Source organism: Centipeda periodontii DSM 2778 (assembly GCF_000213975.1).
In the GTDB taxonomy this organism is placed as follows: Bacteria; Bacillota; Negativicutes; order Selenomonadales; family Selenomonadaceae; genus Centipeda; species Centipeda periodontii.
The window spans coordinates 2,610,571-2,658,509 of the sequence record NZ_GL892076.1 but is presented as its reverse complement, the minus strand read 5'-3'; the positions used below and the strand labels follow the sequence as shown (position 1 = coordinate 2,658,509).

Here is a 47,939-nt window from a genome sequence, read left to right as displayed (position 1 = left end):
GTGGCGAGCGCAGCGAGCCGATAGGGGCGCTCGTGCAACAGCCCCTTTTTGCATCTCAGTCCCTCAGAAGCATAAGCTCCTCAATGGGGAATTTGAAATGCAATGTGTCGTTGATGGAGGCTCTGTGCGCCTCCCAGATTGCCTTGGAGATTTCCCAGCGGATGGGTGTTGCTCCGTCTGCAAAGCGCAGCATGACGATGTAGGTAAAGGTGCTCTCGATGACCTCCGCGATGTGTGCAGGCAGCGCATCCGCTTCCCTCTTTGACGCAAGCACAAGGTAGTGCGCGCGGATGGCGATGTGCCGCACATCCGCCGCACTGTCGGCAACGCGGAGCGTCACGCCCCAGTCAGTCGCCTCCACGTAATGCTCGTCCACGCGGCGGGCGGCAGAGATGTTCTTGCAGCCTGTGAGCGTGGTCGCGGCGCATGTGCCCGGATTGCGGAACAGCTCGTGCTTGTCCATCGGCGGGGTCATCCGCCCGTGATCGACGGTCGCAATTTCCTGCGCGATGCGGAATGCCTCGTCGCGGTCGTGCGTGACAAGGATCGCCGAGATGTTCTGCGCCGCAAGGATCTCACGCAAGGCAAGCTCGATCTGCCACTTCAGATGTGTGTCGAGCGCGGAGAACGGTTCGTCGAGGAGCAGCACATCTGCACCGCGTGCGAGGATGCGCGCAAAGGCGACGCGTTGCTGCTGTCCGCCCGAGAGATTTGCGGGATAGGCATTTTCGAGCCCTTCCAGAGAGAAACGTGCGACGTTCTCTTTGAAGATACGCTCCTTTTCCTCACGCGTACCGTCCAGCGCAAAGATGATGTTCTCGCGCACGGTCATGTTTGGAAAGAGGGCGTAGTTCTGAAAGAGGTAGCCGACGTTCCGCGCCTGCGGCGGGAGGTCGATGCGCTTCGTGCTGTCGTAGAGTGTGCGCCCGTTCAGTATGATCTGGCCGCGATCGGGATGTTCCAGCCCCGCAATGCACTTGAGCGTCATGCTCTTGCCGCTGCCCGATGCGCCGAGGAGCGCAAGCGTTGTGTCGGTGAGCGTAAAGTTTGCCGCAAGCGTGAAATCCCGCAGACGCTTTTCGATATTGACGATGAGTTCCATCAGCGCACCTCCCGTTTGAGGTACAGATTCATCGCTCCGATAAAGACGAGCGAGAAGAGGGAGATGATGATGGCCCAACGAAAGGCGAGATCGTAGTCGTTCGCCTGCACCGCCGCATAGATGGCGGTGGACATGGTCTGTGTGTGCCCAGGGATGTTGCCCGCGAACATGATGGTCGCACCGAACTCGCCGAGCGCACGGGCAAACGAGAGGACAAGCCCCGCGAGGATGCCGTGGCGCGCGTTCGGCAGGATAATGCGCCAGAAGATGCGCCAGTTGCCGACGCTGAGCGTCTGTGCCGCGTGGATCATGCTCTGGTCAATCGCCTCGAATGCGCCGCGTGCCGTGCGGTACATGAGCGGGAGGCTCACGATGACCGCCGCGATGACCGCCGCGCGCCATGTAAAGACGAGCGGCAGGTCGATCGAGAGGAGGAAACTCCCGATGGCACTGCGCTTTCCGAGAAAGAGCAGCAGGAAGAATCCGACGACGGTCGGCGGCAGGACGAGCGGCAGGGTAATCACCGCGTCGGCGATCGTGCCCGCGAGGCGGCTGCGAATCTGCAGCACACCGTACGCGAGTGCGATGCCGACAAAGAATGTGATCACCGTAGCGAGTCCCGCGACCTCAAGTGAGATGATGAGCGGGGAGAGAGTTTCGTCCGTCATTACTTCACAGTAAAGCCGTACTTCTCAAAGACTTTCTTCGCGGCATCGGTCTGTAGGAATGCGAGGAAGTCCTTTGCTTCGTTCATGTTCTTCGCGTCCTTGAGCACGGCGGCGGGGTAGACGATGGGCTTGTGCGTATCGGCGGGGGCGACGGCAGCGACCTTCACCTTGTCGGAGATCGCTGCATCCGTTGCATAGACGACGCCTGCGTCTGCATCGCCCGTCTCGACCCATGCGAGCACCTGACGGACATCGGAGCCGTAGACGGCGCGCTCCTTCACCTGGTCGAGGATGCCGAGCTTCGTAAAGACTTCCTCGCTGTACTGTCCGACGGGCACGCCCTTCGGCTCACCGAGGGCGATGTGCTTGATCTCTGGATCGAGCACCGCCTTGAAATCGGGGAGGTTCAGCTTGCTGTCCTTCGCCGTGATCAGGACAATTTGGTTGACGAGGAGGTCGACGCGCGTGCCGTCCGCAAGCAGCTTCTTCTCATCGAGCGCGTTCATCTGCTTCTGTGCGGCAGAGACGAAGACATCGGCGGCACCGCCGTTCTCAATCGCCTGCTGGAGTGCGCCGCTGCTGCCGAAGTTGAAGACGAGCTTCGTGTTGCCGTGTTCCTTCTCGTACATGCCGCCGAGTTCCTTCATCGCGTCAGTCAGGCTTGCCGCTGCCGATACCTGCAGCTCGACCGGTCCTTCCTTCGGCGTGTCCATCTTGTTTGCACTGTTGCCGCCGCCGACGCAGCCTGTGGTGAGGAGTGCCGCTCCCGTAAACAGCGCCATTAACATTTTCTTGAGTTTCATGTGTATGCTCCTTTACAAATAGGTGGGTATGGTCGTTTCCAACCATGCCCCGTGACGGAATCCGTCAGGCAAGGCATCATAGATCGCTCCTTAGATTATCCTTGCTCGGAGTGCTGCGAGGGAATCCCCCCATTCAGCGGACAAATGTACCGCTTTTGCCGCCGGACTTGCGCTCAAGGCGTACATCGCCGATCTCCATGCGCTTGTCGATCGCCTTGCACATGTCGTAGATGGTGAGGAGTGCCGTGCTTACGGCGTGCAGCGCCTCCATCTCGACGCCCGTCTCGCCCGTGACCTTTACGGTCGCCGTCGCGCATACGGCATGGCGCGGAGTTTGTTCAAGCGCAAAGTCGAGCGTGCATTTGGCGAGCGGCAGCGGGTGACAGAGCGGAATCATATCCGATGTGCGCTTTGCCGCCATGATCCCGGCGATGCGCGCGACACCGAGCACGTCGCCCTTCGCCGCCGTGCCGCCCTCGATGGCGTTGTAGACAGGCTCGCTCACGTAGATGCGCCCGCTCGCAATCGCCTCGCGGTGCGTTTTCTCCTTGCCGCTGACATCCACCATGATGGCGGCACCGCCCTCATCGAAATGCGTCAGTCCTGCATTCGGCATATTGTTCCCTCCTTTCGATCCGAATGTTTTAATCATAACGTAACGCGCATAGAAAATCAATCTCTTGTCTATCCTCGTGCTATAAAAAAAGAGGGGGACAAAGGACACAAAAACATTCTCATTTACGAAAAATCATAGAGAAAATTTATTTTATGTGATATAATCAATAAGAAGAATGTATAAATGAGAATGGTTTTTAGATAAAGATTAATTCGTTGCAAAACTATTCTTGTTTGATCGTGAATGTGTATTATATACGATGTGTTTTCAAAAATACATATCGATGGAACGGGAGGGACTATGCGGGAGGTTCGCGTTCAGGACGCAGTGGGGATGATTCTCTGCCACGATATCACGGAGATCGTACGCGGGCAGCGCAAGGGGGCACGATTCCGCAAGGGGGATGTGATCCGTGCGGAGGATATCGAGGTACTGTTGCGCATCGGCAAGGAGCACATCTACGTCTGGGAAGATGACGAGAATATGTTGCACGAGAATGACGCGGCACAGGTTCTGCGCGATCTCTGTCAAAGTGAATACATGACGGCGAGCGAGCCGAAGGAAGGAAAGATCGAGCTGACATCGACGGTAGCGGGCGTGTTCGAGGTGAATGAGGATGCGCTCGATGCCGTGAACGACATCACGGATGTGATGATCGCGACGATCGCACAGCACTTCCCTGTGAAGGCGGGGACGAAGCTCGCGGGCATGCGCGTCATCCCGCTCGTCATCGGCAAGGATGTCATGAAAAAGGTGCAGGAAACGGCGGGCACGGAGCCGCTGCTGCGCATCCTGCCGTATCGCAAGATGAAGGTCGGCGTTGTGACGACGGGCTCGGAGGTCTTTCACGGGCGCATCAAGGATACGTTTACGCCCGTGCTCGACACGAAGCTGCGCGCGTTCGGGCTGAGGGTGGATGAGCACCGCCTTTCGGACGATGGGACGGAGCATACGCGCGCAGCAATCGAGGAACTGCTCGACTGCGGGATGGACATGGTACTCTGCACGGGCGGCATGAGTGTCGACCCCGACGACCGCACGCCCGCCGCAATCCGCGCAACGGGGGCGCGCATTGTGACGTATGGCGCGCCGGTGCTGCCGGGGGCGATGTTCCTGCTCGCATACTACGAGAAGGACGGGCGGAAGGTGCCGATCATGGGGCTGCCGGGCTGCGTCATGTACTCGCCCGCGACGATCTTCGACATCATCCTGCCGCGCGTAGTGGCGGGCAGCGAGTGGACGCGGCGCGAGATCACGCGGCTCGGCATCGGCGGGCTCTGCATGGAGTGCAAGGTCTGTCACTATCCCGTTTGTCCATTTGGAAAGTAAGGGAAGCACTGTACGATGTGAAGAAAATAACAGTACAGTGATGTTTCGCACAGACATCTATGCCAAAGATTTTGTATAAAGATAGCTATAGGAACGTCAGGAGGGGAACCATGCAGGACATCGAACTCGAACAGGCGGTAGAGATACTGCTCGCGCATGCTTCGCCCGTCACGGAGACGGAGGATGTTCCCCTGCTCGATGCCGTGGGACGCGTTGCGGCGGAGGACATCAAAGCGGGTTTTGACAACCCGCCGTTTGATCGCTCGCCGCTCGACGGCTATACCTTTGCAGCAGCAAGCACGTGCATGGCGAAGGCGGAGAGTCCCGTTACGCTGCGTGTTGTCGCGGAGGAGTGTGCGGGCGATTTCTTCGCCGGCACGGTCGGTGCGGGCGAATGCGTCCGTATCATGACAGGCGGTGCGATTCCGCAGGGCTGCGACTGCGTTGTACGGCAGGAGGATGTGCGTGAGGACGGCGATGCGATCCGCGTTCCGTTCACTTCCAAGCCGTATGAGAACTACTGCTATGCGGGCGAGGATATCAAAAAGGGGACCGTCATCCTTCGACAGGGACAGATCATCCGTGCGGCGCAGATCGCCGTGCTCGCGAGCGAGGGCCATGCGACCGTGCGCGTCCATCGGCGCGTGCGCGTCGCGGTGGCGAGCACGGGCGATGAACTGCTGCAGCCGGGCGAGCCTCTCCGCCCCGGCAAGATCTACAACAGCAATCTCTATCTGCTTGCGGGCAGATTGAAGGAACTCGGCGCAGAGGTGACGGTGGTCGGCTCTGTACCCGACGATGTGGAGCGCGCGGCGGAGGTCATTGCCTCCTATGCGGACAAGGTGGACGTGTTTCTTACGTCGGGCGGTGTATCCGTCGGCAAGAAGGACATCATGCACGGGGTTGTGCCCGCACTCGGTGCGGAGCGGCTCTTCTGGCGTGTCTGCATGAAGCCGGGCGCGCCCGCGATTGCCTATACGCGCGGCAGACTGCTTGGCATTGCGCTCTCGGGCAACCCGTTTGCCGCCTTTGCGACGTTCGAGCTGATGGCAAAGCCTGCGCTTTTGCGGATTGCGGGGCAGACGGATGTGCTGCCGGCGCGGCGGCGCGCCGTACTCGCGGATGCGTTCCCAAAGGAATGCCTCGGGCGGCGCTTCCTGCGTGCACGCATGGAGGCGGATGGGCGTGTCTCACTGCCCGATCAGCACGAGTCCGGCTCGCTCTTTTCGGCGGCGGGCTGCGATGCGTTCGTGGATGTGCCGGCGGGGACGAAGCCGCTGGCGGCAGGGACAGAGGTGGAAGTAGTGATCCTCTGATGTGACGATGCGGTGGTGATGCTCTGCCGTGCGTTTCACCATCCCCCTATCGGCTCGCTTTGCTCGCCACTTCCCCCGTAAACGGGGGAAGCTGATATAGAACCCCTTAGCCTCCCCCGCGTGCGGGGGAGGGGGACCACGCGAAGCGTGGTGGAAGGGGTAAAAAAGAATCGTCAATAAGCAGGATATAGATAGAAGGCTATTATGCAGGATCAGTTTCAGAGGAAAATTGAATATCTGCGCATTTCGGTGACGGACTGCTGCAATCTCCGCTGCCGCTACTGCATGCCCGCGCATGGTGTGAAGAAGATGAGCCATGCGGATATCCTTTCCTATGAGGAGATTCTGCGCGATGTGCGCGCCCTCGCCGCGATGGGCATTCGCAAGGTGCGCCTGACGGGCGGAGAGCCGCTTGTGCGGCGCGACATTGTGCATCTCGTGCGCGGGCTGAAGGCGATCCCCGGTATCGAGACGGTGGCGATGACGACGAATGGCGTCCTGCTCGGCGCTATGCTCGATGAGCTCCTCGATGCGGGACTCGACGCGGTGAATCTCAGTCTTGATACGCTCGACGGCGGTAAGTTCTTCTCCATCACACGCCGCCCGATGTTCGGTGCGGTTATGGATACGCTCGAACGACTGACGGTGGAAAAACAACTCGATGTCAAGATGAACTGTGTGCCGATCGCGGGCGTGAACGATGATGAGATCATGGCGCTCGCAGCGATCGCACGGGATTATCCGATCAAGATGCGCTTTATCGAGCTCATGCCGATCGGCTGTGCCCGCACGGAGGGGTATCGCGGTGTGCCGATGGGTGAGGTGCGTGCACGGCTGAAAGATGCGTTCGGTGCACTCCTGCCCGTCGGTGAGGCGGCGCATTGCGGTGCCGTTCCGATGGGTCCCGCTGCCTATGTGAAGCCTGCGGGCTTTCGCGGTGCGCTTGGATTTATCGACGCGATGGAGCATAAGTTCTGCGATACGTGCAACCGTGTGCGCCTGACGGCAGAGGGCTTCCTAAAGCTTTGCCTCTACAGCAACGCGGGACTTGACACGCGCGCACTCCTGCGCGGCGGGGCGACGGACGCACAGCTGCGTGAGGCAATCGCGCACGCCGTCTGGAAGAAGCCCGAAGAGCATTATTTCGAGATGGACAGTGAGACGCGCGACCGGCGCGCGATGTATCAGGTGGGAGGTTAATATGGGAGAGATCCGTGCGCTCTGCATCAGCGAGAAGCGCGGTACGCAGAAGCACGCGATGGATCGCGTCTTCTTCATGACGGAGTTCGGCATCGATGGCGACGCCCATGCAGGCGACTGGCACCGTCAGGTGAGTCTCCTTGGGCTCGGCGAGATCGACGACTTCCGCGCACGCGGCGCGGATGTGGACTTTGGCGCATTCGGGGAGAATGTCGTTGCCGAGGGATTCCGATTCAAGGAACTGCCCATCGGCACGCGTCTGCGCGTCGGCGACGTCTTCCTTGAGATCACGCAGATTGGCAAGGAATGCCACAGTCATTGCCAGATCTATCATCAGGTCGGCGACTGCATCATGCCGCGCGAGGGTGTCTTTGCGCGCGTTCTGCACGGCGGCTGGGTGACGGTCGGGGACAAAATGGAGATTACGACAGAGAAGATCCCGCTCGATGCCGCCGTCATCACGGCGAGTGACAAGGGCGCACGCGGCGAGCGCGAGGATAAGAGCGGCGCTGCGATCCGTGAACTCCTGACGGAGGCGGGGTACCATGTCGCGGGCTTCAATATTGTACCCGACGAGAAGGAGCAGCTTGTGCGCGAGATGACGCTCTGGGCACAGCGCGGCGTGGGGCTGATCCTCACGACGGGCGGCACGGGTTTCTCCGTGCGCGATGTGACGCCCGAGGCGACGCGCGAGGTGATCGAGCGCGAGACGCCGGGGATCCCCGAGGCGATGCGTGCGCTCTCCATGCAGGTGACGCCGCGCGCCATGCTCACGCGTGCCGCGGCGGGCATCCGAAAGCGTTCGCTGATCGTCAACCTGCCGGGCAGCGAGAAGGCGGTGCGCGAGTGTCTCTCCTTCATCCTGCCGCAGCTGCAGCACGGCATTGAGATCCTGCGCGGCGATACGGGTGAGTGTGCGCGATGAACCCCGCTGAGCTGACGCTCATTGTTGCTGCGGGCGGCAGGAGCACGCGCATGGGCACAGACAAGCGCTTTCTGCCGCTGGATGGGGAGACGCTGCTCGCACATATGCTCCGCAAGGGAAGCGCGGCGGGGTTTCACTCCATCGTGCTTGCGGCAGAGGGCGAGCGCAGTGATCTCGCGGCACTCGCAGAGGAATACGGTGCATATCTTGTCACGGACGAAATCCCCGCGCAGGGACCTGCTGCGGCGATTGCCGCAGGGCTTGCGGCGGCGAAGACGGAGTGGGCGCTCGTACTCTCGGGGGATATGCCCTTCTACGACTTCGAACTCGTGCGGGCGCTCCTCCCCGAAGCCACAGGCGACACACAGGTTGTCCTGCCGACAATTTCGGGCTACTGGCAGCCGCTTGCCGCACTCTACCGACGGGATGCAGGCACGGCGTTTGCCGCCGCGATCGCGCGCGGCGACCGCAAGCTCGGCATTATCCTGCGTGAGCTCACGGTGAAGGAGCTGCCGCTGACGGTGGATGCGGGGATCTTCTTCAACGTGAACACACCTGCCTCCTATCGTCTTGCGCTCGGACGCCTTGCAAATGAGCATCGCACAAAGCCCATTCTCTCCGTTGCCGCACCTGCCTCCGGCACGGGCAAGACGACATTTATTGAGAAACTCATCCCGCTTCTCGCGGCGCGCGGTGTGCGATGTGCCGTTATCAAGAGCGACAGCCACGGCTTCAACCTCGACACGAAGGGAAAGGATACGGCGCGCTTTACAGCCGCAGGCGCGGAGGCAGTTGCCGTAAGTTCTCCTGACGGATATTTTATTCAGCAAAAAACGAAAACGCGGCAGGATTTTCAGAATCTTATCGCGAACATAATTCCTAATAGTGTGGATTTATATATCACGGAGAGCCGTTCACGCGGCGTGCTTCCTACGTTTATGCTCGATCGTGGATTGGGAATACCGGAGATCGACGAACGCGTTGCTGCTTGTTTTGCCAAGGAACGTAGCATTGATACGGATGTCCTGACGTTTGACCTCGACGATATGGATACCGCCGTGCGCCTTGCCCTTTTCCTGATGGGGCGGCCGCTCTACGGCGCAGACAGTGAGATGTTTTTGACGATGTAACGATTGAAATGGAAAGACTGGGAAATGGAAATTCAGCGCAGTGACTTTATCGACGTTCCCGTAACCCGCTATGTATCGGAGGAGAATGCGTTTGTCTCCGATCATAAATACACCTCCGAGGAGGTCTACTTCGACATCGACCTCAACGGGGAGAACTTCACCACGGCGTTCTGCTCGCCCGTTGACTTCGAGGATCTTGTCATCGGCATGCTCGCCCAGATGGGGCGCATCCGCAGTTACGATGACATCACCAGGCTGACGGTGGATGCAGAGCACCTCAGCGCCTCCGTCCAAACAACGGAGGATGCACAGCGTTGGGCGCAGGAGGCAGTCAAGAATCCGCGTTATTTCTCGGCGCGCAAGATTTTGAAGCTGCGCCCCGAGGAGATCTTCGAGCGCCCGCGTTACGTGCGTTTCCACGCGAGCGACATTCTCGCAACGGCGGACGAGCTGCTCTCGCATCTCTCCAAGACGCACGACACGACGAACGGCGTCCACAGCGGCGTCATTTACGATCAGGAGAACAAGAAAATCCTTGTCTTCCGTGAGGATGTCGGCCGGCACAACGTCTTTGACAAGCTCTATGGCTGGGCGCTCAAAAATCACGTGGAGATTACCGATAAAATCATCGTCTTCAGCGGGCGCTGTTCCTCGGAGATGATGTTAAAGCTCGGGCGCATGGGCATCGGGGCGGTTGCGGCGAAGTCCGTACCGACCACGCTCTCGCTCGATGTCGCGCGTAAACTGGGCATTACGCTGTGCGCGCGCATGGCTCCCGGCTCGTTCTGTGTATATGCGAATCCGGAGCGCATTGTTCTTTAAGCGGAAAACAGGGGGACTCCCCGTTTTTCATAGATGGTTTAATTTATAAGGTTTAGGAGAGCCTGTCGGCGGCTTGCCCGCCGATACGAAAGGAGAATCACGATGAACCTTAGCAGACGTGACTTTTTGAAAGCCACCGGGCTGAGCGGCATCGGGCTGGCACTCGCGAGTCTCGGTCTGGACGTCGGCAAAGCCCGTGCGGCGGCGAAAGAGTACAAGCTGACGGGCGGTCGCGAATTTACCTCCGTCTGCCACTTCTGCGGCTGCGGCTGTGGCACGATCGGCTACGTCAAGGACGGCAAGCTGATCAACCTCGAAGGTGCGGCGGATGCCCCCGTCAATCGCGGCGGTCTCTGCCCGAAGGGGGTTGGCTACGGGTACATTCCGAACTCGACGGAGCGACCGAAGAGCCCGATGTACCGTGCGCCCGGCAGTGACCACTGGGAGGAGATCAGCTGGGAGGAGGCGATCGACCGCGCGGCGCGCGCTATGAAGAAGGCGCGTGACGAGAACTGGATCGGCGAAGATGAGGTCAATGGTCAGAAGTTCATGAGCAACCGCACGGATGCCATCGGCTTTATCGGTGGCTCGCAGGTCAACAACGAGGAGTGCTACCAGCTGATCAAGATGGCGCGCGCGCTCGGTGTCGTATTCATCGACAACCAGACGCGCGTCTGCCATGCGACGACCCCACCGGCGCTCAGCGGCGCATTCGGGCGCGGTGCAATGACCGGCTCGTGGTACAACCTCAAGCACGCGAAGCTGATCTGGATCGAAGGCTCGAACATGGCGGAGTGCCATCCGATGGCGATGAAGAACGTTATGGAGGCAAAGGACAACGGAGCCATCATCGTCCATGTCGATGTCCGCTTTACCCGCACGTCGCGCGTCGCGGATCATTTCTTCCAGCTTCGTCCCGGCACAGATATCGCATTCCTCGGAGCACTTATCAATTATATTATTCAGAACAAGAAATACGATGCCGACTATCTGCGCCGCAACACGAACGCCTTCTGCCTCCTGCGCGACGACTTTGATTTCGATGCGGGCATCTTCTCCGGCTACGATGAAAAGACGCGCACGTACAACAGGGAATCGTGGGGCTACAAGCTCGATGCAAACGGCAAGCCGATGAAGGCATCGTCGATGGCGGCAGAGGGGACGGTCATGGATCACCTCGCGCGCCATTTCTCGCGCTACACATTCGAGAAGGCGTCGGCGATCACGGGGATGCCCGTGGCGGACATCAAGAAGGCGGCGGAGATCTTCTCCTCGCATTCGCCGACCGTCATGATGTACGCACTCGGTATGACGCAGCACACGATCGGTGTGGAGAACATCCGCTGCTTTACGATCATCCAGCTGCTGATGGGCAACATCGGTGTCTCGGGCGGCGGCATTGACGCGATGCGCGGGCAGCCGAACGTCCAGTCCTCGACGGACTACGGCATCATGTTCCAGTACCTGCCCTCGTATCTTTCCTATCCGACGCACAAGACCAATACGCTCGCAAAGTGGACGCAGAGCAGCGGCACGTTCCGTGCGAAGTTCGTCAAGAACCTCCTCAAGGCATGGTTCGGCGATGCGGCGAATGCGTCAAACGATTACCTGTTCAACCTGCTGCCGATCCGCAACGGCACGCACAACGACTCCATGTATATCATGTTTGAAAAAGCGGTCGAGGGCATCATGAAGTGCATCTACGTCTGCGGACAGAACCCGCAGATGACGAATGCGAACCTCAACCTGATCAATGCGGGGCTCAAAGGGCTCGATTCGCTCATCGTGCAGGATGTCTTTGTCAACGAGACGGCGGCGTTCTGGGAGCGCCCCGGTGACAATCCGGCGGATATCAAGACCGAGGTCATCTTCCTGCCGGCAGCCTCCTACCTCGAGCGCTGCGGCTCGTTGACGAACTCCATGCGCATGCTCCAGTGGCGCATGAAGGGACCGGATCCCGTCAATGACTCGCGTCCCGACTACTGGATCTGCGACAAGCTCTGGAAGCGCATCGTGGAACTCTACAAGGACTCGACCGCACCGAAGGACAACCCGATCAAGCTGCTCACATGGAACTACGGCGACCCTGAGGCAAACGGAGAGGCATACGTCGAGAACCTCATGAAGGAGTGCAACGGCTACGATCTGACGGACGGTCACCTTCTACGCGGTATCCGTGAAATCAAGGATGACGGCACGACGATGGCGGGGATGTGGATCTTCACGGGTGTGTTCGGTGACGGTGTCAATATGACAAAGCGGCGCGGTCAGGAGGATCGCGGCGGCATGGGCATCTACCCGAACTACGCATGGGTCTGGCCGGACAACATCCACATGCTCTACAACCGTGCCTCCTGCGACGAGAACGGCAAGCCGGTACGTCCCGGACAGAAGCTCGTCTGGTGGGATGAGGCAAAGGGGATGTGGGACGGCTATGACGTTCCCGACGTTGCCGACCGCACGCAGGGGCCGAATACGCCCGGCGGACAGAAGCCGTTCCGCATGAACGCCGAGGGCATTGCACGTCTCTTTGCCGCTGAGTACAGCGATGTGGAGAACGGCATGACGCGCGACCACTCTTATACGCCGGTGGACGGTCCCCTGCCCGAATTCTATGAGCCGGTCGAAAGCCCGACGAAGAATATGATGAACGAGGGACAGAAGACCGAGTTCAACCCCTGCGTCATCTATCCGCGCATGCCGGAGTACCAGAAGATCGGCACGCCCGACGAGTATCCGTACGTCCTCTGCTCCTCAAGTCTGACAGAGCACTGGTGCTCGGGGACGATCACGCGCAACATCCCGTATCTCAACGAGCTGGTCAAGGAGCCGTTCATCGAAATGCCGGAGCAGCTTGCTGTGAAACTCGGCATCCGCAACGGCGAGCTCGTTCGCGTCAGTACGGCACGTGCGAGCCTCGATGTAAAGGCGATGGTCACGAAGCGCGCACAGCCGCTCGAGATCAATGGTGTTCTGACGTATATGCTCTGGATTCCATACAACTGGGGCTTCAAGGGCCTCTCGAAGGGACCCTCGGGCAACTACCTCACCATCGACGCACTCGACCCGAACGTGCAGGAGCAGGAGTTCAAGGCCTGCCTCGCGAACGTCGAAAAGCTGTAACGTCCTCTGCGGCATGTCCGCCGAGGACGAGCCGCAGCGAAGCACAGCAAAAGAGTAACGTCTGAAAAGACGGGGAGACCCCTTTTATGAAACCTAAGAAAACAGATCCGATGAAGAGCTTCCTCAAGAAGTATCCGTTTCTCGCAGAGGCGGAGCGCATATATCGTCTCGTCGATGAGGCGGTCGGCACGCCGGAGCCGATCCAGTTGCCGGAGCGCGCCGTCACGAAGACGCTGACGGAAAAACTGCCCATTCTGCAGCAGGAAACCTACAAGAGTCGCATGGTGCGCGCCGTTTCTCTCATGCAGGAAGATGTGTTCACACGCATTGCCGAGGCGGAGGTTCCGCCGCTCATGCAGGAATCGGCACGCGAGTATCTCGCCGTGCTGAAGAAGCTGCGCAAGGCGGCAAAGGAAGAGTTTATCATCGCTGTGCTCAGGCAGGACAAGGCGGCGTTTGCAGCGCTGTGTGAACAGCACGCGCTCAACGAGGGCTTTATCCGCAGCACAATCTGGCGCATGGTTGCAGCGCTCGTACCCGCAGAGCTCAAGGAGCCGGACGGGTGGAATCCAGACCGTGACCGACCGCGTTTCCGCGAGAACTACTGCCCCGTCTGCGGGCGGCGGCCGGTACTTGCGGAACTGCGCAAGTACCGCGAGGGGCGCACACGCGACCTCATCTGCGGCGGTTGCGGCACGCGCTGGCTCTATGCCCGTGTCGGCTGTGTCTACTGCGGCAACACGAATCTGGAGAAGATGCACACACTTGAACCGACGGACAGCGATCTTATGCGTCTGGATATCTGTGACGTGTGTGACAGCTATATCAAGACATACCGCGGACCAGCGAATGGCAGCGATGCCGACGCGATCTATCGGCAGGACTGGGCGAGCGTTCATCTCGATCTCCTCGCCGAGGAGAAGGGGCTTCATAAAAAGGGCAACCCGATACTGGAATAAACGGCTATTAGGATAAGGAGAGGAGTAAGCGTCATGACACAGGAAATCGCAATGCTGCATGATATGTCGCGTTGCACTGCATGCCGCGGCTGTATGGTGGCGTGCAAACAGTGGCACGATCTGCCGCCCGATATGGATACGCCGTTCGAAGGGCAGTACCAGTCGCACAGGGATCTCAGCTCACGCGTCTATACGCTCATCGAAATGAAGGAGCGCGTCGATGACAAGGGGAAGTTCCACTGGGACTTCTTCAAGAAGAACTGCTTCCACTGCGGCGATCCCGCCTGCGCGAAGGGCTGTCCCGAGAACGCTATTGATCGCAATCCGAACGGCACCGTCGTCATCAATCAGGATAAATGCGTCGGCTGTCACTACTGCGAGCACAACTGCCCGTGGCATATTCCAAAGATCGACGAGGTGCTCCATAAGTCGTACAAATGCGATCTCTGCTACGACCGCATCGCGCATGGCTACGAGACGACTGGCGAAATTATGCAGCCCTCGTGTTCCAAGACCTGCACGGCACACGCGCTTGAGTTCGGCACGATCGAGGAGATGAAGCAGCTCGCGGCGGAGCGTCTCGCGATGATCCAACCGAACCACCCGAACGCGAACATCTACTGCCCCGAGGGGGTCGGCGGTACGCATATGATCTACGTCCTGCCCGATAAGCCCGAGGTGTTCGGTCTGCCGGCGAACCCCGTTACGCCGCTCTCGATTGACCTCTGGAAGGCAGGCCGTACCTTTACGAAACTCGCCATCGGCGGCGCTGCCGCCGGCATCGTCGGCGCTATGGTGCTCAGCAAGATGATGAGATCGAATGCCAAGGATCAGGAAAAAGAACAGGGGAAGGGGTGAGCACAATGCTGATCAACAAGAAATATGTGCCGCGCCATGAGAAGGCATTTGCTATGTGCCACTGGCTCAACGCATTCGCGTTCTTCATGCTCTTTCTTACGGCTCTGCCGCTCTATGCGGATACCTTCCGATTCCTGTATGATATCTTCGGTGACAAGACACTTATGTATGCGCACCGCATCTTTGGCGTCATGTTCATCGTGACCCCGATCATCGGCTTCATCATCGCGCGCAAGGGCTACATCGTCATGATTAAGGAGATCTTCAGCTTCGGCAAGAGAGACATGGAGTTCATGCAGAAATTCCCCCTCGAGCTGATGGGCAAGGATCCCGAGATGCCGCCGCAGGGTTTCTACAACGGCGGCGAGAAGATGAACATCGCCCTGCAGCTTGCACTGTCGGTCGTCATCGTCGTCTCAGGTCTCATCCTCTGGATGGGTGACAGCATCCTGCCGGCAACGATCACATCGCTTGCCATCCCCGTGCACAGCATCGGGGCGGCGGTCTGCTTTGCCGCTGCACTCGGGCACATCTACCTCGCAGCGGGTGTCAATCCCGACTCTCTGCACGGCATGAAGGACGGCACGATCAAGGCGTCCTACGCTGCACATCACCACGGCGCATGGGTGAACGAACTTATCGCGCAGGGCGTTGTGACACGTGAGGAGATCGAACAGGCAGAGAAGGAAGATCATCATTGATTTTCTCGATTGCATGAAAAAAGTCGCTGCAATGCAGAGCATTGCGGCGGCTTTTTTTTCATGCGCGTTTATGGTATGATGACACGAGAGTGTTCAGAGCAAGGGGGGCATGGATCAATGAAAAATGTTCGGGCGATGGTGCAGGGGCGCATTGCGCGCGTCGCGCTTTTGATGTTCGGTCTTCTCGTTGTACTGACCTTCCGCTACGGCTATCTGCAGGTTATTCAGGGCGATGCGCTCGCACAGCGGATGCGCGACCAGAGTGGCTACGAGTTCCGCATCCAGTCCCTGCGCGGTGCGATCTTCGACCGCAACGGCAAGGAGCTCGCCGTCAGCAGCATGACGAAGTCCCTCTTTATCGACCCGAACCACGTCTACGAGTCACATGATCCCGCTGCGATTGCCGCAGATATTGCACCGCTCATCGGTCTTACGGAGCAGGACATCCTCGATGACATCGCCGTCGGCGGCGGCTTCGTTTGGGTCAAGCGGCGCCTCGAGCACAGTGAATATGAGGCGGTGCGCGCTGTCATCCGCGAGAAGGGGTACAGCGACTGCCTCGGGTTTCAGAACGAGGCAAAGCGCTACTATCCGAACGATGCCCTTGCGGCGAATGTGCTCGGTTTCGTCGGCACGGACGACGAGGGGCTCGACGGGGTGGAGCAGGCGCTCGATCCCCTGCTCAAGGGCGAGGTGCGTGAGGAGCGGCTGACGGTCGACGGGCAGCGGCGCCCGATCCTAGACTCCATCTTTTTCGGGCGGCGCACGTATCGCGGCGACTACTGCAAGACGGCGGTGCTGACGATCGACAGCACGATTCAGTTCATGGTGGAGCAGGAGATCGACCGCGCGATGGCGGAGAACAATCCCGCCTCGATCACGGCGATTGTCATGGATCCGAAGACGGGCGAGATCCTCGCCATGGCATCGCGCCCCTCCTACAATCCAAACCGCTTCTGGGAGTATTCGCGGGAGAATTGGAAGAACCGTGCCGTTTCCTTTATCTACGAGCCGGGCTCTACGTTCAAGGCAGTCGTTGCGGGCGCGGCACTCCAGGAGGGAATCGTCACGCCGAATCAGGTCTTCTTCGACCCCGGGTATGTCATGGTCTCGGGGCGGCGCATCCAGAACTGGAGCAACGAGAGCTACGGTGCCGTCACCTTTACCGATATTGTGAAGAAATCCCTCAACACGGGCTTTGCACAGGTTGGACTTTCCCTCGGTGCGGAAAAAATGATGCACTATACGCGCCTCTTCGGCTTCGGTGCGCAGACGGGCATCGACCTGCCCGGTGAGGAGGAGGGCATTCTCTTCAAGGCCGAGGATATGCGCGACTCGGATATTGCGACCACCGCAATCGGGCAGAGCATCGCAGTAACCCCCTTGCAGCTTGTGACGGCGATGTCCGCGATTGCAAACGGCGGCATGTTGATGCGCCCCCATATCGTGCGCGAGATCAAAAATCCGGACGGCTCGGTCTATGAGGAACGCAAACCGCAGGAGGTTCGCGAGACTCTGCAGAAGACGGTGAATCGCACCCTGATCGGACTCCTCGAGCAGGTCGTCGCGACGGGCGGCGGCTCCAAGGCTGCTGTGCGCGGCTACCGCATTGCAGGCAAGACCGGAACGGCGCAGAAAATTCGCCTTGACACGTCGGGCTATATGGAGGGACGTTACATCGCCTCGTTCTGCGGTTTTGCGCCCGTCGAGGATCCGATCTTCACCGTGCTCGTCATGATTGACGATCCGCGCGGCGGGAACTTCTATGGCGGACAGATCGCTGCACCTGTCGCCTCGCGCATCTTTGCTCAGCTCCTGCGCTATGCACATGTGGAGCCGTCGAGCAATCCGTTTACGAAGGAGGATGAGCCGTCAGAAAGCAGCCCTGCAGAAGAAAAGCGGGCGGAGGAAAAGCGCATGGAGGCGATCGCGACACCACCCGAGGGCAAGGCTCTCGTACCGGACTTCACGGGACTCTCCATGCGCGAGGCGGCACGCCTTGCCGAGCAGCGCGGACTTTTCTTCGAGAGTGAGGGGACGGGCGCCGCTGTCTCGCAGAGCCTCGGTGTCAATGACATCGTTGAGCAGGGGACGCATGTCAAGGTTTATTTCGCACCATCGTAGATTCCGCTGTGCGGGAGATGTATTTTGTTGGTTTCATCATGATTCCTTTCGTATATTGACGATGATTTCGGGAGTAGTGGGGCTGTTGCACGAAGCTAAAACTTCGTGCAACAGCCCCTTTTACTTTTAAGAAAGAACAGAAAAAAATGACTTCATGACATTTGTCATGAAAAAAATCTGAAAAGATGTGACAGACCTCAGATGACAATATTTCTCTTTTTGATACAATATAACCAGAGTAATGATTCGTTTTTTAGGATGAAGGGGGATTTTATCATGGAGATCGCATTTTGCCGTATTGACGACCGCCTGATTCACGGACAGGTTGCGACGGTCTGGACGAAGATGACAGGCTGCAACCGTATCATGTGCGTCAATGACGACGTGGCACAGGACGAGATGCGCAAGAAGCTGCTCATCCAGGTTGCACCGCCGGGCATCAAGGCATACGTCATTCCCGTGGACAAGGCTGTTGTTGCGTACAAGGATCCGAAGTACGATTCGTTCAAAACACTGTTTCTCTTCACGAATCCGACCGATGTTGTACGCGCGGTAAAGGGCGGCATCCCGTTCAAGTCCGTCAACCTCGGCGGCAAGTGCTTCAAGGACGGCGACACGATGATCTCGCAGGCGGTCGCGGTGAACGACGAAGATGTCAAGGCGATCAAGGAACTCCTCGATATGGGGATCGAGGTGGAGATCCGCAAGCTCTGGAACGAGCCGAAGGGCGATGTGATGGCGGCGCTCAAGGCAAAGGGGCTCGCATAACGGTCTTTGAAGGGCTCCAATCCATTGGGGGGATTGGGTACTCTTTAGGGAAGCACTGATAAATTCAGCCGCGCCGTCTTAGCACATCTTTTTCGCCCTGTCTTTGTTGACAAATCCTCCACATAGCTTTTGCTATGCGTCCGGTTTGTCTTCTTGACAGGACAAAAAATCTGTACCAATTCGACGGACTTCATTTTATCAGCGATTCCCTAGGAAATGGGAGGTTGGATTTATGGATACCGTACAGTTTGTAATGCTCATCGTCGTCGCGGCGATTACGGGCATGGCGAGCGTACTCGATGAGGCGCAGTTTCATCGTCCGCTGATCGCCTGTACGCTTGTCGGTCTCGTGCTCGGCGACATCACGACAGGCATCATCCTCGGCGGTACGCTCGAACTCATGGCGCTCGGCTGGATGAACGTCGGCGCTGCGATGGCGCCGGATGCGGCGCTCGCGTCGGTGGTCGCGACGATCCTCGTCATCGTCGGACATCAGGACATCGCGGCGGGCATCGCGCTTGCCGTTCCGCTTGCGGCGGCAGGTCAGGTGCTCACGATCTTCGTTCGTACGATCACCGTCTTCTTCCAGCATCTCGCGGACAAATTTGCCGAGGATGGCAATATGTTCGGCATCGAGATGTGCCACGTCGCAGGTCTTATGCTGCAGGCAATCCGCGTCGCTGTCCCCGCTGCGCTCGTCGCGCTCATCGCGGGCACGGACACGGTCAGCGCCATGCTCAGCTCGATCCCCGAGGTCGTGACGCGCGGTCTGCAGGTCGCGGGCGGCTTCATCGTCGTCGTCGGCTATGCGATGGTCATCAACATGATGAATGCAAAGTCGCTCATGCCGTACTTCTTCCTCGGCTTCCTGATGGCCGTCTTCACGGATTTCAACCTCATCGGCTTCGGCGCAGTCGGTCTTCTCTGCGCGTACTTCCACATCAAGGGGATTGAGCGTGAGTCGCAGGTCGCTGCAGCGGGTGCGGGTGCCGGTACGGGCAATCCCGTCGATGATATTGATGATTCGGATCTGATGTAAGGAGGCAGGACGATGGAAAAGACATTGAACAAGAGAGACCTCTTCTGGATCTTCGTTCGTTCCAACTTCCTGCTCGGATCGTTCAACTTTGAGCGTATGCAGGCAATGGGCTTCTGCGTCGCAATGATGCCGGCGCTCAAGAAGCTCTATCAGGGCGACGAGCTGAAGGCGGCGCTCAAGCGTCACCTCGAGTTCTTCAACACGCAGCCGTTCGTGGCAGCGTCGATCATGGGCATCATCGCCGCAATGGAGGAAAAGCGCGCGAACGGTGCGGACATCAGCCCGCAGACACTCTCGGGCGTCAAGGTCGGTCTCATCGGCCCTCTCGCGGGCGTCGGCGACCCGATCTTCTGGGGCACGCTGCGCCCCGTCCTTGCGGCACTCGGCGCTGGGATAGCGCTCACGGGCAGCATCATCGGTCCGATCATCTTCTTCGTCGCGTTCAACGCGCTGCGCCTCTTGACGCACTGGTATGGCGTACACTATGGCTACGAGAAGGGCACGGAGCTGGTCGACAACATCGGCGGCAACAAGATGCGCTACCTCACGGAGGGCTCGTCCGTGTTCGGACTTCTCGTCATGGGTGCGCTCGTTGCGAAGAGGTACACGGACTGCTCTATGCCTACAACGCACTCGTTGTTTCCGTTTTGACCGCATTTCTCTGCCTGACGCAGCACAAGATCCACATGTCGATGGGAGCGTATGCCTTTCTGAAACAGGTGAATGCGCTGCCGCTCTCGCCGGTGGAGATCTGTTTTCAGACGGCGCTTGCATTCCTCCTGCTCGCGCTTTTCGGCGGACTCTACCGCATGAGTCCCACAGAGCAGCGCGTGCGCCTCTATCTCCTGCTGACGATCGAGATCGCGGCATGTATGGTGCTTATGCGGAGTTTGAATTTCTCCTATGATGGTGTCGTGCTGCTCGTGGTCGCGGATATGATGCAGAGGTACGAGGGACATCACCGCGCCTATCTTCTGATCAGCGCGATGGTCATGCTCTATCTCATCGCGAATGTCAACCTCGGACTCTATCAGACGAAGGTCATTCCCTTCGAGGCCTATCTTTCCTACTATAACAGCGAGACGCAGAGCATCCTGCTTGCGCTGCGGAGCGCGTGCTCCTCGCTGAACACGATCCTCTTCGTCTCCTATCTCGTTCTGCTCATCAAGAACAAGAACGAAGAGCGGGAACGCATTCGCCTGCTCAACGAGAAACTCGAAGAGGCAAACCAGCGCCTTCGAGCCTATGCCATCCACGCGGGACGCATGGCAGAAACACGCGAGCGCAACCGACTTGCGCGCGAGATTCACGATACGCTCGGGCATGCGCTCACAGGCATCACTGCGGGGCTGGATGCCTGCATGGTGACGCTCGAGAGTGCACCGGAGTTTACGCGCACGCAGCTCGTGCGCATTCGTGACACGGCACAGAAGGGCATCACGGACGTGCGCCGCTCGATGAAGAAGCTCCGGCCCGATGCGATGGAGAAGATGCCATTTCAGGAGGCGATCGCCGCGATGACGAGCGACTATGCGGAGGCGTCGGGCATGGAGATCACGCTCGACGTGCAGAAGTGGCCGGCGGACCTGCGCGAGGATCAGGAGGATGTCATCTACCGCGTGTTGCAGGAGAGCCTGACGAATGCCCACCGACACGGACAGGCAAGGCACGTATGCATTACGATCGGGGAGAATGTCGGCATCCTCAGCATCTGTATTGCGGACGATGGCGTCGGCTGCGCGGAGGTGACGCCGGGGTTCGGGCTGCGCCACATGCAGGAGCGGCTCTACCTCCTGCACGGAACAGCGAAGTATCGGAGCGGGGACGGATTCACAGTCGATGTCACGATACCGCTCAGCGGGGGAGGTGAGAGCGTATGATCAATGTCATGATCGCCGACGATCAGGAGCTCATCCGAGAGAGCCTCAAGATCGTCCTCGAGATGAACGAGGACATGAAGGTCACGGCGATGGCGCGCAACGGACGTGAGGCGCTCGCGAAGATTGCGGAAACGTCTGTCGATATCATCCTCATGGATATCCGCATCTCGTCGCGTGGCTCGTGCAGCGCAGCAGCCCCGTCTTGACGATCGGCATCTTTGCAGGCAGCAACTGGGGTGTACCGCAGGGTGAGCCCTACGCCATCATCGACCGCACGATCGAGAAATTCGAGGAGGCGCATCCGGGCGTGCGCGTCCAATATGTAAGCGGCATTCAACGTGAGGATTACGCGGAGTGGCTTGCGGGAGAGTTCCAGCGTGGGGAGGAGCCCGATGTCTTCCTCCTGCCGACGGAGGACTTCGAGTTCTATGCGGAAAAAGGGGGACTCCGAGAGCTTTCCCCGCTCGTGGAGCAGGACGCGGAGTTCTCCACGGAGATCTATGATCGTGCCGCCTATCAGAACGGGCAGCATGACGGACGCCTCTATGCGCTGCCCTGCGAGAACATGATCACGCTGATGTTCGTCAACAAGACGCTGCTCGCGCGTGAGGGAGCAGACATGCCGCCGCTCTCGTGGACGTGGGCGGACTTTCTCGCGCTCTCGCAGCGTCTCACGAAGGATACGGACGGAGATGGCATACCCGATCAGTTCGGTTTCTACGACTACACATGGGAGCAGGCAGCGGTGTCCAACGGCGTCCGGCTCTTTCGAGAAGACGGAAAATCCTCGTACTTTGCCGATCCGCGCATGGAGGAAACCGTGCGCTTTCTAAAGGAGCTCGAAGAGGCAAACGAGGGACACAAGGTCACAGCACGCGATTTCGACATGGGGCGGGTCGCGTTCCGTCCGTTCACCTTTGCCGAATATCGTACCTACAAGCCCTATCCGTGGCGTGTGAAGAAGTACAGTTCCTTCGAGTGGGACTGCATTCCGCTGCCCGCAGGTCCCTCGGGTGGGAACATCTCGACGATGGACAGTCTGCTCGTGGGGATGAGCGCGCGCAGCGGCCGACAGGAGCTTGCGTGGTCGTTTATGAAGATGCTCAGCGGCGATCCCGAAATACAGGGCATGGTGCTCGAAAAGTCCCATGCCTTGCCTGCACGCCGTGATGTTCTCCGATCGCGCGCGGCGGAGGAGATCTTCCTCTGGGACTCGGGGGAGAGCGCCATGACGGTCGAGGATGTGAGCACTGCCATGCAGAACGCTGTCCCGCCGTACCGCTTCGACCGCCTCTCGGAGGTTATGCTCTATGCCGATCGCGCCATTCACGCGCTGATCAATGAGCCGCCGCCGTTCCACAACGCGCTCAACCGCCTGCAAAAGGAAGTAAATGCGATTTTGCAGCAGTGAAAAATACCATAACCCTGCCGAGGCGGGAGAGGGGGACCATGCGCAGCATGGTGGAAGGTGCACAACAGAGATAGGGGAGGGACTATGGACTATAAAATCGTTTTATCCGACATCGACGGCACGGTCATCACCACCGATCACCGCGTCTTGCCGCGCACGGCGGCGGCGATACGGCAGATTGCAGAGAAGGGCATTCCGTTTGCCCTTGTTTCGGCACGTATGCCTGAGGCAATCTATCCCATCATCGAGGAAATTGGCGTTCGTGCTGCGGTCATCAGCTACAACGGCGCACTCGTCATCACGCCGGATGGGACGGAGATTCATGACGAGCGCATGACGCGCACGCATGTGGAGGCAGTTCTGCATCGGATTTCGGGGGCATATCCGCAGGCACCGATGAGTTACTACGCAGGGCATACGTGGTACGTGCGCGATCGAGCCGATCCGGAGGTGCGCAGGGAAGAGGAGATCACGACGGTCACATCGGTGGAGGCTGACTTTGACGCACTGATCGCGGACGACATTCTGCCGAACAAACTCTTTGTGATGGGAAAGCCGGAACTCATTGCGTGTATGGAGCGCGAACTGGCGGCAGCATTTCCCAATCTCTCCGTCATGCGTTCGCTGCCCCATCTCCTCGAGATCATCGAGCGCACAGTGTCGAAGGCGACGGGGATCGAGCGCCTGCTCGCCCACTACGGGATTGACCGCACGGAGGCACTTGCCTTCGGCGACAATTACAACGATATCGAAATGCTGCGCTATGTCGGGCACAGCGTTGCGATGGGCAATGCACCTGATGAAATCAAGGACATTGCAGACAGCGTGACGGAGGCGAACGATGCCGACGGCATCTATCACTTCCTGAAGAAGATTCATATGGTGGAATGAAAGGGGTACACAAATGTTTGGCGTACAATGCGGCGTGCCGACTCGCCGCGAACAATGAGAAGTACGGCATCGTTACGGGCGTGAACCTCCCGATGCTCATCGAGATGGTCAGCGCGCAGCTCATCGGCGGGGAATACAACATCCTCGCACTGATGGAACAGGCGGCGGAGGCGGGCAAGAACGGCACACAGATCTTCCATGCCTCGATCATGGAGGCAGACGAGGACGACGATCTCTAAACAGCATAGAACAACACGCCCGAATTTTTGTAGCTGCAAGCAGATACAAAAATTCGGGCGTGTTGATTTATATGGGGGCTGCGTCAGCACATCACACAGACGGCTCGTCCGAGGCTCCCCCAATATAGCTGTAGAGTGTGTACTTCGAGATCCCGAGAAATTTGGAAATCTTGTCTCCGGATTTCGTGATGAGCAGGGCACCGCGCTCATTTAGGAATTGAACAGCGCGCATTTTATCCTCGCGCGTCATCAGCGGTACGGGCTTTCCGACAAGGCGCACGGAATCCTCGAGCAAGTCGTCGAGGAGCTCCGCGACGTTCTGCGGGATACTGCGATCCTCGCCCTTCTGTGACATGACGGAGATGAGGGGGGCGAGTGCGCCGCCAGCGAGAGAAAGCTCCGTGATGTCGAAATTCATGCAGAAGAGGGCGAGGATCTTTCCGTTCGTGTCGCGCAGGTAGACGGTCGTCGATTTGAGCACACGTCCGTTCTTGCCCTTCGTGAGGTAGCTGCCTTCTGTATGCAGCTTTTCGGGGTGACCACTGAGCGCGTCGAGCACGGCCATGGATGGCCCGTCGCCGACCTTGCGGCCGGAGACATGACCGTTCTCGATGGCGACGATGGAGTGCTCCACGTCGGAGAGATCATGCACGACGACTTCGCAGTTCGGACCGAATTGCTGGGCAATGCCGCCGGCGATTTGTTTCAGACAGGCGAGGAGTTGCCCGTTCATCATGCTATCAAAACCCCTTCACAGTTCTCAAAAGAAAAGGAAGCCGCTCCCATGCAGCATGGAAGCGGCTTCCCTCGTGCATTTTCTGCTATCATATCACTTTCCCCACAGGAAAAGCAAGTGTTTCTCTTCGATCAGCACCGCACAATGTCTTCGTAGGGGACATTGCGCTTGCGTTGGAGGAACTGGCCATAGCCGCGCTGTCCGAGGAATGCACCCTCCCGCGCGATGACTTCGCCGCGCAGCATGGTGAGGGCGATTGATGCGCGCACGGTCATGCCCTCATATGGGGTCCAGCCGCAGGTGCTGTGAAGATCGCTTGCGGTGAGGGTATGCTCCCGCCGTGGATCGATCAGGACGATGTCGGCGTCACTCCCGGGGAGGAGCGTTCCCTTCTTGGGATAAAGACCGAAGATCTTCGCCGCATTCGTGCTGGTCACGCGAACAAAATCGGGGAGGGAGATGCGCCCTGCGAGCACTCCTTCGCTGAAGATGAGCGGCATGCGCTCCTCAACGCCCGGCACACCGCCCGGGCAGTCGCGGAAGTCTTTGGCATAGGCGCGTTTTTCGTCGGGCATAAAGGGGCAGTGGTCGGTGGCAACGACTTGGATGTCGCCGTCGTGCAGCCCCTGCCAGAGCGCCGCGCGATCCTCCTCCTTGCGGAGCGGCGGCGCCATGATGTACTGGATGGCGTCGTCGGCATTTCCCCGAAATTTGTCCTCCGTGAGTGTGAGGTACTGGGTGCAGGTCTCGGCGTAGGCGTTGCGCTGCCCCTCCTGCCGCGCGAGGCGCAGCTGATCGAGACTCTCATGCGCCGACAGATGGACGATGTACGCAGGTGCATCGCCTGCCGCCCGCGCGATGGAGAGCAGCATGTTGACGCTCATCGCCTCGGCGATGTTGGGACGCGTCAGCGCATGTTCGATGGGTTCCTGCTCCCCTGCACCCAGATCTCTGCGGAGGGTGTTCGTGATCACATCGCTTTCACAATGGACGGTGAGGAGTCCAGCGCGCTCTCGCATCACGCGCAGAACAGGCATAAGCCCTGCCTCCATCAGTGGAAAGCCGTAGGTCGTGTACGCCTTGAAGCTTGGGAAGCCCGCGTCGATCAGTTCCCCAAGTTCGTCGAGAATGTCCATGTCCACATGCTGCAACACGCCGTGGAAGCTGTAGTCAATCGGGCAATCCTTCGCGAGATCCCAATAGACATCGAGTGGTTGGCGAAGCGTGCAGCCGGGTGGACCGAACGCGATGTGATCGATGATGGTCGTCGTACCGCCGCAGGCCGCCGCGATGCCGCCTGTGAGGAAGGTATCGCATGCCCTGTACTTGGGGGATTGCTGGAGATCCATGTGGGTGTGCGGGTCAATGCCGCCCGGCACGACGACCATGCCGCAGGCGTCGATGAGGAAATCGTCTCCGACATCTAGATTCTCGGCGATTTCTGTGATGACGCCATTCTCGACGGCAATGTCGAGATGCGTGGGATCGCTCGGCAGACAGACGAGCCCTCCCTTGATGACGGTCCTCATTTGGACGCGCCTCCCAGCTTTACAATGAGCGCATAGGTCAGACCTGCGCCGAGCGTGCCGAAGACGTAGGCGTTGTTGAAGAGAGGCTCAAGCACAGGGACAAAGCGTCCCATGAAGATGAGCGCGGTGAAGATGGCCACGATGAGGAGAGCTCGCACATTCCAGCCATTTGTGTGGAAATATTTTCCCTGTCCCTCGATGTAGGCGTCAACAATGCTGATCTCCGTGCGGTACTCCACGAGGTAGGCTGCGATGTAGATACCCGAGATCGGTCCGATCAGAGCGCCGAGGAACTGCGTCACATCGAAGATCAGGTGGTAGGCACTGGAGAGAGAGTTCCACGGCTGTGCAAAGAGCGAGAGGACTGCAACGAGGATCGCCACCTGACGATAGTTGAGGCGCCCCTTGACGTAGGATGCCACGATGTTCACGGGCGGGATCAAGTTGCCTGCGACGTTCGTCGTCAGGATGGCCATGATGATGAAGATGGAGAAAATGAGGCGGATCGCAATGCTGTCGAAATTGCCGACGAGCACGGCGGGTTCCCAAATCTCTTTGCCGAATGCGAGCCATGCACCGGCGGTGCCGCAGATGCCAACGAAGGCGATGTAGCCCGTCATGATCGGTGCGCTGATGATCTGACCGAGGATCTGTGCCCGTTGGTTGACGCAGCTGCGCGTAAAGTCCGGCATGGAGAGCGCAATGCCGCCGTCAAAGGCGATCATAGCGGAGAGTGCCGGCCAAAAGAGCGTCCAGAAGTCTATGCCTTCCTGCGGCTGGAGAACCCGCGCGCTGAGGAGTGCGTCAAGGCTCCAGCCTGCAGTGCTGAACCCCCAGATGATGACGATGAGACTCATCAGGATCAGCGCAGGTGCGGAAACCCCCTCGAGGATCTTGACCGCCTTGTTGCCATAGGCCGCGATGTAGACATTGATCGCCCAGAAGATCAGGAAGGAGATGAAGAAGCCCGTGAACCCGAGCCCCTCCCAGCTCGGGACGATCGTCTGGATGATGATGTTCACCGCCTGTCCGCCGATCCAAGCCTGCACGCCGAACCAGAAGACGCCAAGAATGCCGCGGATCAGTGCGGGGATGAAAAGCCCTTTCTCCCCGAAGATGGTCTTGCCCAGCATTGCATAGTTCATGCCGTACTTCACGCCATAGTGACCGATGATCATCGCGACCGCCATGACCAACGTGTGACCGAGGACAATCGTGATGAGCGCTTGGTACCATGTCATGCCTGCGACCAACAGACCGCTCGCGACCTGGTAAACCGCGATCGACACCATGATGCCGATCCACAGGTTTGCCATGTCCTTTGTGTGCCAGTCGCGTTTCTCGCGCGGTATGGGGCTGGTCGCCGGGCTGTAGAAATTCTTGTGGTTCTCAATGGCCTTTACGCCCGCCTCGGTTAGGCTGACAATGCCATCCTTCTCCACTTGATACTCTGACTGCGTCTGCATAGTTATCCCTCCTAACAATGGGAAAGGGAAGCCCCCATACAGTATGGAGACGGCGACTTCCCCTCCGTTTTTCGATCAAAGAACCTTTCCTGCCGAAGAACAAAGTCTTACGATTCGTGCGTGTCCGGCGTAAGCTCGGTCGTGTACTCTTTGGGCGGTATGAGCTTCGAGAAGACAAGGAACGCGATAAGCGCCGCGATCAGACCGGGCAGGATAGGCTGCCCAACATGGAGCCCGAAGATCGTGCCGTGCGAGATGTGTTCAATGTAGACGACGACGAAGGTGCCGACGACGAGCGAGGCGAGGGTCCCGGCCTCGGATGCGCCCTTCCAGTAAAGTCCGATGACATAGGGGAAGAACGAGCCGGCAGCACGCAGCGTGAACGAAAACATGAGGATCGTGATGATACTCGACGTGTTGAAGAGGGCAATGAGAAGCGAGAGAAGCCCGGAGAGCACCATAACGATGCGTGCAACGCGCATAACCGTAATGTCACTTGCGTTCCTGTTGATGTACTCACGGTAAATGTCGTTGGCAAAAATGGAGCCCGCTCCCAGAAGATCCGAGCTCGCGCTGCTCATCGTCGCCGAGATGACTCCGGCGAAGAGTACACCGCAGATGAGTGGCGGCATTGCGTTCACAGCGAGAACAGGCAGTGCATAACGTGAGCCGACATCCGCGAACTGGGCAGGGTCAAATATGCCCATGTTAATGAGTGCGAGGACGGTGACACCGAGGATGGCGGGGATGAAACCGTAGACAAAATTGATAATGGCCGCGAGGATGGAACCCTGCTGTGCGGCCTTGCCGTCACGTGCCGCATAGTAGCGCGAGACGGCTTCTTGTCCAACGGTAAAGGTCGCAATATACATGATGGTCAACGAGAGGACATCCAGAACGCTGTAGCCGGAGAAAAGGCTGAGCGACTCTGCCGGCACATGCGCTTTGATATTTGTCCAGCCGCCCGCCAGATCAAATGCATAGGGAATGGCGACAGCCATACCGAAGACAATGAAGAAGACCTGAACAAAATCCGTCAGTGTGACACTCCAGAGACCGCCCATGACCGAGTAAATTGTGACGATGCAGCAAATTGCGATGACCGCTGCGTCGAAACTGATGCCAAGCATCGTCGAAAGAATGACGGAAGAGGCGATCATTTGCCCGGCGGTCAGACCGACGAGCGGCAGGAACATGATGATGGCCGTGATGAAACCGGGAATCTTGCCGTAGCGGCGGCGAAAATATTCGGGTACAGTCTTGACCATCGCGGCGCGGAAGCGTGGCGCGAGGAAGGTGAGGATGACGAAGGCAAAGCCCATTGCAATGACGTACCAAGCCGAGCTAAGCCCGTAGTTACCCATGCCCTGTTGGACGACGCCCAGTGAACTGCCGCCGCCGATCTCTGTTGCGGCGAGGGTGCCGGCCATCAGTATGGGACCGAGCCTGCGTCCCGCAACCATGAAATCGCTGTTGCTTTCGATGCGGTTCTTTGAGTACCAGCCGATGAAGAGCATGATAGCCATGTAACCCAGAACGACCGCAATGACAATCCAGGATACTTGCATGGTAATTCCTCCTACATGAAATTGTACAAGGGAGGCACTGATAAATTCAGCTTGCGCCTCTTGGTGCAGATTTTTGCCCTCTCAACGCCTGCAAATCCTCCACAGAGCATCACTCTGCGTCTTGATCGGACAAAAAGCTGCACCAATCTGACGGGCTTCATTTTTCAGTGATTTCCTAGGTATGGATCTGTGTGCCGGTCTTGCCGAGCACGCTGTCTCTGGCCTTCTCGAGGAGTGTGATGAGGGCTGTACGCCCCGGTGCGGACTCGGCGAAGCGGATGGCCGCCTCGACCTTCGGCAGCATGGAGCCGGGGGCAAACTGCCCCTCGGCGATATAGCGGCGCGCCTCCTCGGGCGTCAGCTCATCCAGCCACTCTTCGTTAGGTTTTCGATAGTTGATTGCAACCTTTTCAACTGCCGTAAGGATAATCAGGTAGTCAGCTTCCAAATTTTCCGCGATGAGCTCACTCCCGAAATCCTTGTCGATGACGGCACTCGCGCCCTTCAAGTGGTTCCCGTTCCGCATGACGGGGATGCCGCCGCCGCCGCAGGCAACGACGAGCTGTCCCGCCTCAACGAGGGCACGAATGGCACCGATCTCGATGATCTCGCGCGGCATCGGGGAGGCAACGACGCGGCGGTAGCCGCGCCCCGCGTCCTCCTTCATGATGTAGCCGTAATTCTTTTCGGCGAATGCGGCCTGCTCTTTCGTCATGAAGTGTCCGATCGGCTTCGTCGGATCATCGAATGCCGGGTCGTCTGCATCGACGCGTGACTGCGTGATGATGGTCGCGACGGAGATGTTCGTGATGCCGCGATTCAAAAGCTCCTCGCGCAGGGCGTTCTGCAGGTCATAGCCGATGTACGCCTGACTCATGGCAACGCAGACCGAGAGCGGCGTGTTCGGCTGCGCAGGATTTTCGCGCGAGAGCGCCGCCATTGCATTGTTGATCATGCCGACCTGCGGGCCGTTGCCGTGCGTGACGACGACCTCGCAGCCCTCTTCGATGAGATCCACGATCGCCTTCGACGTGATCTTGACGGCCTGTATCTGCTCCGGCAGACTTTTGCCAAGCGCGTTGCCGCCGAGTGCAATGACAACGCGCCGCTTCTTCTTCCCGCTTTTTTCTTGCTGCTCCATACTCCTGCCCTCAGTAGATCTTGCGGGGCAGGGCGCGGGACTTCATCGCACGGAGCGCCGCCGCGGGATCTTTTGCTTTCGCGAGCAGGATCATTGCGGCGATGATATAAGGCTTGTAACTCGCTTCCTTGTAGAGATGGTCGCGATAGCGGTCGAATACGGATGCCTCGACCTCGCCCTGTGCACAGCTGACGTCGTTGATGTCAGCCGGCAGGCAGTGCAGATAGAGTGCCTTGCCGTCCTCCGTGCGCCGCATCCGCTCCTCGGTGCAGCACCAATCCTTGTGTCCCGCATTCTGTGCGAGGAGTTCCTTTTCGAGCGCATTGATGCCCGCCTCGTCGCCATCTGCGTAGAGCTTCGTGCGCTTTTCCATCGCAGCGAAGGGCGCCCAGCTCTTCGGGTAGACGATGGCGGCATCCGCAAAAGCGTCGTCCATATCATGCGTCACACGGAACGAACCACCGCCTTTCTGCACGTTTTCCTTTGCCACATTCAGCACATCGGGCATGACTTCATAGCCCTCCGGATGTGCGAGCACGACATCCATGCCGAGCCGCGTGAACAGCCCGATTACGCCCTGCGGCACCGAGAGCGGCTTGCCATAGGACGGTGAATAGGCCCATGTCATTGCAATCTTCTTGCCGCGCAGCTGCTCCATGCCGCCGAATGTGTGGATGATGTGCGCTGCGTCCGCCATGGCCTGCGTCGGGTGGTCGATGTCACATTGCAGGTTCACAATGGTTGGGCGCTGTTCGAGAATGCCGTCCTTGTGTCCTTGCTCAATCGCTTGTGCGACTTCGAGCTGGTAGGTATGCCCCTTGCCGATGTACATATCGTCGCGGATGCCGATCACGTCCGCCATGAACGAGACCATGTTCGCCGTCTCGCGCACCGTTTCGCCGTGTGCAATCTGGCTCTTCTTCTCGTCGAGATCCTGCACGTTCAATCCGAGGAAGTTGCACGCCGAGGCAAAGGAGAAGCGCGTGCGTGTGGAATTGTCGCGGAAGATGGAGATCCCAAGACCGCTGTCGAAGAGCCGCGCTGAGATGTTTTCCTCGCGCAGGGCGCGGAGTGCGTCCGCTGCCGCCCAGACAGCCTTCAGCTCATCATCCGTCTTGTCCCACGTCAGCAGGAAATCCTGCCCGAACATATCCTGTGTTCTGAGCCCTTCCAACTTCCGAAGGCTCGCCTCAAAATCTGCTTTCATAATGGATGCTCCTTTCAAATCCGATGCCCGCAATCAATCTGCGATGTAGATGCTCGGCAGCGCCGCGTAGACGGCGGCGCAGGTGACGAGATCCTGCTTCCAGTTTCGCTCGTTGGGTGCATGCGCCTGCGCCTCTGCACCCGGTCCGAAGCCGATGACGGGAATGCCGTTGCGCCCCATGATGGTGACGCCGTTCGTCGAGAACGTCCACTTGTCGGTGAGAGGCCGCCCCTCGCGTGAGGCGATTGTCTCAGGGGTGCCGATGCGTTTCTCGCCAAAGAGGTTTTTGTATGCCGTTTCGATGGATCGCGTGACCTTGTGATCCTTCGGTATGACCCAAGTCGGGAAATAGCACTCGATGGGATACGTGAGCCCCGTATAGCTCGGGCGGGCATATTCGTACATGCTGACCTTTATGTCCTTGCCGTACTTCTTGACATGCGGCAGGGCGCGAATCTCTTCGAGGCAGCCCTCCCATGTCTCGCCTGCCGTCATCCGGCGGTCGAGCGAAACTGCACAGGAATCCGCGACCGCACAGCGACTCGGCGATGTGAAGAAGATCTCCGAGCAGGTAATTGTGCCGCGCCCGAGGAAATTTGCCTCCTCATATTCGGGGTTGTGCTCTTTGTGCAGCATTTTTGCGAGCCCTTGGATTTCTGGGTCGTCGGCGGGATTTTCGTTCAGTGCGCGGATGTCCCGGAGGATGTCGGCCATCTTGTAGATGGCATTGTCGCCGCGCTCGGGTGCACTGCCGTGGCAGGAGACGCCCTGTGCCTCGACGCGGATCTCCATGCGGCCCCGCTGACCGCGGTAGATTCCGCCGTCCGTCGGCTCCGTCGATACGACAAATGCGGGGCGTACCTTATCCTCTTGGATGATGTACTGCCAGCAGAGGCCGTCACAGTCCTCCTCCTGCACCGTCCCCGTGACGAGCACGGTGTACTTGTCCGAGAGCAGTCCGAGATCCTTCATAATGCGCGCGCCGTAGACCGCCGAGACGACACCGCCCAGCTGATCGGACGTCCCACGCCCGCCGATCTCCGTCGCCGATTCGAAGCCCTCGTAGGGATCGAACTCCCAGTTCGCGCGATTGCCGATGCCGACGGTGTCGATGTGGCCGTCAAAGGCGATCAGTGTCGTGCCGTGCCCCATGTAGCCAAGCACGTTCCCCATCGGATCGATCTCCACCTTGTCGAAGTCGAGCGCGCGCATCTCCTGCGCGATCCGGTCGGCGTGCGCCTTCTCCCCGCTGCTCTCACCGGGGGCACGCACGATGTCCCGCAGGAACTTCGTCATCTGCGCCTCGTACCCCTGTGCTGCTTCCTTGATGCGTTCATAGTTCAAAGCCATGTTATCCTACGTCCTTTCTGAAAAATAATAAAGCTCCAAAACTGCATGCACTAAAACTGTCCCTCCCAGACGATTTCGCGGTAACGCTCGGGATCGGTATCGCCCTCCGTCGAGAAGACGAGCACGCGCGAATCTCTGTCAAGGCCGAGCAATGCGCGCGGTTCCTCGCAGGCGTCATCCGTCATGAGAGCCATGAGTGCGGCGAATGAGGCCGCGCCCGATTCGCCCGAGGTGATAGGGGGATCTCCCTTGATCGGTGCGGCGAGCATCCGCATCCCGTCTGCCGCCACATCGTCGGAGATGGCGACGAAGAGTTTCACATGATTCTTTAGGATGTCCCATGAGATGGTGTTTGGCTCACCGCAGGCAAGACCTGCCATGATGGTCTCCATGTCACCGCCAACCGTGCGTATTTTCCCATCTCCTGCGAGCGCACCCTCGTAGAGGCAATCCGCCGCCTTTGCCTCTACGACGACGAACGTCGGCGGATTGTCGCTCCAAAGATTCGCATAGAAGCCGATCACTGCGCCTGCAAGTGAGCCGACACCGGCCTGCACAAAGACGTGCGTCGGTCGCTCGGCACTCTGCGCCTTGATCTGCTCTGCTGCCTCCAGTGCCATTGTTCCGTACCCCTGCATGATCCAGCCGGGGATGTCCTCGTAGCCGTCCCAAGCCGTGTCCTGCACAATGACGCCGCGCGGTGTCGCAGCAGCCTCCTTTGCGGCCTGCCGCACGCAGTCATCGTAATTGAGATCCAGAATATCGACCTTTGCCCCGAGCTTTTGGATGTTCTCGAGGCGCGTCTGCGTCGTCCCCTTCGGCATGTGGACAACGGCGTTTTGTCCGAGCTCCCGCGCCGCCCAAGCGACGCCACGTCCGTGGTTGCCGTCCGTCGCCGTGAAGAACGTCGCTGTGCCGAACTCCTCGCGTAGCTTCTTTGAGGTGAGTACATTGTAAGGCAGATCCGCGATATCCCGGCCCGTTTCCTGAGCGATGTACTGCGCCATTGCATAGGACCCGCCCAATACCTTGAATGCGTTGAGTCCGAAGCGATAGGACTCATCCTTGACGAAGACATCGCTGAGACCGAGATACTCCGCCATCTTTGGGAGCCTCGTCAGAGGTGTTGGCCCATACTGAGGGAAACTCTCATGGAACGTCCGTGCGTGCCTCACCTCATTGAGGGAGAGCAGCGACAGAAACGTATCCTCGGTCTTGGGCATCCGGTTCAGCGCCCATAGAAAACGCTCGTCCATATTATATCCTCCTGTCCCTAAAAATAATTTTGCTAACCAAACAAAAAATTTGATTTCAGTATAGCGCGAATATAATCGTTTTTCAAGGGGGTAAAGACGAATTTTTTGAATTATTTTGCAGCCGAATGATATCGAGATCGCATGCGTGGAGAGTGTTGCCTTTTGAATAAAGGAAGTATGGACAAAAGGAAAAATCCCCTCCATGTCGAATGCTTTCGGCAAGGAGGGGGGTTCTATGTCAAAGGTGAGATATCGTTGGGCGACACTTGGCTGCGGCGTGATCGGCAACGAACTTGCGCGCGCCATGCAGGCGCTTGGGGGCGGGCTGTATGCCGTCGGCAACCGCACACAGCGCAAGGCGCAGGAGTTTGCCGCGCAGTACGGCATTCCGAAGGTGTATGAGCGGATGGAGGACGTGTTCGATGATCCGAATGTCGACATCATCTATATCTCCACGCCGCACAACACTCACATCAATTATTTGATGCCGGCGCTCTCGGCGGGCAAACACGTCCTCTGCGAGAAGTCCATCACACTGAACTCTGAGGAATTGGCGCGGGCGGTCGATTGTGCGCGGACGCATGGCGTTGTACTTGCAGAGGCGATGACGATCTATCATATGCCGATTTACCGTCGCTTGAAGGAGCTCATTGCAGGCGGCTCTCTCGGTCCCCTGCGCATGATCCAGATGAATTTCGGCAGCTTCAAGGAATACGATATGGAGAACCGCTTCTTCTGTCGCGAACTTGCGGGCGGGGCGATGCTCGACATCGGTGTCTATGCCCTGTCCTTCGTCCGCTATTTCCTCTCGTCACAGCCGACAGAACTGCTCTCTCAGGTGAAGTACGCGCCGACGGGCGTCGACGAGCAGGCGTCCATCCTCCTCAAGAATGCGGAGGAGGAGATGGCAGCAATCACGCTCTCACTCCACGCGAAGCAGCCCAAGCGCGGTACGATTGCGTATGAGAACGCCTATATCGAAATGTTTGAATACCCGCGCGGCGAGCGTGCACGCATCACATGCACGGCGGACGGGCGCACGGAGGAGATCGCAGCAGGTGCGACAGCAGATGCCCTCATGTACGAGGTGCTCGACATGGAGGCGGCGGTTGCGGGGGAGCGCGATGAGATGCACCTTGACTATACGATCGACGTGATGGATCTGATGACGCAGATTCGCCGCTCGTGGGGCATGAAGTATCCCGAGGAGGAATAAGGGGGCAGCGTCACGAACATTCCTTTGCATACGGATAAAGGGACTGTTGCACGAACGCCCCTATCGGCTCGCTGCGCTCGCCACTTACTGACCTGTTCGAGAAGCAAGCCCGAAGGGCGCAGCTGAGCGGGTAACAGGTCGTATGGGAAAACCTCCCAAGAACACAAGCCGAAAGGCGAAGTGTGATTGGAAGAGGTTGACAGATCCCCCGCTCTGGCGGGGGAAGCTAAGATGCCATAATCCTATCTGTGTTGTTTATCACGAGCGCCCTTCTTTTGATTGCGCGGAAAATCGTTCTTTGTTATAATGATCACATTATATACAAAGGAAGAGAGAACGAGGAGGGACGGGATGATACGGCTGATTTTTTCGGATATGGATGGGACTCTACTGGATGAACATGGCGCGTTGCCCGCAGAGTTCGGGGATGTCTATCGGCGGCTCACGGAGCGCGGCATTCGCTTTGCGCCTGCATCGGGGCGGCAGTATGCCTCGCTTTTGCAGACGTTTGCAGCGTGGAAGGATGATCTGATCTTTGTGACGGAGAACGGCACGATGGTGATGGAGCGCGGCAAAGAGCTCTTCTCGAGCGCGATGGATCGCTCGCTCGCCTTGGATGTTCTGCGGACGGCGGACACAATTCCCGAAGCGCATGCGGTGTTCTGCGGCAAGAAACGGGGGTATCTGAATGCGGATGACGACGCACCTGCGTTTCGCACCGAGCTTGCGAAGTATGTAACGCGGGCGGCGGTTGTGGAGGACTTTTCCACCGTGGACGATACACCGATCAAAATATCCTTCTGTGACATTACGGGCAATGCCGGCACCACGATCCTGCCCTTCATGCAGGTGTATACGGATCGTCTTCAGGTGACGCTCTCAAGCTCCGAGTGGGTTGACCTCTACAACCTCGGTGTGAGCAAGGGCGTTGCTGTCAAGAGTCTTCAGGAACGTCTCGGCATCACGCCCGATGAGTGCGTTGCGTTCGGTGACTATGAGAACGATCTCGAAATGATGGATGCGGTTACACACAGTTTTGCGATGGAGAACGCTCTGCCCGAGGTAAAGGAGCGCGCGCGTTACATGGCACCGAGCAATCGTGCGCACGGTGTGATGGCGGTCTGTGAGCGAATCCTTGCGGGCGAGTTTGACTGAGGTACGATATGCGCTTTGACTATCATATGCATCTGGAGTACGGCTCCTATGACGAGGACTATGCAGAGGGCTTCTTCCGTGCGGCGGCGGAGCGCGGCGTCGATGAGATCGGCTTCTCCGAGCACTCGCATACATTTCCGGAGTTCGAGCAGCTCTACTATGACGATCTCATTCTCGACGACAGCTTCGTAGGTGCGTTCCAGCGCAAATGGCTGAAGTCGAACAAGTTCAAATACACGCTCGACGAATACTTCGCATTCATTGAAAAGCTGCGGAAAAGACACAGGGTGCTTGCGGGCATTGAGGTCTGCAACTTCCAAGATCAGGAGGCGGTAGCGAAGATCCTTCGTGCCTATCCCTTTGATTACATCATCGGCTCGGTTCACTTTTTGCGCGGCTGGGCATATGACACGGGCGCGATTGTAGCGGAGTGGGAGAACCATCCGCTTACGGATATCTACGAATGGTACACCGAGGAGGTTGAAAAACTCGCGGCGTCGGGGCTCTATGACGCCCTCGGGCATCCGTTCAACATTCGCCTCTACAAATACTTCCCCGATTTCGATGTGACACCGTACCTCGCGCGCGTTGCGAAAGCAATGAAAGCAGCGGATATGATCGTCGACCTCAATACGGGCACGTACTATCGCTATCCGGTCCAGGAGTTTTCGCCCTATCCCGATTTTATGCGCATGGCAAAGGACTATGATCTGCCGATCATCACGACCTCGGACGCGCATAAGCCAGAGGACTGTGCGCGCTACAATGAGGAAGCGGTGCAGTACGCACGTTCCTTCGGCTATGTGGAGCAGATACGCTTTACGGGTGGACGTGCACGGGAGATCGTCGCACTCGACTGAGAGAGGAGCGCAAGAGATGAGCACAAAGATAAGATATGGGTTGGGGCTGCTGATGCCCTTCCTCTTCCTGCTTGCACTATGTCCCACAGTCCTTGCTGAGGATGGGCGCGCGTGGACATGGCTGAGTTCCAACGATAAGTATTCGAAATTCTATGCTCCTGCGTCAGTACGTGTAACGTCCTCCGTAGCGGGTGCAGGAGGATCGGTTGCGACGGAGATCACGGGTGAAATCAAGACTGGGTTCAGCTACGAGGGGGCGGATGAGACGATCCGCAACTACAAGATCGGTCACGTGATCCAGAACCCGGGGCAGCTTTCCTACGCCGTTGCACAGGTGCGCGTATCCCCTCAGAAGCGTACGCTGCAATATATGGGAGAGACGTTCTACGATGCGGCGGGGCATGTCCTCTGGTCAAAGGGGGAGGGGACGGAGAAGGAGATGAACTCCCAGCAATTCGATGAGGAATTCTATGCCGCCATCGTCGATATGGTTTTTCATCGGGGAGAGCTGGCACGTCTGCGCGCCGATGATCGGTGGATCCTCCTCTGGTCGGATGAAATGGCATCGGGGGTAAAGACACAGGTGACGGCAGATACGTCGACGATGCGCCGTGTGCGTGACAACCTCGTGTTTTGGGCATGGACGGAGGTGCGCAACGCAGACGGCAAAGTGGTCGAGATCAAATTTGACAAGCGAGCGGTGAATCTGCCGCAGGGAACCGAGCGCATCGTCACGGGGAAATATTGGTCGTCTGCGGGCGGCTGGCAGCCCCTTGAGGATGGCTACGAGGGTGCCTACCGCATGATTGCACGCGGTACCCCCGAGGAACGCGGCCTCGTCCGTCTGCGCGCCTTTGCGGATGGTTACAGTACGTGGGTCACGCGCTATCAGATACCGTGATATAGGGTTGGGAAAGGGAAACGGATACAATGCCGATTAAGATACCGAACAATCTGCCTGCGACCAATGTGCTTGAGAGCGAGAATGTCTTCGTGATGAATGCAGCGCGCGCGTATGGTCAGGACATTCGCCCGCTGCGCATTCTCATCCTGAATCTCATGCCGATCAAGGACGTGACAGAGACGCAGCTCCTGCGTCTCCTCGGCAATACGCCGCTCCAAGTAGAAGCGGACTTTATCTACACGGAGTCCTACATTCCGTCGCATACCTCGCGTGATTACCTCACAGAGTTCTACGGCACCTTTGCCGAGGTGCGCCATAAAAAATATGACGGCTTTATTATCACAGGTGCGCCGATCGAGCAGCTGCCGTTTGAGCGCGTTGCATATTGGGACGAGGTCTCGGAGATCATGCAGTGGAGCCGAAAACACGCGTATTCGACGTTCCACATTTGCTGGGGGGCGCAGGCGGGGCTTTACTATCACTATAACATTCCAAAGCATTGGATGGAGAAGAAGGTCTTCGGCGTCTTCGAGCACCGGCTCTGCGTGCAGCATGAGCCGCTCCTGCGCGGCTTTGATGATACGTTCTATGTGCCCCACTCGCGCCACACCGAGACGCGGCGCGCAGACATTGAGCGCGTGCCGGAGCTGACAATTCTCTCCGAGGGGGACGCAGGCGTCTATATCATTGCGAATCCGCGCCGTCGTCAGTTCTTTATCACGGGGCATGCCGAGTACGACCCACTGACGCTCAAGGCGGAGTATGACCGCGATCTCGCAGCCGGTCTTAACCCGGACATTCCGTGCAACTACTACCCCGAGGACGACCCGAATCGCGCGCCCGTCGTGCGCTGGCGCAGCGTCGCGCATCTCCTCTTTGCGAACTGGCTGAACTACTACGTTTATCAGGGTACGCCGTACGAGCTGGACAGCCTCGACAACGCGGACGATTGGGAGCTGCACTCCGGTCTTTGAGCGATTCGGATTCAGCAAAAATTCAGGTTTTTGGTCTAGCATAGGGAAGGAGTTGATAGTAATTATTTGATGGGAGCGATGATACGTGCAAAAAAAATGGGGGGCGGCACTCCTTTTCTGTGCCGTCCTGTTCATGGGAGCCCGTCCCGCAGCCGCCGAGGAAATTCCAAAGCACATCTATCAGTGGGTGCAGTCGACGGCGCGTCAAGGCTACTATTTTAACAAAGAACAGATCCAGTATGCGACAGATGCACACGGCTATATCGATCTCACGAAGATTGTCGTGCCGACGTTGCGCATCTACGACGACATCCAGATTCAGGATGTCGTCTCCAAGCGCCGCTGGCGCATGTTGCCGCTCGATGGCTACAGCGATCTCTCGGGAGCGGCAGAGTATCTCCTGATCGATCTGCGCACAGGGGTTGTCCACATCACGGCACATGAGGATTTGGACAGCATGTGGGGCACGCTCTCCCGTGAGGAGAATACGAAAGAGATCCATCTCTCAGAGCTCTCAGACAAAGATGTCGAAAAGAAATTCTTCGACGCCATCATCGACTACACTGTCGGACATCAGGAGGAGATGATCCACCGTTCGCGCGGCATTTTGAGTGATGCTGACCGTGCGGCGCTGGATGCGAAGAAGGCACAACTCGCGGAACCGACCGATAACACACATGAAAAGCCCGCGAAAAAGGAAAAGAAAGAGAAAAAGAAGAAGAAAAAATCGTGAACATACTGCCGTTCCCCAAGCGCGGGGCGGCAGTTCTTTTTTATAGCTTTTTCTGTAAAAACAAGGTATAATAGACGTAGGAACTACAAGCAAAGGAAGGGACACCGCATGACAGACAAGGAATGGATGCAGCTTGAACTGAACCGCATGGTAAAGGCGGAGGGCGGAAATGTCAGCGTGGAGCGCATGACGGAAATCGTATCGGACCTCAGTCGCCGACTGCGTGAGAATCCGAATCTGCCGCGTGAGGTGAATACACTCACCGCAGACGAACTCATCGCGCGCGCACGGAAGAAGACCGGGGAGGAGCGCTATCGCATCATCAAGCGGGTTCTGCGCATGGAGCCGGAGAACATTACCGCTGCGTGTATGCAGATCGAGTACCTCGCCAAGAATGCCGATGACCGCGTGCACCACTACGAGGATCTGACACGCAGGGCAACGGCGCGGCTTGAGGCAGAGGGGATGTTCGCGGAGGAGAACATCGGCAAGTTCTGGTCGATGCCTGCGACGAAGCCCTATATGTTCCTGCGGCTCTCCTATCTCGAGTCGCTTCTCACGGCACGCAAGCTGCGTCTTGCCGCAAAGGAGTGCGAGGAGATGCTTCGACTCTCGGAGCACGACGCACTCGGACGCCGCTATCAGCTGATGTTCATCTACTCGGCGGTCGAGGAGGGGGATGCAGCGATTGCACTGTATCAGCGCTACGAAGAGGGCGTGGCGATGATGTACCTGCCGCTGGCGATGCTCTTCTACCGCCTCGGCAAGATGAAGATGGCGCGCAACTTCCTGCACGAGCTTGCCGCTGTCAACAACGATACGGAGGCATTCTTCGAGCGCGGAGCGCGGGGGGATCTCCCTGCACGTGCGCCCGGGCGTCACGCAGGCTCCTTTGCCATCGGCACGATGGAGGAGTTCGGGGAGGCGGTGACGGACAATGCCTTTGCCTTCCTCGGGATGGACGCCTTCTTCGCATGGGGGCTGAGTGAGCTGCGCGGAGAGCAGGAGAGTGCCTGAGCACATCGGGGGACGTGCGTGCTGTGCAGCGCTCCTCGGTGCATTCCTTGTGTTCCTCCTTGGCGTAGTCCCTGCACATGCGGCGCTGCCTGTTGAGGGAGCGGCAGCGACCGCAGACTACTGGCTGCGTGCGGATGGCGATGAGCCCCTTCTCCGTGTGGAGGAGCGCACAGCATATTTACATAGGAGCACGGCAGAGGGGCTCGTTCGTGATCTCGTGAGCGCACCGACATTGCGGTCGGGGAGGACGGTGCGTGACGATATTCGCGCGGCAGCACAGGAACAGGACACCGTACTGCCGGAACTTTATGAGGGAGGGCAGCGCCTGACAGAGCAGCGATGGCGTGAGGTTTGTGACAACCGTGACCTCGAGGCGATCGGCACGCATGTCGCCGCTCGTTATGCCGTCGCCGTCCGGCGTGCCGATGTACGCTTCCTGCCGACAGCGGCGGGGTGGTATGACGAACCCGATGCCGTTCACTATGATGCCCTGCAGGGTACCGTGCTTGACCCCGGGGAGGCAGTTCTCGTGCTTCACCGTTCACGAGACGGGCGCTATGCGTTTGTCGAGACGCGGGACTATCGCGGCTGGGTGGACATGAATGCGATTGCTGAGACGGATGCAGAGACATGGCGCAGCTTTGCCGCGCCGAAGGAGTTCTTCACCGTGACGGCGGCGCAGCTCTGCATAGAGGATGCGGAGCTGCTCTATCAGCTCGGGGCGAAGATTCCGGGCACACGAACAGCGGATGGTGCGCTCCGTATTCTCCTGCCCGTGCGGGATGCTGAGGGACATCTCGCCGTGCGGGAGGAGCGCATCGCCGATGACGGACGTCTCACCACGGGGCGTCTGCCGCTGACGCACAACAATCTCATCCGTCTCGCCTTCCTGCCGCTCGACACAGAGTATGGCTGGGGTGGGGAAAATGGAGGCATGGACTGTTCCTCCTATGTACAGAACATCTATCGTGCGATGGGGATTGATCTGCCGCGCGATGCGGATATGCAGGAGCGTGCCTGTTCGCTTCTGCCTCTTACCGGATTATCCCGGGCGGAGCGCTATGAGTGTCTCGCGCGGGTGCCGCCGGGGGCACTGCTCTTTCGTCCCGGTCATGTCATGCTCTATCTCGGGCGGGATGCGGGGGATACCCCACTCGTGATCCATGACATCAGCAGCTACTACGAAGACGGCGTGCAGCACTACATCAGACAGGTCGTCGTCTCAACACTCGATTTTCAAAACTCTCGCGGCACTGCTGCAATCGATACGCTTACGGCGATCGGTTTGATTGCTCCGGCGCCATAATATGGTATGGGGACATATGCCCTGCGGTCAGAGCAGAGCAGATATGGAGGGGACAAATGGGACTCTTTGATGGATTTCGAGGCGGTGAAGAAGCCGCTGCCATGGAGATCCGGAATGCGATAAAGGATGAACTGGATCGCATTGACTGGAACTATGAGCTCAGCGATGAGAACGAGGAAAACCGCCAAGAAACATATTTTTACATGCGGAACGAACTCGAGAACGATGAACCGATCACAGCGGTCATCGTGGTGCGTGAATACGATCACGCTGACGGTTTTATCAAAATCAAACTCTACGATATCGCCTATCTGGAGGCCGGCGATCGGCGTGCGGAGCTGCTCGCGAAAATCAACACGTGGAATGCTGAATTCCGTTACGTGAAGCTGTGCCTCGACCGCGACCAAGATGTGGTCGTGGACATTGATCTGCCGCTCGATCTTCACAAAGGGAAGTTCCAGCCGGACAGCATCATGGCGATGATGGCGGTTGGCATGCGCATCGTGGAGAATATCTACGATGACCTGATGGAACTCTGTACGCGTGGGCACAGACCGCGCCCGCAGGAATAGGGAAATCGTTTGTTTTTGAATACGCACGTTGAACGGAGGAATTCTATGGGACTTTTTGATGGCTTCAGCGGAAGCGAGGAAGGACTCAAGAACAGCGCATTTGAAGCGATCAAAGCGGAACTTGACAAGCAGGATATGAAATACGGCGAGGACGCGACGGAGGACGGCGAGGATCAGATCATCCGCATGCGTCAGCAGCTCGACAACGGCAGCGTCGTAAGCATCGCGATTGTCGTCACGGAGAAGGGCGACACGAACGATTTTATCAAGATCAAGTACTTTGGGCTTGTGCGTCTGGATGAGAACTCGGACGTGACCGCGTTCCATGAAAAGCTCAACGAGTGGAACAGTCAGTATCGCTATGTGAAATTCGTCGTTGATGACGAGCAGGACGTGGTGGTCGATATTGATCTGCCGCTGGATCTCCACGTTGGAGTGTTTCAGGCAGACAGCTTCATGGCAATGGTCGGTGTCGGCCTCCAAGTACTCGAGGAGGTCTATCCGGAGCTGATGAAACTGCGCTGGGCGTAAGTTTGGAATACAAAATGGGGCTGTTGCACGAAGTTTTCCAACTTCGTGCAACAGCCCCATTTTTATGCATATTCAGCCCCGCTTCGTATGGTTGATCTGCGGCACCTTCAGACCCTTGCGCAGATAGCTCTGCTGCAGCTGATAGATGCTCTGCACGAGGCGTTCGCGCTCGCGCTTTCCGAGGCTGTCGCCGAACACCACGCCGATGTGATACGTCATGCCGAGATTCGTCTCGATTGCCGTTGCCCGTCGGACTGTGCCCTTGGTCTCAAGCGTCCCGATGCGTGGGAGATCGGGTACGCGCACGCTGATCGGTGTATCCATGATCAGCGGCTCGTCGTGGACGAAGCAAAGCCCACCGCCGCTGATGTCGATGAGCGCGACCTCGCGAAAGTCCTTGAGGCTCCCGTGGTTGCCGGGAAGCTTCACCTCGATCGATATCGGAATGGGCACGCGGACAAAGTCACGCAGCTGGATGCGCTCCGCGCTCTCGGGGATGTCGAGATACCAGATCGTATCGGGCAGCGGAGAGGCAGAGCGATAGGGCACTTCGAAGTGATAGACGCAGCCGGATCCCGTGAGGTGACATTGGAAGATGCGACCGACCTCCGGGGTGTCGACGAATTTCCCAACCGGGATATCGAGTCGCACCGCAAGGGCTCCCTCGGGCTTTCCTGCCTCCTGTTCCTTCTCGCTGAGCTCGAGTGTACCGTAGTGGTCAATATCAAGTTCCGGCTCGATGATGTGGATGGAAGAGCCATGCTTTAGAAGCGCGGAGAGCTTTTCTCCTTCAACCATATTGTCAGATCCTTTCCGCAATTAAGGAATCGCTGATAAAATGAAGTCCGTCAGATTGGCGTAGATTTTTTCGTCCGAACAAGGAGGCAAACCGGACGCATAGCCAAAGCTATGTGGAGGATTTGCCGACGAAGTGCGGGCAAAAAAGATGCGTCAAGATGGCGGTGCTGAATTTATCAGTGCTTCCTTAATGTTCTTTATAAATAAGAATAACAAAGTATGAGGGCAATGTCAATTTCCGGCTTTGACTTTGCCGTTTGTTCGGGCTATAATAACAATCGGTGAATTATATCATTCTATTAAGAATACAGGAAAAGGGATCGGGTGGACGCGATGGCGATGAAGATAGACAGTAGCATTGCACGGAGCACGTCGCTCTCAATGCCGCGTGCGGAGACGGATGCAGGTGTGCGCGGTGCAACAACGGATTTCAGCATGGAACTTGCGGATCAGGAGTCATCCATGTCGCGCGAGGCGATGGATCGTCTGCTTGAGCAAATCGACGAGCAGGGGGCACGTCTCTCGAAGTCACCGACCTTCGACGAACTGCGCTCCTATCGCTCGCTCATTCAGAGCTTCATCGGTGAGGCGGTCGGCACAATGTACGAACTGCGTACGCAGGCGGGGTGGGATCGCCTTGGTCGACAGAAGGTCTATACCTCCGTACGCAAGATCGACAGGAAACTTGAGGAGATGGCAGAGAAAATCCGCCTCGGACAGGCAGATCAGCTCGACATCATTGCGAGCCATGATGCCATCCGAGGGATGCTCGTCGATCTCTACATGTAATGGCACGTACGAAAAAAACAGCACCTGTCCCCACGATTGAGGAAGGGGAGCGGGAGCAGTTCCCGCAGGACTGGACAGATATCCGCGGGCACGCGGAGGTCATTCGTCGGCTGCGTATATGTGCCGCCGCGCAGCGCCTGCCCCATGCGCTGCTGTTCAGCGGCATGGCGGGCGTCGGAAAGCGGCGCACGGCACGCGTATTGGCGCGGACACTGCTCTGCGCACACGCGGGGGATGCGCCTTGTGGGCATTGTGACTCCTGTCGTACGATGGCAGCGGGCGTCCATCCCGACTATTTCGAGGTCATCCCCGAGGCACGCGGCAAGAGTGCGGCGATGATCCGGACGGAGGCGGTGCGTGACATCCTCATTGCAGCATCCGGTGCACCCGTTTCGGCGGCGCGGAGGATCATTCTGATTGACGGTGCCGATCGGATGAACGAGACCGCGGCGAACCGCCTCCTCAAGACCATGGAGGAACCGGCGGGGGAGATTCTCTTCATCCTTGTGACCAGTGCCTATGATGCCGTCCTGCCGACCATTCGCTCGCGTGCCATGCGCATTGCCTTCGGTGCACTTTCGCGTGCGGAGATCGCCGCAGCGCTTACGGAGCGAGGTTCAGAGCATGCGGCGGCGATTGCTGCTCTCGCAGACGGCAGCCTCGGACGAGCCTATGCCCTTGCGGAGGAGGGGTTGGCGCTGCGTGACGATGCGCTTGCACTCCTCATGCAGATCATGACGCTCAGCGTGGAGGACATTCGGGCACGCGCGGAGGCGCTTGGCGCGCGCACACACGAAGAGCGTACGGCATGGATCTCCTATCTGCAGATGGCAGCGCGTGACCTGCTCATCCTCTATGAGGACGGTACGGCAACGGAGCTCTATCATCCCGATCGGCGGGATGATCTTGCGGCACTTTGCGGGCGGATGTCCCGCACCGATCTTTTTGCCCTCATGGAGAGGACGCATGAACTTACGCGGCGCTTTGCGGCGAATGTGAACCCCGCATTGCAGCTGGAGGCATTTTTGCTGCGCGCGCATAATATATATACCTAGGAGGAAGTTTTGCAAACGATTGTAGGTGTCCGCTTCAAGTCGGCGGGCAAGATATATTCATTCGGGCAGGGGCAGCTCACGATTGTCGAGGGGGACCACGTCATTGTCGAAACCACGCGCGGCATGGAGTGCGGCAAGGTTGTCATCGCCCCGCGTGAGGTGCCAAATGAATCCGTTCCGCCGAATCTGCGCGTCGTGCATCGCATTGCGGATGCCTCTGATCTCGCGCGGATCGACGAGAACCGCGCCCGCGAAAGAGAGGCGCGTACGGTCTGCGAGGAGAAGATCAGAGAACTCGGGCTCAAGATGAAGCTCGTCGATGTGGAGCTGACCTTTGACCTCTCGAAGATGCTCTTTTACTTCACGGCGGATGGGCGCGTCGACTTCCGCCAGCTCGTGCGTGAACTTGCGGGGGTGTTCCGCACGCGTATCGAGCTGCGTCAGATCGGGGTGCGCGACGAGGCGAAGATGATGGGCGGCATGGGCTGTTGCGGGCGCCCGCTCTGCTGTGCGACCTTTCTCGGAGACTTCGTGCCCGTTTCCATCCGCATGGCAAAGGAGCAGAACCTCTCCCTCAACCCAACGAAGATCTCGGGGATCTGCGGACGTCTCATGTGCTGCCTGAAGTATGAGAGCGACGGCTATGGGTGCGGCGGCTGTATGTGCGCGAAAAAAGTGGAGTATACGCCGGCGCAGAATGACCGCGTTATCGCCGAGGATGGCGAGGGGCGCATCGTCGCGCTCAGTGAACAGCGCCGTACGGCAACAATTCTCATGGACGACGGCAAGACTGTTGTCGCCGCATGGGAGGACATCGCGCGCGTCGAGGGGGAGGAACGCCCCGTATCTCTGCGTGTGGAGCGGGAGCCGCATATGCGTGCCCCACGTGAAGGACGTGTCCTGAGGGAACCTCGTGAAGGACGCGAACGGCGTGAGCGCCCTGCCGGTGCAAAGCCGCGAAGTGACCGCCGCGAGCGGAGTGAACGCGGGGAACGCAACGCACGTAGTTCGGACCGTCGCCGACCGCAGGGCGGGAAACGTCAGCCGCGCCGTGCACCGCGCCCGCAGCAGGGCGATGAGGCGTATGAATAACATGACAGAACTGCATCCGAACGAACGGATGGATGACCTGTGCATGGGCGGACGCCGGATCATCCAGCGCACGGATGAATTCTGTTTCTCCATGGATGCCGTATTGCTCGCTCATTTCCCCCGCCTCACGGGACGTGAGCGCGTGCTTGACCTCGGTACGGGCGCAGGGGTTATCCCGCTCCTCATCGCGGATCACACGGCAGGGATCACGGCGGTGGAGCTGAACTCTGTGCAGGCAGAGCTTGCCGTGCGGAATGTGCGGCTCAACCATCTGACAGAGAAGATTACGGTGCGGGAGGGCGACTATCGCGACCCTCCCGCACTTTTTGCGTGCGCTCAATACGATGTCGTGTTCAGCAATCCGCCGTATCGCCTCGTCACGAGCGGCGCCATCAGCATGGGTGCGCGTGCGGCGGCGCGACACGAGCTCACGGCGACGCTCGCGGACACCGTGCAAGCGGCGGCATATGCGCTTCGTCATGGTGGGCGGCTCGCGATGGTGCATCTGCCCGAGCGTCTCGGCGAGATTGTCCTTGCACTCGCTGCGGTAAAACTCGCCATCAAGCGCTTGCGCATGGTACAGCCGCGCGTCGATCGTCCGCCGAATCTCGTGCTGATCGAGGCGGTGAAGGGGGCGGCGCTCGCAGGAATGCGCCACGAACCCGCCCTTATCGTGCGCGATGCGGAGGGGCACTACACCGAGGAGATCCGCAGCATCTACGGGCAGGAAATGTGAGGAGCGCCCCTTTCGCCTCACTGCGTTCGGCACTTCCCCCGTAG

Annotated in this window: 46 protein-coding genes, 1 pseudogene and 1 riboswitch; of the genes and pseudogenes, 33 read left to right on the top strand and 14 right to left on the bottom strand. The window is 58.5% G+C overall.

Annotated elements, in window-relative coordinates:
* Nucleotides 1-55: 55 nt before the first annotated feature.
* From HMPREF9081_RS12190 to moaC, 4 genes are all read right to left on the bottom strand, one after another.
* The gene (locus HMPREF9081_RS12190; protein ID WP_006307715.1) at nt 56-1,102 is read right to left on the bottom strand and encodes a sulfate/molybdate ABC transporter ATP-binding protein; all 1,047 of its coding nucleotides are present in this window, start codon (nt 1,100-1,102) and stop codon (nt 56-58) included.
* Nucleotides 1,102-1,770 carry a molybdate ABC transporter permease subunit gene (gene modB, locus HMPREF9081_RS12185; RefSeq protein WP_006307714.1) on the bottom strand — a complete coding sequence of 223 codons (669 nt, stop codon included), beginning with the start codon at nt 1,768-1,770 and terminating at the stop codon, nt 1,102-1,104. Before modB ends, HMPREF9081_RS12190 begins: the two co-directional genes overlap by 1 nt.
* Complete coding sequence (modA, locus tag HMPREF9081_RS12180) at nt 1,770-2,573, bottom strand: molybdate ABC transporter substrate-binding protein (protein ID WP_006307713.1); 804 nt, start codon at nt 2,571-2,573, stop codon at nt 1,770-1,772. Before modA ends, modB begins: the two co-directional genes overlap by 1 nt.
* Nucleotides 2,565-2,696, bottom strand: a riboswitch (molybdenum cofactor riboswitch). It overlaps the preceding gene by 9 nt.
* Nucleotides 2,697-2,706: 10 nt before the next feature.
* Entirely contained in the window at nt 2,707-3,189 is a 483-nt protein-coding gene (gene moaC, locus HMPREF9081_RS12175; RefSeq protein ID WP_040395237.1) for a cyclic pyranopterin monophosphate synthase MoaC, read from the bottom strand.
* Nucleotides 3,190-3,489: 300 nt separating this feature from the next.
* On the opposite strand from moaC, the gene HMPREF9081_RS12170 reads away from it, so the two are divergent.
* From HMPREF9081_RS12170 to HMPREF9081_RS12115, 12 genes are all read left to right on the top strand, one after another.
* Entirely contained in the window at nt 3,490-4,518 is a 1,029-nt protein-coding gene (locus HMPREF9081_RS12170) for a molybdopterin-binding protein (RefSeq protein WP_040395234.1), read from the top strand.
* Nucleotides 4,519-4,628: 110 nt separating this feature from the next.
* A complete protein-coding gene (locus tag HMPREF9081_RS12165; protein ID WP_040395232.1) occupies nt 4,629-5,834 on the top strand; it encodes a molybdopterin molybdotransferase MoeA in 1,206 nt (401 codons plus the stop codon).
* Nucleotides 5,835-6,038: 204 nt separating this feature from the next.
* Nucleotides 6,039-7,034 carry a GTP 3',8-cyclase MoaA gene (gene moaA, locus HMPREF9081_RS12160; RefSeq protein ID WP_006307709.1) on the top strand — a complete coding sequence of 332 codons (996 nt, stop codon included), beginning with the start codon at nt 6,039-6,041 and terminating at the stop codon, nt 7,032-7,034.
* A 1-nt stretch (nt 7,035) separates the two neighbouring features.
* Entirely contained in the window at nt 7,036-7,959 is a 924-nt protein-coding gene (locus tag HMPREF9081_RS12155) for an MOSC domain-containing protein (RefSeq protein WP_006307708.1), read from the top strand.
* Complete coding sequence (gene mobB / locus HMPREF9081_RS12150) at nt 7,956-9,089, top strand: molybdopterin-guanine dinucleotide biosynthesis protein B (RefSeq protein ID WP_006307707.1); 1,134 nt, start codon at nt 7,956-7,958, stop codon at nt 9,087-9,089. Before HMPREF9081_RS12155 ends, mobB begins: the two co-directional genes overlap by 4 nt.
* Before the next feature lie 24 nt (nt 9,090-9,113).
* Entirely contained in the window at nt 9,114-9,911 is a 798-nt protein-coding gene (gene fdhD / locus HMPREF9081_RS12145) for a formate dehydrogenase accessory sulfurtransferase FdhD (protein ID WP_006307706.1), read from the top strand.
* Between the two features lie 102 nt (nt 9,912-10,013).
* Complete coding sequence (gene fdnG, locus HMPREF9081_RS12140; RefSeq protein ID WP_006307705.1) at nt 10,014-13,034, top strand: formate dehydrogenase-N subunit alpha; 3,021 nt, start codon at nt 10,014-10,016, stop codon at nt 13,032-13,034.
* An 86-nt stretch (nt 13,035-13,120) separates the two neighbouring features.
* A complete protein-coding gene (locus tag HMPREF9081_RS12135) occupies nt 13,121-13,993 on the top strand; it encodes a formate dehydrogenase accessory protein FdhE (protein WP_006307704.1) in 873 nt (290 codons plus the stop codon).
* A gap of 33 nt (nt 13,994-14,026) precedes the next feature.
* Entirely contained in the window at nt 14,027-14,851 is an 825-nt protein-coding gene (locus tag HMPREF9081_RS12130) for a 4Fe-4S dicluster domain-containing protein (RefSeq protein ID WP_006307703.1), read from the top strand.
* Nucleotides 14,852-14,856: 5 nt separating this feature from the next.
* Nucleotides 14,857-15,552 (top strand): formate dehydrogenase subunit gamma, encoded by a 696-nt coding sequence (locus HMPREF9081_RS12125; protein ID WP_006307702.1) that lies wholly within the window; start codon nt 14,857-14,859, stop codon nt 15,550-15,552.
* A 117-nt stretch (nt 15,553-15,669) separates the two neighbouring features.
* Entirely contained in the window at nt 15,670-17,676 is a 2,007-nt protein-coding gene (locus HMPREF9081_RS12120; protein WP_006307701.1) for a penicillin-binding protein, read from the top strand.
* A gap of 276 nt (nt 17,677-17,952) precedes the next feature.
* Nucleotides 17,953-18,444, top strand: coding sequence for a PTS sugar transporter subunit IIB (locus tag HMPREF9081_RS12115; protein ID WP_040395230.1), 492 nt, complete (start codon nt 17,953-17,955; stop codon nt 18,442-18,444).
* A gap of 44 nt (nt 18,445-18,488) precedes the next feature.
* On the opposite strand, the gene HMPREF9081_RS14650 is transcribed toward HMPREF9081_RS12115, so the two are convergent.
* Complete coding sequence (locus HMPREF9081_RS14650) at nt 18,489-18,638, bottom strand: secretion protein HlyD (RefSeq protein WP_245529902.1); 150 nt, start codon at nt 18,636-18,638, stop codon at nt 18,489-18,491.
* A 38-nt stretch (nt 18,639-18,676) separates the two neighbouring features.
* On the opposite strand from HMPREF9081_RS14650, the gene HMPREF9081_RS12110 reads away from it, so the two are divergent.
* From HMPREF9081_RS12110 to HMPREF9081_RS13975, 7 genes and pseudogenes are all read left to right on the top strand, one after another.
* Nucleotides 18,677-19,483 (top strand): PTS mannose/fructose/sorbose transporter subunit IIC, encoded by an 807-nt coding sequence (locus HMPREF9081_RS12110; protein WP_006307698.1) that lies wholly within the window; start codon nt 18,677-18,679, stop codon nt 19,481-19,483.
* Between the two features lie 12 nt (nt 19,484-19,495).
* Nucleotides 19,496-20,125 (top strand): annotated as a pseudogene (locus tag HMPREF9081_RS12105) (PTS system mannose/fructose/sorbose family transporter subunit IID); the annotation flags it as partial.
* Nucleotides 20,126-20,130: 5 nt separating this feature from the next.
* Nucleotides 20,131-21,363: a sensor histidine kinase gene (locus HMPREF9081_RS12100; RefSeq protein WP_006307696.1), complete on the top strand. Its 1,233-nt coding sequence runs from the start codon at nt 20,131-20,133 to the stop codon at nt 21,361-21,363.
* Entirely contained in the window at nt 21,360-21,569 is a 210-nt protein-coding gene (locus HMPREF9081_RS12840) for a response regulator transcription factor (RefSeq protein ID WP_006307695.1), read from the top strand. Before HMPREF9081_RS12100 ends, HMPREF9081_RS12840 begins: the two co-directional genes overlap by 4 nt.
* A complete protein-coding gene (locus HMPREF9081_RS12095) occupies nt 21,566-22,774 on the top strand; it encodes an ABC transporter substrate-binding protein (protein ID WP_006307694.1) in 1,209 nt (402 codons plus the stop codon). The genes HMPREF9081_RS12840 and HMPREF9081_RS12095 overlap by 4 nt, the downstream gene beginning before the upstream one ends.
* An 84-nt stretch (nt 22,775-22,858) precedes the next feature.
* A complete protein-coding gene (locus HMPREF9081_RS12090; RefSeq protein WP_006307693.1) occupies nt 22,859-23,665 on the top strand; it encodes a Cof-type HAD-IIB family hydrolase in 807 nt (268 codons plus the stop codon).
* Complete coding sequence (locus tag HMPREF9081_RS13975; RefSeq protein ID WP_006307692.1) at nt 23,662-23,904, top strand: hypothetical protein; 243 nt, start codon at nt 23,662-23,664, stop codon at nt 23,902-23,904. The genes HMPREF9081_RS12090 and HMPREF9081_RS13975 overlap by 4 nt, the downstream gene beginning before the upstream one ends.
* A 91-nt stretch (nt 23,905-23,995) precedes the next feature.
* Here HMPREF9081_RS13975 and HMPREF9081_RS12080 read toward each other — a convergent pair whose 3' ends face one another.
* The 8 genes from HMPREF9081_RS12080 to dpaL all read right to left on the bottom strand — a co-directional run bounded on the left by HMPREF9081_RS12080 (nt 23,996) and on the right by dpaL (nt 34,157).
* Complete coding sequence (locus HMPREF9081_RS12080) at nt 23,996-24,640, bottom strand: helix-turn-helix transcriptional regulator (RefSeq protein ID WP_006307691.1); 645 nt, start codon at nt 24,638-24,640, stop codon at nt 23,996-23,998.
* Between the two features lie 131 nt (nt 24,641-24,771).
* Nucleotides 24,772-26,169, bottom strand: a complete 1,398-nt coding sequence (hydA, locus tag HMPREF9081_RS12075) for a dihydropyrimidinase (RefSeq protein WP_006307690.1) — start codon at nt 26,167-26,169, stop codon at nt 24,772-24,774.
* Nucleotides 26,166-27,635 carry an NCS1 family nucleobase:cation symporter-1 gene (locus HMPREF9081_RS12070; protein WP_006307689.1) on the bottom strand — a complete coding sequence of 490 codons (1,470 nt, stop codon included), beginning with the start codon at nt 27,633-27,635 and terminating at the stop codon, nt 26,166-26,168. Before HMPREF9081_RS12070 ends, hydA begins: the two co-directional genes overlap by 4 nt.
* A gap of 107 nt (nt 27,636-27,742) precedes the next feature.
* Nucleotides 27,743-29,203 (bottom strand): sodium:solute symporter family protein, encoded by a 1,461-nt coding sequence (locus HMPREF9081_RS12065; RefSeq protein ID WP_006307688.1) that lies wholly within the window; start codon nt 29,201-29,203, stop codon nt 27,743-27,745.
* Between the two features lie 175 nt (nt 29,204-29,378).
* Nucleotides 29,379-30,344: a carbamate kinase gene (gene arcC / locus HMPREF9081_RS12060; protein ID WP_006307687.1), complete on the bottom strand. Its 966-nt coding sequence runs from the start codon at nt 30,342-30,344 to the stop codon at nt 29,379-29,381.
* Nucleotides 30,345-30,354: 10 nt separating this feature from the next.
* Nucleotides 30,355-31,551, bottom strand: a complete 1,197-nt coding sequence (ygeW, locus tag HMPREF9081_RS12055) for a knotted carbamoyltransferase YgeW (protein WP_006307686.1) — start codon at nt 31,549-31,551, stop codon at nt 30,355-30,357.
* 33 nt (nt 31,552-31,584) lie between these two features.
* Nucleotides 31,585-32,901: a YgeY family selenium metabolism-linked hydrolase gene (locus tag HMPREF9081_RS12050; RefSeq protein ID WP_006307685.1), complete on the bottom strand. Its 1,317-nt coding sequence runs from the start codon at nt 32,899-32,901 to the stop codon at nt 31,585-31,587.
* 50 nt (nt 32,902-32,951) lie between these two features.
* The gene (gene dpaL / locus HMPREF9081_RS12045) at nt 32,952-34,157 is read right to left on the bottom strand and encodes a diaminopropionate ammonia-lyase (protein WP_040395226.1); all 1,206 of its coding nucleotides are present in this window, start codon (nt 34,155-34,157) and stop codon (nt 32,952-32,954) included.
* A gap of 235 nt (nt 34,158-34,392) precedes the next feature.
* Between dpaL and HMPREF9081_RS12040 the strand changes: the two genes are divergently transcribed.
* The 10 genes from HMPREF9081_RS12040 to HMPREF9081_RS11995 all read left to right on the top strand — a co-directional run bounded on the left by HMPREF9081_RS12040 (nt 34,393) and on the right by HMPREF9081_RS11995 (nt 43,425).
* Nucleotides 34,393-35,373, top strand: a complete 981-nt coding sequence (locus tag HMPREF9081_RS12040; RefSeq protein ID WP_040395221.1) for a Gfo/Idh/MocA family protein — start codon at nt 34,393-34,395, stop codon at nt 35,371-35,373.
* Nucleotides 35,374-35,724: 351 nt separating this feature from the next.
* Nucleotides 35,725-36,528 carry an HAD family hydrolase gene (locus tag HMPREF9081_RS12035; RefSeq protein WP_040395218.1) on the top strand — a complete coding sequence of 268 codons (804 nt, stop codon included), beginning with the start codon at nt 35,725-35,727 and terminating at the stop codon, nt 36,526-36,528.
* Nucleotides 36,529-36,536: 8 nt separating this feature from the next.
* Entirely contained in the window at nt 36,537-37,388 is an 852-nt protein-coding gene (locus HMPREF9081_RS12030) for a histidinol-phosphatase (protein WP_006307681.1), read from the top strand.
* 16 nt (nt 37,389-37,404) lie between these two features.
* A complete protein-coding gene (locus HMPREF9081_RS12025) occupies nt 37,405-38,289 on the top strand; it encodes a hypothetical protein (RefSeq protein ID WP_006307680.1) in 885 nt (294 codons plus the stop codon).
* A gap of 29 nt (nt 38,290-38,318) precedes the next feature.
* Nucleotides 38,319-39,266 carry a homoserine O-acetyltransferase MetA gene (gene metA, locus HMPREF9081_RS12020; RefSeq protein ID WP_006307679.1) on the top strand — a complete coding sequence of 316 codons (948 nt, stop codon included), beginning with the start codon at nt 38,319-38,321 and terminating at the stop codon, nt 39,264-39,266.
* 85 nt (nt 39,267-39,351) lie between these two features.
* Nucleotides 39,352-39,999, top strand: a complete 648-nt coding sequence (locus HMPREF9081_RS12015; RefSeq protein ID WP_006307678.1) for a hypothetical protein — start codon at nt 39,352-39,354, stop codon at nt 39,997-39,999.
* A gap of 108 nt (nt 40,000-40,107) precedes the next feature.
* A complete protein-coding gene (locus HMPREF9081_RS12010; RefSeq protein WP_006307677.1) occupies nt 40,108-41,016 on the top strand; it encodes a hypothetical protein in 909 nt (302 codons plus the stop codon).
* Nucleotides 41,009-42,322, top strand: coding sequence for an SH3 domain-containing protein (locus HMPREF9081_RS12005; protein WP_006307676.1), 1,314 nt, complete (start codon nt 41,009-41,011; stop codon nt 42,320-42,322). Before HMPREF9081_RS12010 ends, HMPREF9081_RS12005 begins: the two co-directional genes overlap by 8 nt.
* 56 nt (nt 42,323-42,378) lie before the next feature.
* Entirely contained in the window at nt 42,379-42,894 is a 516-nt protein-coding gene (locus HMPREF9081_RS12000) for a YbjN domain-containing protein (protein WP_006307675.1), read from the top strand.
* 45 nt (nt 42,895-42,939) lie between these two features.
* The gene (locus tag HMPREF9081_RS11995) at nt 42,940-43,425 is read left to right on the top strand and encodes a YbjN domain-containing protein (protein ID WP_006307674.1); all 486 of its coding nucleotides are present in this window, start codon (nt 42,940-42,942) and stop codon (nt 43,423-43,425) included.
* Between the two features lie 72 nt (nt 43,426-43,497).
* Here HMPREF9081_RS11995 and HMPREF9081_RS11990 read toward each other — a convergent pair whose 3' ends face one another.
* The gene (locus HMPREF9081_RS11990; protein WP_006307673.1) at nt 43,498-44,223 is read right to left on the bottom strand and encodes a flagellar brake protein; all 726 of its coding nucleotides are present in this window, start codon (nt 44,221-44,223) and stop codon (nt 43,498-43,500) included.
* Between the two features lie 333 nt (nt 44,224-44,556).
* On the opposite strand from HMPREF9081_RS11990, the gene HMPREF9081_RS11985 reads away from it, so the two are divergent.
* Genes HMPREF9081_RS11985 through HMPREF9081_RS11970 form a run of 4 tightly spaced genes read left to right on the top strand, consistent with a single transcriptional unit; the run spans nt 44,557 to nt 47,895 of the window.
* Entirely contained in the window at nt 44,557-45,012 is a 456-nt protein-coding gene (locus HMPREF9081_RS11985; RefSeq protein ID WP_006307672.1) for a YaaR family protein, read from the top strand.
* The gene (gene holB / locus HMPREF9081_RS11980) at nt 45,012-46,067 is read left to right on the top strand and encodes a DNA polymerase III subunit delta' (RefSeq protein ID WP_006307671.1); all 1,056 of its coding nucleotides are present in this window, start codon (nt 45,012-45,014) and stop codon (nt 46,065-46,067) included. The genes HMPREF9081_RS11985 and holB overlap by 1 nt, the downstream gene beginning before the upstream one ends.
* A gap of 9 nt (nt 46,068-46,076) precedes the next feature.
* Nucleotides 46,077-47,159, top strand: coding sequence for a PSP1 domain-containing protein (locus HMPREF9081_RS11975; protein WP_006307670.1), 1,083 nt, complete (start codon nt 46,077-46,079; stop codon nt 47,157-47,159).
* A 1-nt stretch (nt 47,160) separates the two neighbouring features.
* A complete protein-coding gene (locus HMPREF9081_RS11970; protein WP_425358247.1) occupies nt 47,161-47,895 on the top strand; it encodes a tRNA1(Val) (adenine(37)-N6)-methyltransferase in 735 nt (244 codons plus the stop codon).
* The last annotated feature ends 44 nt before the right edge of the window (nt 47,896-47,939 follow it).

What these genes read in the sequence shown, in the direction of transcription:
- HMPREF9081_RS12190 (WP_006307715.1), bottom strand. Translation starts at nt 1,102, where the DNA reads ATGGAACTCATCGTCAATATCGAAAAGCGTCTGCGGGATTTCACGCTT.
- modB (WP_006307714.1), bottom strand. Translation starts at nt 1,770, where the DNA reads ATGACGGACGAAACTCTCTCCCCGCTCATCATCTCACTTGAGGTCGCG.
- modA (WP_006307713.1), bottom strand. Translation starts at nt 2,573, where the DNA reads ATGAAACTCAAGAAAATGTTAATGGCGCTGTTTACGGGAGCGGCACTC.
- moaC (WP_040395237.1), bottom strand. Translation starts at nt 3,189, where the DNA reads ATGCCGAATGCAGGACTGACGCATTTCGATGAGGGCGGTGCCGCCATC.
- HMPREF9081_RS12170 (WP_040395234.1), top strand. Translation starts at nt 3,490, where the DNA reads ATGCGGGAGGTTCGCGTTCAGGACGCAGTGGGGATGATTCTCTGCCAC.
- HMPREF9081_RS12165 (WP_040395232.1), top strand. Translation starts at nt 4,629, where the DNA reads ATGCAGGACATCGAACTCGAACAGGCGGTAGAGATACTGCTCGCGCAT.
- moaA (WP_006307709.1), top strand. Translation starts at nt 6,039, where the DNA reads ATGCAGGATCAGTTTCAGAGGAAAATTGAATATCTGCGCATTTCGGTG.
- HMPREF9081_RS12155 (WP_006307708.1), top strand. Translation starts at nt 7,036, where the DNA reads ATGGGAGAGATCCGTGCGCTCTGCATCAGCGAGAAGCGCGGTACGCAG.
- mobB (WP_006307707.1), top strand. Translation starts at nt 7,956, where the DNA reads ATGAACCCCGCTGAGCTGACGCTCATTGTTGCTGCGGGCGGCAGGAGC.
- fdhD (WP_006307706.1), top strand. Translation starts at nt 9,114, where the DNA reads ATGGAAATTCAGCGCAGTGACTTTATCGACGTTCCCGTAACCCGCTAT.
- fdnG (WP_006307705.1), top strand. Translation starts at nt 10,014, where the DNA reads ATGAACCTTAGCAGACGTGACTTTTTGAAAGCCACCGGGCTGAGCGGC.
- HMPREF9081_RS12135 (WP_006307704.1), top strand. Translation starts at nt 13,121, where the DNA reads ATGAAACCTAAGAAAACAGATCCGATGAAGAGCTTCCTCAAGAAGTAT.
- HMPREF9081_RS12130 (WP_006307703.1), top strand. Translation starts at nt 14,027, where the DNA reads ATGACACAGGAAATCGCAATGCTGCATGATATGTCGCGTTGCACTGCA.
- HMPREF9081_RS12125 (WP_006307702.1), top strand. Translation starts at nt 14,857, where the DNA reads ATGCTGATCAACAAGAAATATGTGCCGCGCCATGAGAAGGCATTTGCT.
- HMPREF9081_RS12120 (WP_006307701.1), top strand. Translation starts at nt 15,670, where the DNA reads ATGAAAAATGTTCGGGCGATGGTGCAGGGGCGCATTGCGCGCGTCGCG.
- HMPREF9081_RS12115 (WP_040395230.1), top strand. Translation starts at nt 17,953, where the DNA reads ATGGAGATCGCATTTTGCCGTATTGACGACCGCCTGATTCACGGACAG.
- HMPREF9081_RS14650 (WP_245529902.1), bottom strand. Translation starts at nt 18,638, where the DNA reads ATGAAGTCCGTCGAATTGGTACAGATTTTTTGTCCTGTCAAGAAGACA.
- HMPREF9081_RS12110 (WP_006307698.1), top strand. Translation starts at nt 18,677, where the DNA reads ATGGATACCGTACAGTTTGTAATGCTCATCGTCGTCGCGGCGATTACG.
- HMPREF9081_RS12840 (WP_006307695.1), top strand. Translation starts at nt 21,360, where the DNA reads ATGATCAATGTCATGATCGCCGACGATCAGGAGCTCATCCGAGAGAGC.
- HMPREF9081_RS12090 (WP_006307693.1), top strand. Translation starts at nt 22,859, where the DNA reads ATGGACTATAAAATCGTTTTATCCGACATCGACGGCACGGTCATCACC.
- HMPREF9081_RS13975 (WP_006307692.1), top strand. Translation starts at nt 23,662, where the DNA reads ATGAAAGGGGTACACAAATGTTTGGCGTACAATGCGGCGTGCCGACTC.
- HMPREF9081_RS12080 (WP_006307691.1), bottom strand. Translation starts at nt 24,640, where the DNA reads ATGATGAACGGGCAACTCCTCGCCTGTCTGAAACAAATCGCCGGCGGC.
- hydA (WP_006307690.1), bottom strand. Translation starts at nt 26,169, where the DNA reads ATGAGGACCGTCATCAAGGGAGGGCTCGTCTGTCTGCCGAGCGATCCC.
- HMPREF9081_RS12070 (WP_006307689.1), bottom strand. Translation starts at nt 27,635, where the DNA reads ATGCAGACGCAGTCAGAGTATCAAGTGGAGAAGGATGGCATTGTCAGC.
- HMPREF9081_RS12065 (WP_006307688.1), bottom strand. Translation starts at nt 29,203, where the DNA reads ATGCAAGTATCCTGGATTGTCATTGCGGTCGTTCTGGGTTACATGGCT.
- arcC (WP_006307687.1), bottom strand. Translation starts at nt 30,344, where the DNA reads ATGGAGCAGCAAGAAAAAAGCGGGAAGAAGAAGCGGCGCGTTGTCATT.
- ygeW (WP_006307686.1), bottom strand. Translation starts at nt 31,551, where the DNA reads ATGAAAGCAGATTTTGAGGCGAGCCTTCGGAAGTTGGAAGGGCTCAGA.
- HMPREF9081_RS12050 (WP_006307685.1), bottom strand. Translation starts at nt 32,901, where the DNA reads ATGGCTTTGAACTATGAACGCATCAAGGAAGCAGCACAGGGGTACGAG.
- dpaL (WP_040395226.1), bottom strand. Translation starts at nt 34,157, where the DNA reads ATGGACGAGCGTTTTCTATGGGCGCTGAACCGGATGCCCAAGACCGAG.
- HMPREF9081_RS12040 (WP_040395221.1), top strand. Translation starts at nt 34,393, where the DNA reads ATGTCAAAGGTGAGATATCGTTGGGCGACACTTGGCTGCGGCGTGATC.
- HMPREF9081_RS12035 (WP_040395218.1), top strand. Translation starts at nt 35,725, where the DNA reads ATGATACGGCTGATTTTTTCGGATATGGATGGGACTCTACTGGATGAA.
- HMPREF9081_RS12030 (WP_006307681.1), top strand. Translation starts at nt 36,537, where the DNA reads ATGCGCTTTGACTATCATATGCATCTGGAGTACGGCTCCTATGACGAG.
- HMPREF9081_RS12025 (WP_006307680.1), top strand. Translation starts at nt 37,405, where the DNA reads ATGAGCACAAAGATAAGATATGGGTTGGGGCTGCTGATGCCCTTCCTC.
- metA (WP_006307679.1), top strand. Translation starts at nt 38,319, where the DNA reads ATGCCGATTAAGATACCGAACAATCTGCCTGCGACCAATGTGCTTGAG.
- HMPREF9081_RS12010 (WP_006307677.1), top strand. Translation starts at nt 40,108, where the DNA reads ATGACAGACAAGGAATGGATGCAGCTTGAACTGAACCGCATGGTAAAG.
- HMPREF9081_RS12000 (WP_006307675.1), top strand. Translation starts at nt 42,379, where the DNA reads ATGGGACTCTTTGATGGATTTCGAGGCGGTGAAGAAGCCGCTGCCATG.
- HMPREF9081_RS11995 (WP_006307674.1), top strand. Translation starts at nt 42,940, where the DNA reads ATGGGACTTTTTGATGGCTTCAGCGGAAGCGAGGAAGGACTCAAGAAC.
- HMPREF9081_RS11990 (WP_006307673.1), bottom strand. Translation starts at nt 44,223, where the DNA reads ATGGTTGAAGGAGAAAAGCTCTCCGCGCTTCTAAAGCATGGCTCTTCC.
- HMPREF9081_RS11985 (WP_006307672.1), top strand. Translation starts at nt 44,557, where the DNA reads ATGGCGATGAAGATAGACAGTAGCATTGCACGGAGCACGTCGCTCTCA.
- holB (WP_006307671.1), top strand. Translation starts at nt 45,012, where the DNA reads ATGGCACGTACGAAAAAAACAGCACCTGTCCCCACGATTGAGGAAGGG.
- HMPREF9081_RS11970 (WP_425358247.1), top strand. Translation starts at nt 47,161, where the DNA reads ATGACAGAACTGCATCCGAACGAACGGATGGATGACCTGTGCATGGGC.